This window comes from Flavobacterium cryoconiti (assembly GCF_048158645.1).
GTDB lineage: Bacteria > Bacteroidota > Bacteroidia > Flavobacteriales > Flavobacteriaceae > Flavobacterium > Flavobacterium cryoconiti.
Genome location: NZ_JBLNKW010000009.1, coordinates 115,343 through 173,013 on the forward strand (window position 1 = coordinate 115,343; position 57,671 = coordinate 173,013).

General features: G+C 34.4%; 42 protein-coding genes and 1 tRNA gene (2 of these 43 running past the window's edge). 30 read left to right on the forward strand and 13 right to left on the reverse strand.

Annotated elements, in window-relative coordinates:
• The 3 genes from ACM55H_RS13770 to ACM55H_RS13780 form a co-directional block, all read left to right on the forward strand.
• A protein-coding gene (locus ACM55H_RS13770; protein ID WP_416837042.1) for a LamG-like jellyroll fold domain-containing protein crosses the window boundary here: on the forward strand, positions 1–4,415 show its 3' portion. The gene continues 496 nt to the left of window position 1, outside the view; only the last 4,415 of its 4,911 coding nucleotides appear in the window; its start codon lies beyond the left edge, outside the window; the stop codon is at positions 4,413–4,415.
• A gap of 439 nt (positions 4,416–4,854) precedes the next feature.
• Positions 4,855–16,281, forward strand: coding sequence for a PKD-like domain-containing protein (locus ACM55H_RS13775; RefSeq protein ID WP_416837043.1), 11,427 nt, complete (start codon positions 4,855–4,857; stop codon positions 16,279–16,281).
• Positions 16,282–16,430: 149 nt separating this feature from the next.
• Positions 16,431–16,715, forward strand: coding sequence for a hypothetical protein (locus ACM55H_RS13780; protein WP_416837044.1), 285 nt, complete (start codon positions 16,431–16,433; stop codon positions 16,713–16,715).
• 82 nt (positions 16,716–16,797) lie between these two features.
• Here the strand turns inward: ACM55H_RS13780 and ACM55H_RS13785 are convergent, their stop codons facing one another.
• Positions 16,798–17,250, reverse strand: a complete 453-nt coding sequence (locus tag ACM55H_RS13785; protein WP_416837046.1) for a DUF4442 domain-containing protein — start codon at positions 17,248–17,250, stop codon at positions 16,798–16,800.
• 230 nt (positions 17,251–17,480) lie between these two features.
• Here ACM55H_RS13785 and ACM55H_RS13790 point away from each other — a divergent pair, with 230 nt between their 5' ends.
• From ACM55H_RS13790 to ACM55H_RS13810, 5 genes are all read left to right on the forward strand, one after another.
• The gene (locus ACM55H_RS13790) at positions 17,481–17,936 is read left to right on the forward strand and encodes a DUF4870 domain-containing protein (protein WP_416837048.1); all 456 of its coding nucleotides are present in this window, start codon (positions 17,481–17,483) and stop codon (positions 17,934–17,936) included.
• Between the two features lie 195 nt (positions 17,937–18,131).
• A complete protein-coding gene (locus ACM55H_RS13795; RefSeq protein ID WP_039110051.1) occupies positions 18,132–18,464 on the forward strand; it encodes a PadR family transcriptional regulator in 333 nt (110 codons plus the stop codon).
• 2 nt (positions 18,465–18,466) lie between these two features.
• Positions 18,467–20,203, forward strand: coding sequence for a PspC domain-containing protein (locus ACM55H_RS13800; protein WP_416837049.1), 1,737 nt, complete (start codon positions 18,467–18,469; stop codon positions 20,201–20,203).
• A 2-nt stretch (positions 20,204–20,205) separates the two neighbouring features.
• Positions 20,206–20,946, forward strand: a complete 741-nt coding sequence (locus ACM55H_RS13805; protein WP_416837050.1) for a head GIN domain-containing protein — start codon at positions 20,206–20,208, stop codon at positions 20,944–20,946.
• Positions 20,947–21,034: 88 nt separating this feature from the next.
• Positions 21,035–21,868: a GIN domain-containing protein gene (locus tag ACM55H_RS13810; protein ID WP_416837051.1), complete on the forward strand. Its 834-nt coding sequence runs from the start codon at positions 21,035–21,037 to the stop codon at positions 21,866–21,868.
• Positions 21,869–21,944: 76 nt separating this feature from the next.
• Here ACM55H_RS13810 and trxB read toward each other — a convergent pair whose 3' ends face one another.
• The gene (gene trxB / locus ACM55H_RS13815; RefSeq protein WP_416837052.1) at positions 21,945–22,892 is read right to left on the reverse strand and encodes a thioredoxin-disulfide reductase; all 948 of its coding nucleotides are present in this window, start codon (positions 22,890–22,892) and stop codon (positions 21,945–21,947) included.
• 129 nt (positions 22,893–23,021) lie between these two features.
• A tRNA-Pro gene (locus ACM55H_RS13820) sits at positions 23,022–23,096 on the reverse strand.
• 419 nt (positions 23,097–23,515) lie between these two features.
• Here ACM55H_RS13820 and ACM55H_RS13825 point away from each other — a divergent pair.
• The 7 genes from ACM55H_RS13825 to ACM55H_RS13855 are packed head-to-tail and all read left to right on the forward strand — an operon-like array spanning position 23,516 to position 30,461.
• On the forward strand, positions 23,516–24,283 hold the full coding sequence (locus tag ACM55H_RS13825) for a ParA family protein (protein ID WP_416837053.1): 768 nt from the start codon (positions 23,516–23,518) through the stop codon (positions 24,281–24,283).
• 4 nt (positions 24,284–24,287) lie between these two features.
• Complete coding sequence (locus ACM55H_RS13830; protein WP_416837054.1) at positions 24,288–25,187, forward strand: ParB/RepB/Spo0J family partition protein; 900 nt, start codon at positions 24,288–24,290, stop codon at positions 25,185–25,187.
• Complete coding sequence (locus ACM55H_RS13835; RefSeq protein ID WP_416837055.1) at positions 25,187–25,747, forward strand: DUF5683 domain-containing protein; 561 nt, start codon at positions 25,187–25,189, stop codon at positions 25,745–25,747. The genes ACM55H_RS13830 and ACM55H_RS13835 overlap by 1 nt, the downstream gene beginning before the upstream one ends.
• Before the next feature lie 59 nt (positions 25,748–25,806).
• Positions 25,807–26,517 (forward strand): 4-hydroxy-tetrahydrodipicolinate reductase, encoded by a 711-nt coding sequence (gene dapB / locus ACM55H_RS13840; RefSeq protein WP_416837057.1) that lies wholly within the window; start codon positions 25,807–25,809, stop codon positions 26,515–26,517.
• Between the two features lie 58 nt (positions 26,518–26,575).
• Positions 26,576–28,129, forward strand: coding sequence for a signal peptidase I (gene lepB, locus ACM55H_RS13845; protein ID WP_039110059.1), 1,554 nt, complete (start codon positions 26,576–26,578; stop codon positions 28,127–28,129).
• Positions 28,130–28,172: 43 nt separating this feature from the next.
• Positions 28,173–29,786 carry a signal peptidase I gene (gene lepB / locus ACM55H_RS13850; RefSeq protein ID WP_416837059.1) on the forward strand — a complete coding sequence of 538 codons (1,614 nt, stop codon included), beginning with the start codon at positions 28,173–28,175 and terminating at the stop codon, positions 29,784–29,786.
• Positions 29,787–29,834: 48 nt separating this feature from the next.
• Positions 29,835–30,461: a WbqC family protein gene (locus ACM55H_RS13855; protein ID WP_416837061.1), complete on the forward strand. Its 627-nt coding sequence runs from the start codon at positions 29,835–29,837 to the stop codon at positions 30,459–30,461.
• Positions 30,462–30,473: 12 nt separating this feature from the next.
• Here ACM55H_RS13855 and ACM55H_RS13860 read toward each other — a convergent pair whose 3' ends face one another.
• From ACM55H_RS13860 to ACM55H_RS13885, 6 genes are all read right to left on the reverse strand, one after another.
• A complete protein-coding gene (locus tag ACM55H_RS13860) occupies positions 30,474–31,520 on the reverse strand; it encodes an endonuclease/exonuclease/phosphatase family protein (RefSeq protein WP_416837063.1) in 1,047 nt (348 codons plus the stop codon).
• 43 nt (positions 31,521–31,563) lie between these two features.
• The gene (locus ACM55H_RS13865) at positions 31,564–32,427 is read right to left on the reverse strand and encodes a rhomboid family intramembrane serine protease (protein WP_416837065.1); all 864 of its coding nucleotides are present in this window, start codon (positions 32,425–32,427) and stop codon (positions 31,564–31,566) included.
• Positions 32,428–32,499: 72 nt separating this feature from the next.
• Complete coding sequence (locus tag ACM55H_RS13870) at positions 32,500–33,246, reverse strand: rhomboid family intramembrane serine protease (RefSeq protein ID WP_039110065.1); 747 nt, start codon at positions 33,244–33,246, stop codon at positions 32,500–32,502.
• Positions 33,243–35,084: a DNA mismatch repair endonuclease MutL gene (gene mutL, locus ACM55H_RS13875; protein WP_416837066.1), complete on the reverse strand. Its 1,842-nt coding sequence runs from the start codon at positions 35,082–35,084 to the stop codon at positions 33,243–33,245. The genes ACM55H_RS13870 and mutL overlap by 4 nt, the downstream gene beginning before the upstream one ends.
• A gap of 165 nt (positions 35,085–35,249) precedes the next feature.
• Complete coding sequence (ribH, locus tag ACM55H_RS13880; protein ID WP_039110067.1) at positions 35,250–35,825, reverse strand: 6,7-dimethyl-8-ribityllumazine synthase; 576 nt, start codon at positions 35,823–35,825, stop codon at positions 35,250–35,252.
• Between the two features lie 105 nt (positions 35,826–35,930).
• A complete protein-coding gene (locus ACM55H_RS13885; protein ID WP_416837067.1) occupies positions 35,931–36,704 on the reverse strand; it encodes a tetratricopeptide repeat protein in 774 nt (257 codons plus the stop codon).
• 144 nt (positions 36,705–36,848) lie between these two features.
• On the opposite strand from ACM55H_RS13885, the gene recF reads away from it, so the two are divergent.
• The 10 genes from recF to ACM55H_RS13935 all read left to right on the forward strand — a co-directional run bounded on the left by recF (position 36,849) and on the right by ACM55H_RS13935 (position 46,839).
• The gene (gene recF, locus ACM55H_RS13890) at positions 36,849–37,928 is read left to right on the forward strand and encodes a DNA replication/repair protein RecF (protein ID WP_416837068.1); all 1,080 of its coding nucleotides are present in this window, start codon (positions 36,849–36,851) and stop codon (positions 37,926–37,928) included.
• 79 nt (positions 37,929–38,007) lie between these two features.
• Positions 38,008–38,706 carry a thioredoxin domain-containing protein gene (locus ACM55H_RS13895; RefSeq protein WP_416837069.1) on the forward strand — a complete coding sequence of 233 codons (699 nt, stop codon included), beginning with the start codon at positions 38,008–38,010 and terminating at the stop codon, positions 38,704–38,706.
• A 6-nt stretch (positions 38,707–38,712) separates the two neighbouring features.
• A complete protein-coding gene (locus tag ACM55H_RS13900; protein WP_416837070.1) occupies positions 38,713–39,384 on the forward strand; it encodes a DUF2461 domain-containing protein in 672 nt (223 codons plus the stop codon).
• Positions 39,385–39,400: 16 nt separating this feature from the next.
• Positions 39,401–40,471, forward strand: a complete 1,071-nt coding sequence (locus ACM55H_RS13905; protein ID WP_416837071.1) for a glycosyltransferase — start codon at positions 39,401–39,403, stop codon at positions 40,469–40,471.
• A 2-nt stretch (positions 40,472–40,473) separates the two neighbouring features.
• Entirely contained in the window at positions 40,474–42,321 is a 1,848-nt protein-coding gene (gene asnB / locus ACM55H_RS13910; RefSeq protein ID WP_416837072.1) for an asparagine synthase (glutamine-hydrolyzing), read from the forward strand.
• 49 nt (positions 42,322–42,370) lie between these two features.
• Positions 42,371–43,384 carry a UDP-N-acetylmuramate dehydrogenase gene (gene murB / locus ACM55H_RS13915; protein ID WP_416837073.1) on the forward strand — a complete coding sequence of 338 codons (1,014 nt, stop codon included), beginning with the start codon at positions 42,371–42,373 and terminating at the stop codon, positions 43,382–43,384.
• Between the two features lie 69 nt (positions 43,385–43,453).
• Positions 43,454–44,068 carry an FMN-binding negative transcriptional regulator gene (locus tag ACM55H_RS13920; RefSeq protein WP_416837074.1) on the forward strand — a complete coding sequence of 205 codons (615 nt, stop codon included), beginning with the start codon at positions 43,454–43,456 and terminating at the stop codon, positions 44,066–44,068.
• 99 nt (positions 44,069–44,167) lie between these two features.
• Positions 44,168–45,274, forward strand: a complete 1,107-nt coding sequence (locus ACM55H_RS13925; protein ID WP_416837075.1) for a glycosyltransferase — start codon at positions 44,168–44,170, stop codon at positions 45,272–45,274.
• Complete coding sequence (locus ACM55H_RS13930) at positions 45,265–45,816, forward strand: RNA polymerase sigma factor (RefSeq protein WP_039110079.1); 552 nt, start codon at positions 45,265–45,267, stop codon at positions 45,814–45,816. The genes ACM55H_RS13925 and ACM55H_RS13930 overlap by 10 nt, the downstream gene beginning before the upstream one ends.
• A gap of 201 nt (positions 45,817–46,017) precedes the next feature.
• A complete protein-coding gene (locus tag ACM55H_RS13935; protein ID WP_416837076.1) occupies positions 46,018–46,839 on the forward strand; it encodes an energy transducer TonB in 822 nt (273 codons plus the stop codon).
• A gap of 61 nt (positions 46,840–46,900) precedes the next feature.
• Here the strand turns inward: ACM55H_RS13935 and ACM55H_RS13940 are convergent, their stop codons facing one another.
• Positions 46,901–47,752 carry a M48 family metalloprotease gene (locus tag ACM55H_RS13940; RefSeq protein ID WP_416837077.1) on the reverse strand — a complete coding sequence of 284 codons (852 nt, stop codon included), beginning with the start codon at positions 47,750–47,752 and terminating at the stop codon, positions 46,901–46,903.
• Positions 47,753–48,093: 341 nt separating this feature from the next.
• Here ACM55H_RS13940 and lipA point away from each other — a divergent pair, with 341 nt between their 5' ends.
• The 3 genes from lipA to ACM55H_RS13955 all read left to right on the forward strand — a co-directional run bounded on the left by lipA (position 48,094) and on the right by ACM55H_RS13955 (position 52,215).
• Positions 48,094–48,963: a lipoyl synthase gene (lipA, locus tag ACM55H_RS13945; protein WP_039110082.1), complete on the forward strand. Its 870-nt coding sequence runs from the start codon at positions 48,094–48,096 to the stop codon at positions 48,961–48,963.
• A 61-nt stretch (positions 48,964–49,024) separates the two neighbouring features.
• Positions 49,025–50,029 carry a type I glyceraldehyde-3-phosphate dehydrogenase gene (gene gap, locus ACM55H_RS13950; RefSeq protein WP_416837078.1) on the forward strand — a complete coding sequence of 335 codons (1,005 nt, stop codon included), beginning with the start codon at positions 49,025–49,027 and terminating at the stop codon, positions 50,027–50,029.
• Positions 50,030–50,049: 20 nt separating this feature from the next.
• Entirely contained in the window at positions 50,050–52,215 is a 2,166-nt protein-coding gene (locus ACM55H_RS13955; protein ID WP_416837079.1) for a tetratricopeptide repeat-containing hybrid sensor histidine kinase/response regulator, read from the forward strand.
• Positions 52,216–52,220: 5 nt separating this feature from the next.
• On the opposite strand, the gene ACM55H_RS13960 is transcribed toward ACM55H_RS13955, so the two are convergent.
• The 3 genes from ACM55H_RS13960 to lpxK form a co-directional block, all read right to left on the reverse strand.
• A complete protein-coding gene (locus tag ACM55H_RS13960) occupies positions 52,221–53,033 on the reverse strand; it encodes a purine-nucleoside phosphorylase (protein ID WP_416837080.1) in 813 nt (270 codons plus the stop codon).
• A gap of 180 nt (positions 53,034–53,213) precedes the next feature.
• Positions 53,214–55,106: an ice-binding family protein gene (locus ACM55H_RS13965; protein ID WP_416837081.1), complete on the reverse strand. Its 1,893-nt coding sequence runs from the start codon at positions 55,104–55,106 to the stop codon at positions 53,214–53,216.
• 312 nt (positions 55,107–55,418) lie between these two features.
• Positions 55,419–56,432, reverse strand: a complete 1,014-nt coding sequence (gene lpxK / locus ACM55H_RS13970) for a tetraacyldisaccharide 4'-kinase (RefSeq protein WP_416837082.1) — start codon at positions 56,430–56,432, stop codon at positions 55,419–55,421.
• Between the two features lie 82 nt (positions 56,433–56,514).
• Here lpxK and ACM55H_RS13975 point away from each other — a divergent pair, with 82 nt between their 5' ends.
• Together ACM55H_RS13975 and ACM55H_RS13980 are read left to right on the forward strand one after the other, a co-directional pair.
• A complete protein-coding gene (locus tag ACM55H_RS13975) occupies positions 56,515–57,609 on the forward strand; it encodes a Nif3-like dinuclear metal center hexameric protein (RefSeq protein ID WP_416837083.1) in 1,095 nt (364 codons plus the stop codon).
• A gap of 3 nt (positions 57,610–57,612) precedes the next feature.
• Positions 57,613–57,671 carry the 5' portion of a zinc ribbon domain-containing protein gene (locus ACM55H_RS13980; protein WP_039110089.1) on the forward strand. It continues 721 nt past the right edge of the window, so 59 of the gene's 780 nt are visible here — the first part of the coding sequence; its start codon is at positions 57,613–57,615; its stop codon lies off the right edge, out of view.

Sequence of the window (57,671 nt, forward strand, 5' to 3'; positions counted from 1 at the left end):
GTTCTAATAATAATTACTATCCTATTTACACTTTCACTGGAAATGGACATATATATGCGTTTAGTTTTACCAATGCGGCTACAAATGGCAATAGCACAGTAACACTAACTTTAGACGGACTTGCACAACCAGCTATTAATGTTACTTACAGCTCCGGAAAAGCAACATTTACCACTCCTTACACATCCAATGCGGCTTACGGAACAATCTTTACTATTAATAGTTTAACAAGAGACATAGCAAAAAATCTTTCTGAATATCAATCTACTAGTTCTGCTAATATTTCATACTCCCCAACAAAAAATTACAACAAAAAAGCAGTTTCTTTAAAAGGCCCTGGTGCTACAACTTATACTAGCATAACTGGAAATTCTCAAATCCGTTTTCCTGGATCTTCCAACAGTGGAATTTTCATTGGTTATCAAGAAATCACCGATTATGTAAAAGCGCATGGACCCGGTGCTTATACTGTTGCCGATATAGCCCTGACAGAAGGAACAAATAATAATCCAGGTTTATCAGGAGGTTGGTCAATGGTTGTTATTTATGCTAATCCTGTAATGAAAAGTCGTGCCGTCACTCTTTTTGATGGCTATGCTTATGTAAACGGACAGCTTGCTGTAGCTGCTCCTTATACTACTCAAGGCGAATATGGAACCATTCCTATTTCTGGATTTACAACAGTGGGTTCAGGACAAGTAAACATGAAACTAGGTATAATGGCAGCCGAAGGAGATGTTGCTACCAATTCTGGAAGTGATTATCTAGCAGTACAAAAGCTAAATGCAGATCCAACTGTTTATAATTCTACCAACTATTTAACGTTAAATCATACTGGAAATTCAACTACTAACTTCTTTAATTCTTCCATATACCCAGTTCCTGCTGCAGGTACCAGCAATCCTATTTTACAAAACAATACAGGAGTTGATTTTAGTATGTTTACAATTCCGAATTCAGGAAATACCGTAATAGGTAACAATCAAACATCTACAACTTTTAGGTTTGGTTCCACATATGAAGTATACACCATATTCGGTTTTGCCATGTCAGTAGATTCGTATGTGCCAGAACCTAAAGGATTAATAAGCGTGAATTCAATTAACAACGTTACAAACCCACCTGTCCTAAATGCATTGCCTGGGCAAACAATCAATTATTCTCTAAATATTACTAACGAAGGTACCGAAGCAACAAATAACACAATAGTTGCAATCCCCATTCCAGCAACAGCAATTTTTCATACTGGTACTATTTTATATCACACCTACAACGGTTTTACCACAACAAATATTCCCTATTTTGATTCGGCAACAAATAAAATTATTTGGAATTTAGGTACATTACCTATAACATCTGGTCATCCCGAATATGTATATGCCGATATAAGCTTTACCCTCGATGTTACTACAGATTGTGCTATTATATTAAATGCGGGTTGTAGCCCTGAAGTTTCTTTGGAAACTGGAACAATAACGGGTACAGGTGCTACATCGGGAACTTCATTTACAAAATATTTTTTTCAAGGATATGATTCAACCACTTGTCATTTACCAATTGATGGTTCGATTAAAGTAGCAATAGCTACAAGTTCTTGTTTGTCAACATTAGCCGGACCTGATCAGACAACTTCTTGCGGAGGAGAATATGTTACATTAAGCGCAACAACAGGAACAGCAGGGACATGGTCTATCGTTAGCGGGCCTTCAGGTGGAGGAGAAATTTTTTCGAATATGACAAGTCCTAATACAACATTTTATAGTCCTAATGTTGGCGTATATACATTAAAGTGGACCACTTCAAGTTGCGCTGCTTCTTCAGATACTGTAGTAGTTACTCTTATGCTCTGCAATGTGGTCAATTTTGACGGAATTGATGACAATATTAACTTTAAAAATAATTTTAATCTAAACAATGGTAATTTTAGTATAGAAGTATGGCTAAAATCAAATGCGACTAATGGCAATACGCAAACAATAATTTCAAAACATCTAAACCCAAGTTCAACTGATGGATATGATTTAAGATTAGTAAACAATTTCATTTCATTCAATTGGAACAATAACTCTATAATAGCCACACATCCAATTGACACTAACAGATGGTATCATATTGCAATTACTTTCGACGGTACTAACTATAAATTATACATTGACGGAATATTAGACAAGACCACATCAGGCGTAAACCCAACATTGAATACTGTTGATTATATCATAGGTGCTATGAGTCAAAACACCAACACACCCTATAATTATTACAATGGCTATGCAGATGAACTCCGTATATGGAATGTTTCTTTGACAGTTGACCAAATTCGCCAAATGATGAATCAAGAAATCACAAATGATGGTCTTGGTAATGTAAAAGGAGTAATCGTACCTAAAAACATCAGTGGATTAATTTGGTCTAATTTGTCCGGTTATTATCAAATGAATCGAGCTGACGATATCCTCAATGGCTATTTAATTGATAAATCCGGCAACTCTAAAAATGGTAAATTGAAAGGTATTTATATCCAAGAACCAGATACTGCACCTATCCCTTATACCTCTGGAGCTAATGGTAATTGGGAAACAGATGCCACTTGGACTAATTATCCTGTTTGGGATGTACCATATAGCCTTGGTATAGACGGCACGACAAAAATAGATTGGAATATAGTTAAAACATCACACAATATTACTTCTAATGGCAATAAGACTGTTTTGGGATTATTAGTCAATACAAATACATTAAGTGCTGCAAATGATTCAAAAATTGAAGTTTCCAGTTATTTAAAATTAGATGGGAAAATAGATTTGGTAGGAATGTCACAGTTAGTTCAAACTGCTGATAGTGATTTAGATGTTACAAGTTCTGGATTTATAGAAAGAGACCAGCAGGGGCAGTCCAATAAGTACAATTATAACTATTGGAGTTCTCCGGTAAGCCCTATAAACACAACAACTAACAATACTAATTATACGGTTACTGGTGTTATGAAAGACGGTACCACAACAACTCCTCAAAATATTAACTGGATTGGCGGCTATGACGGAGCACCTACAACTCCTATTAGTTTAGCCAGATACTGGCTTTATAAATTTGACAATTATGCCAATGCTTATGCAAATTGGGTTCGCATATTAGAAACAGATGCATTGCGTGTAGGACAAGGATATACCTTAAAAGGAAGTGGAGTTGTATCAGCAACCCAAAATTATACTTTTGTTGGAAAACCAAATAATGGCTCCATAGCAACAAATACCGTAGGTGATGATCAATTATTGTTAACCGGTAACCCCTATCCCTCTTCATTAGATGCTGATGCTTTTATAACTGATAATATAAGTTCTTTAGAAACTTTCATAAGTCCGTCTATTGATGGAACGCTATATTTTTGGGAACATTATGCCTCTAATAATACCCATATTTTACGTGACTATCAAGGGGGGTATGCCGCTAGAAATTTAACCGGTGGATTAGCCCCTTCAGCAGCAGGAGTTGATTTTATTAGTCAAGCTGGTACCCCATCAAGAGGTATTCCCAATCGATATATCCCAGTGGGACAAGGCTTTTTTGTAAACGGGAAAGTTGGTTCGGGTGGTACCGTTGTTTTTAGCAATAGTCAAAGAGCCTTTCATAAAGAAAATGAAGTTTTAAATTCGAATGTGATGTATAAAATTATGCCTGTTAAAGACAACTCTTGGAATAACAATAATAATGACCCTGTCATAAATAATACTTATAAAAAAATTCGTTTGGGATTCAATTCGCATAATGATTATCACAGACAAGTGCTTTTAGGATTTATGGATGAAAAAGCTACCAGCGAAATGGATTATGGTTATGATGGTTTAAACATTGACGATTTCCCTAATGATATGTATTTATTAAATGGAGAAAATCAACTCGTAATTGAAGGGGAAGGTTTTTTTGATGCCAGTGCCTCCTACCCTATTGGCGTAAAAACAGATGCCGAAGGAACCGTAAAATTCATGATTGATGACTTAGAAAACTTTGGCCTTGAACAAACTATTTTTATTTATGACAACGATACTGATATGTATCATGATATTCGCAATGAAACATTTGAAATAAACCTTCCTGAAGGGGAAAACAATACCCGTTTTTCACTACGGTTTACTGACAAAACATTGAGCATTGATGAGAAAACTATCAATGATAATGCGATTAAAATTACTCATTTACAAAATGGAAACACACTTGTAATCGACAATCATTTATTAGATACAACTGTTAAAAAAGCGACTCTATTTAATATTATTGGTCAATCAATAAGTACTTGGGACATTAAAAATCAAGATCAAAAAAATATTCAATTACCTTTTAAAAAAATAAGTTCTGGTGTATATATTGTAAAAATCCAGACTACAAAAGGAGATTTTAGTAAAAAAATAATTGTACCATAATCAAATAAAATTAATTTTAAAAATATAAAACTGTCTGAAAAGGCAGTTTTTTTTATGTCAAAATCAACCTTAAATAACGAAAAAACGGAAATATCTAAAGTTAATTTCCTGAAAACGAGCAGTTCATCGGATGATAAAATCCTTTCATCGGAAAAAAATTTTTTTTTAAAACAATATCATCCTAAATAGTTAATTTTAAGGTATGTAAGCCTTATACATTAAAACAAAAACAAATAAATAGCACTCCGAGCACAATTCTTCTTGTTACTTTTTGTGTAAAAAATCATTAAAAACTGCACCAAAACAGTAACAATAGGATCCATTTTTCATTGAAAATAATACCACTACAATAAACATTTTTTTGTTTCTAAAAACTGCATAAATTTCTCTATGCCTTTTTATAAAAATATTAATCGTTTGATTTTAAAATGTAGGTGTCATGAAAAAAAATTACTTATTTATAATTCTATTGTCTCTAAATTCACTTTGCAGTTTTGGACAAGATTGTATAACAGAAAGAATCATATCCGACCCTACAATATGTTTAGGTGAAAATGCCATAATCACGCTGTTCAATAGTGAGACTGGTATGGATTATCAATTACGAATAGGAACTACAGATGTTGGTAGTCCAGTGACTGGCTTAACGGGAACTGACATAACTTTTTCAGTTTCTCCTTCCATCACAACTATTTATAATGTAATTGCATCAAGTGGAGCAATCTGTACTATCACCTATTCTGATGTTGCTACAGTCACTGTTAATCCTTTACCAATTGCCACAGCAGGAAGCAACTCTCCACAATGCGCCGGTTCTACATTAAACCTTACTGCATCGGGAGGAACCTCTTATAGTTGGACTGGACCAAATGGCTTTACATCAACTTCACAAAATCCATCGATCACTAATGTAACAACTGCTGCTTCGGGAACTTATAAAGTGACCGTAACAGGTGCAAATAGTTGTTTCAATACAGCAACGGTAGCGGTAACGGTGAATGCACTTTTAGTACCATCAGTAAACATTGGAATAAATCCAGGAAATAATGTATGTGCTGGTACTTCTGTTACCTTTACTGCCACTCCTGTTAATGGTGGCGTCACTCCTATTTATCAATGGAAGATAAATGGTGTAAACGTTGGAATTAATAGTCCAACATTTACTACCTCATCATTAGTAAATACTGATAAAGTGACAGTTGTTCTAAGTTCTAGCGCTACCTGCCCTTCTCTTGCAAATGTCACCAGTAATATAATTACGATGACAGTAAATGATATTGTAGTACCAACAGTAAGTATTTCCCCATCGGCTACAACGATTTGTCCAACTAACACAGTAAGTTTTTCTGCAACACCAATAAATGGAGGCAGTACTCCCTCATATCAATGGATGATTAACGGTTTTAATGCTGGTACTAACAGTCCCAATTTTTCTACCTCATCATTAATTAATGGAGATATAGTTACCGTTGAACTAACATCAAATGCAGCTTGTGCGTCTCCCACTACTGCTATTAGTAATCCTATTACTATTACCGTAAATCCCGCAACACCAGTATCACCTGGAGCTATTATAGGAACAACACCAGTATGTCCTATTACAACTTTAACTTATAACATTACACCAGTTCTTAATGCAACAACCTATACTTGGACAGTTCCTATAGGATGGTCAATTACAGCTGGTGCAGGAACTAATTCAATTACAGTAACATCAGGTAACGCGGGTCAAAATGGAACTATTAGTGTTACCGCTGGAAATAGCTGTGGAACAAGTTCAGCAAACACTTTGGCAGTAACTGTAAGTCCGGCAACACCGGCAACACCTGGAGCAATAACTGGTACTGTTACACAATGTCCCGCTCTAACAGGTCAGACATATAGTGTTGCTCCAGTAACCAATGCGACAACTTATAATTGGACAATTCCAACAGGATGGTCAATAACCGCCGGTACAGGAACTAATTCAATTACTGTAACATCAGGTAATACTGGTCAAAATGGAAACATTAGTGTTACAGCTGAAAATAGCTGTGGAACAAGTGCTGCAAGAGCTTTGGCAGTAACAGTAGCACCAACAACTCCTGCAACTCCTGGAGCAATAACGGGTACTGTTACACAGTGTCCAGCATTAACAGGGCAGATTTATAGCATCGCTGCTGTAACCAACGCGACAACATATACTTGGACTGTTCCTACGGGATGGTCAATAACTGCTGGCGCAGGAACAAATTCTATCACTGTAACATCAGGTAACTCGGGTCAAAATGGAACTATTAGTGTCACTGCTGGAAATAGCTGTGGAACAAGTTCAGCTAACACTTTGGCAGTAACAGTAAGTCCGGCAACACCAGCAACACCGGGAGCAATAACTGGTACTTCACCTGCATGTCCTGGAATTACCGGATTAACGTATAGCATTGCTGCAGTAACCAATGCGACAACTTATAATTGGACAGTTCCAACAGGATGGTCAATAACCGCCGGTACAGGAACTAATTCAATAACTGTAACATCAGGAAGTGCTGGACAAAATGGAACTATTAGTGTGACTGCTGAAAATAGTTGCGGAACAAGTGCAGCAAGAACCTTGGCAGTAACCGTAAATCCAGCAACACCAGCAACACCGGGAGCAATAATTGGAACGGTTACACAATGTCCTGCATTAACAGGACAGATTTATAGCATCGCTGCAGTAACCAATGCGACAACATATACTTGGACAGTTCCTACGGGATGGTCAATAACTGCTGGTGCAGGTACTAATTCAATAACTGTAACATCAGGTAGCGCAGGTCAAAATGGAAACATTAGCGTTACCGCTGGAAATAGTTGTGGTACAAGTACAGCTAATTCTTTGGCGGTAACTGTAAGTCCAGCGACACCAGTGACACCGGGAGTAATAACTGGAACTTCTCCTGTATGTCCAAGCATTATAGGATTAACGTATAGCATAGCTGCAGTAGCTAATGCAACAACTTATACTTGGACCGTTCCAACAGGATGGTCAATAACCGCTGGGGCGGGAACAAATTCAATAACCGTAACATCCGGTAGTGCGGGTCAAAATGGAAACATTAGTGTTACCGCCGGAAATAGCTGTGGTACAAGTGCAGCAAAAACTTTGGCTGTAACAGTAAGTCCGGGAACACCAGCAACACCGGGAACAATAAGTGGTTCAACAGAACAGTGTATAAGCAAAGTAGGGCTTGCATACAGTATAGCCGCTGTTCCAAATGCCACTTCTTATACATGGACTTTACCTTCAGGATGGAGTATAACAGCAGGGGTAAATACAAATTCTATTACCGTTTCAACATCAGGGACTGCAGTTGGTGGAAATATTACCGTAACCGCAACTAATTCTTGCGGTACAAGTGGTGCGCAAATTTTTGCAGTAACTGTAAACACTGCTATACCGTTGACACCAAGTATTCCAACCAGCCCACAATCTACATCCGTATGTCCTGTTGTTTCTGGATTACAATACAGTGTTACCGCTGTAGCTAATGCTTCAAATTATACATGGTCCTTGCCAACGGGCTGGGTTATTACTGCTGGATCTGGTACAAATTCCATCACAGTTACTGCATCTTCTTCTGCAGTTAGTGGTAATATATCAGTAAAAGCAAATAATGCATGTGGCTCAAGTGCATCAAGTGCAAATTTACCAGTTACTGTTGGTAATTTTGCTTTTGTAGATGCAGGAGTTGATCAGGTAGTTTGTGCTGCATCGCCAGATGTTTCCCTTTTACCTACAACTGGAGGAGCAACTGGAAACAATAACGTAGTATGGAGTTCTTCTAATGGAGGTACTTTTTCTCCTAATGCGAATAAATGGAATGCAACTTATACCCCTGGAGCTGCTGCAATAGCAGCGGGAACTGTAACATTAACCATTACATCTGATGATCCATCAGGATCTTGTACAGCAGTAAGTGACCAAATGACAGTAACCATAACACCGATTGCAAGTATCGCTTCTGTTACGGGGATAAGTCCTTTATGCAGTTCCGCAACAACAACCTACTCAGCGAACTCTGTCGTTCTTAGCGGTGGTATTGGTACTTGGAGTAGCAGCAATACTGCTATAGCTACAGTTAACAGTACAGGAATCGTAACTGGTATCGCAGCAGGTAATTGCAATATTATTTATACTATTACTGGAGGCTGTGGTGGAACTAAAACAGCCTTCCAATCAATCACTATCAACACTGCTCCAACTGTTAATGCTGGAGGACCTAATGTAGTTTGTCAATCTGCAACTCCTGCAGCCATTACATTAGCCGGTTCATCTGTGGGCGGAGGAGCTACAACCGGTGCATGGTCCATAACCTCTGGTGGGGGATTATTAAGCAGTACAGCACAAACTGCAACTCCTGCAACAGTAACTTATACTCCTGCTGCAAACTTTAGTGGTACTGTTACGCTTACACTAACTACAAATGCTCCAAGTGCATGTTCTGTTGTTAGTACAACAAGAACCATAACTATCAACACTGCTCCAACTGTTAATGCCGGAGGACCCGATGTGATTTGTCAATCTGCTACTCCTTCAGCTATTACATTAGCCGGTTCATCTGTGGGCGGAGGAGCTACAACTGGCGCATGGTCCATAACCTCTGGTGGGGGATTATTAAGCAGCACAGCACAAACTGCAACTCCTGCAACAGTAACTTATACTCCTGCTGCAAACTTTAGCGGAACTGTTACGCTTACACTGACTACAAATGCTCCAAGTGCATGTTCAGTTGTTAGTACAACAAGAACCATAACTATCAACACTGCTCCAACTGTTAATGCCGGAGGACCCGATGTAGTTTGTCAATCTGCAACTCCTGCAGCTATTACATTAGCCGGTTCATCTGTGGGCGGAGGAGCTACAACTGGCGCATGGTCCATAACCTCTGGTGGGGGATTATTAAGCAGCACAGCACAAACTGCAACTCCTGCAACAGTAACTTATACTCCTGCTGCAAACTTTAGCGGAACTGTTACGCTTACACTTACCACAAATGCTCCTAATGCATGTTCTGTTATAAGTGCAACGAGAACCATAACTATAAACACTGCTCCAACTGTTAATGCCGGAGGACCTGATGTAGTTTGTCAATCTGCAACTCCTGCAGCCATTACATTAGCTGGTGCATCTGTGGGCGGAGGAGCTACAACCGGTGCATGGTCTATATCCTCTGGTGGGGGATTATTAAGCAGCACAGCACAAACTGCAACTCCTGCAGCAATAACTTATACTCCTGCAGCAAACTTTAGTGGTACTATTACGCTTACACTGACTACAAATGCTCCTAGTACGTGTTCTGTTATAAATGCAACGAGAACCATAACTATAAACTCTGCTCCAACCGTTAATGCCGGAGGACCCGATGTAGTTTGTCAATCTGCAACTCCTGCAGCCATTACATTAGCCGGTTCATCTGTGGGCGCAGGAGCTACAACTGGTGCATGGTCAATAACCTCTGGAGGGGGATCATTAAGCAGCACAGCACAAACTGCAACTCCTGCAACAGTAACTTATACTCCTGCTGCAAACTTTAGCGGAACTGTTACGCTTACACTTACCACAAATGCTCCTAGTGCATGTTCTGTTGTAAGTGCAACAAGAACTATAACTATAAACTCTGCTCCAACGGTTAATACCGGAGGACCTGATGTAGTTTGTCAATCTGCAACTCCTGCAGCCATTACATTAGCCGGTTCATCTGTGGGCGGAGGGGCTACAACTGGTGCATGGTCCATATCCTCTGGCGGGGGATCATTAAGCAGTGTAGCACAAACTGCAACTCCTGCAACAGTAACTTATACTCCTGTAGCAAGCTTTAGTGGAACTGTTACGCTTACACTTACCACAAATGCTCCTAGTGCATGTTCTGTTGTAAGTGCAACAAGAACTATAACTATAAACTCTGCTCCAACTGTTAATGCTGGCTCTGACTTAACAATTTGTTCAAATACAACTGCAACAATGGCTGGTTCTTTTGGAGGAAGTGCTACTTCAGCCACTTGGAGTACAAGCGGAAGCGGTACATTCAATAACAATACACCAACTGCAATTTACACCCCAAGCGCTGCTGATATCAGTACAGGTATCATTACGCTAACGTATACTACTAATGATCCGATTGGTCCATGTCCATCCGTAAACGCAACTATCATCCTAACGATTAAAAAAGCTGTAGTAATTACAACACAGCCTTCAAACACGAGTATATGTGCCAGTTTTCCTGTAAATTTAAGCGTTGTTGCCATTGGTGATGGATTGACTTATCAATGGTATAAAGGCTCAGCTCCAAGCGGAACACCAGTAGCTAATTCAGCCAATATTTCAGGTGCTCAATCAACAAATCTTCATTTTAATCAGGCAAATTTAACTGATGATGGTAATTATTATGTAATAGTTGGTGGAGCATCACCATGTACATCAGTTACCTCTGCTCAAAGAACATTGAACGTAGACCAAGCTATTATTGTATCAACACAACCCGTTTCACAAGCATTATGCACTGGTTCTAATGTCACATTTACTGTTGTTGCTGATGCAAATGGCGATCCTTTGACTTTCCAATGGAGAAAAAATGGGATAAATATAGGTGGAGCAACTTCTACCACAACATCTTCTACATTAACAATAAATAATAGTACAGCAGCAGATGCGGCAAATTACGATGTCCTGATTTCAGGCCCTGCAGGTTATACGTGTTCATCTGTTCAATCTGCCATTGCAACATTAACTGTTAATCCGCTACCAACAATCAATGGAACGCTAAATGTGTGCGAAAGTTCAACAACCCAATTAAGTGGTTCAGCATCACCGGCAGCGGTCAATCCTTGGTTATCTTCCAATACTTTGGTAGCTAGTGTAAGCAATACTGGTCTAGTAACTGGTATCACTGCAGGTACAACGGTAATAACTTATACCAATAGTAATGGTTGTAAAATAACTGCTACTGTACTTGTTAATTCAACACCAAATGCTATAGCCACAAATGCTACACAAACAATTTGCTCAGCTAGTACAATTGCCACAATAGCTTTCTCAGGAAATGTAGCTGTTACAACTTTTAATTGGACTAGAAATAATACAGTAACGGCAACCGGAATTTCTGCTAGCGGAAACGGTGACATTAGCGGAAGCTTGACTAATTCCACTAACGCGCCAGTAACCGTAACTTTCACTATTACACCAGTCGCAAATGGATGCTCTGGACCACCAATAACAGCAACGGTTTTAGTAAATCCAACTCCTAATGCGATTGCAACTCCAGCATCACAAACAATATGTTCAGCCAATACAATTACGACAATAGCGCTTTCTGGAAGTGTTGCTTCGACTACTTTCAATTGGACTAGAGATAATACAGGAACTGTGACTGGAATAGCAGCTAGCGGAAGTGGAAATATTAGCGGAAGCTTAATCAATTCCTCTAATGTGCCTATAACAGTAACTTTTACCATTACTCCTATAGCTAATGGATGTCCTGGAACACCAATAACAACAACAGTTCTCGTGAATCCAACCCCAAATGCAGTTGCTACTCCAGCATCACAAACGATATGTTCAGCCAGTGCAATTACGGCTATAGTTTTATCAGGAAACGTAGCTTCAACTACTTTTAATTGGACCAGAGACAATACAGTTGCAGTAACCGGAATTTTGGCTAGCGGAAGTGGCAACATCAGTGGAACTTTGACAAACACAACTAATGCCGCTGTAACGGTAACTTTTACAATAACTCCTACTTCAAATGGATGTCCGGGAACCTCAATAACAGCAACAATCTTGGTAAATCCAACTCCTAATGCGGTTGCAACTCCAGCATCGCAAACGATATGCTCAGCCAGTGCAATTACAACAATAGCACTTTCTGGAAGTGTTGCTGCAACTACATTCAATTGGACTAGAAATAATACTGTAACTGTAAACGGTATAGCAGCAAGCGGAAGTGGAAATATTAGCGGAAATTTAACCAATACAACCAATGCTCCAGTAACCGTAACTTTTACCATAACCCCTACTGCTAATGGATGTCCCGGAACACCAATAACAGCAACAGTTCTTGTGAATCCAACACCAAATGCAGTTGCGACTCCAGCGTCACAAACAATATGTTCAGCCAGTGCAATTACGGCTATAGTTTTATCAGAAAACGTAGCTTCAACTACTTTTAATTGGACCAGAGACAATACAGTCGCAGTAACCGGAATTTTGGCTAGTGGAAGTGGCAACATCAGTGGAACTTTGACAAACACAACTAATGCCGCTGTAACGGTAACTTTTACGATAACTCCTACTTCAAATGGATGCCCGGGAGTACCAATAACAGCCACAATTGTTGTTGCAGCACCTTCAATAGGAGGCGTAGTTACTTTCTCAAGTGGTGCTAAAACATTTACTGATTGTCATTCTGCAAGTGGAACTGTAGCTTTAAGTGGGCAAATCGGTATTGTTGATAGATGGCAATCTTCAACAGATGGTGGCAACACATGGTCAGATAAGGGAAATGCCGGCAATACAACATATACTTATACCGCCATAACAACTGCTACCCTGTTTAGAGCCGTTGTTAAAAATGGATCGTGTGCAGTAGGCTATTCTGATACAGCCATTTTATTTATAATTCCAAACATTAAACCAACACCAGTAAGTGCAAGTCCTTCCACAATTTGCGAAGGAGAATCAACAACTTTAATTTCGTTAACTAGTTTTTCAAGCAGTCAAGCCCTACAAAATGGAGGACTTTTCAATACCGCTCAGCCTCCAGGTTGGTTTGTAGATGGAGGAAATTTTAACGCCTCTGGTGATAATGGAAAAAATCATACGTTTTCAGAAACTAATGGAAATGCAGGTGACGAATATAATTCTGTCGATAAAAAATTCGCCATTGTACGCGGTAATTTAAATTCGATAATGGAGACCCCAATTTTTGATCTTATCGGATTAACAACAGCTAATTTAACATTTGATATTGCTTATAAATTAAATAATGGAGCATGGGGAAAAGTGGACCTATCCTTTGACGGAGGCCTAACCTATCCCACTAATTTGGCCAATTATTCAGGGAATCAAGCTCCTTATAATGTATTTAACACCGCAATTAGTTTAAATTTAGATGCGTACTTAGGATACAATAACTTAAGAATACGATTTAGTTATCATGGAACTGAAGACAGGAATCTTCCTTCAAATGTAGGTAGTTCCTGGGCACTAGATAATATTAAAATTCCTCAAACTCCAGTTCCTGCATTAACATCCGATTGGAAAGATCTTGGAACAGGGGCAATTATAAGCATTGCCAATTCAACAAACGTAACAGTAACGCCACCAGTAACCACGACCTATGAAGTAACATCCTATCTTAATGGTTGTCGAAGTTATGGTAGCGAAGGAACAACACTTGTTACAGTAACCGTAAATAAAAGACCTACTGCTAATATAGGGGTAAATCAAACAATTTGCTATGATGGGACAGCTAATTTTAGTATTGCATTAACTGGTACTGCACCTTGGATTATCACTTATACTAATGGTACGACACCAACTACTGTAACGTATAATGGTGCCAGTCCGTATCTATTTAGTGTTTCTAATATCAAAGCTAACTGTACCTATACTGTTACCAATTTAAGTGATGCAAACTGTACAGTAGCATTACCACAAGGATTGACAGGAGCAGCAACAGTAACAGTGCTGACAGGTACTCCGGGTATATGGACTGGCTTGGTAAGCACCGATTGGTTTGATTGTAAAAACTGGGAACAAGGATTGCCTTCTCTTACAATTGATGCACAAATCCCTACCAATCCGTCGGGAGGTCCAAGAATGCCGGTAATTGATCGAACTTCTCCTTTTGCTTCTTTATATAACTATATCGCAAGCGCCAGAGATATTATTATAGCAAACAGTGCTTCAGTTACCATGGTGAATAACAATAATTCCGAATTACAAATTAGTCGTGACTGGAAAAATAGCGGTGCTTTTATTCCAGGAACAGGAACAGTGACTTTTAATGGCTATACATCAAATCAGATTCAGAATATAAACCTTGGCGTAAAAGCCAATGAGACCTATTATAATTTAACAACTAATAATTCGGGTGGTGCCAAAGGAATAAGTGTAATTGATGGATTTGAATTAACCGTGTTGAATAATTTATCGCTCCTAAGCGGAGATTTACGTTTAACTGGTGAAGCGCAACTGATACAAGCTGGAACTGCAACAAATCCAACAGCTGGTATAGGATATCTATTGAGAGACCAACAAGGGCAAAGAAACAGTTTCAATTACAATTACTGGTCGTCCCCTGTTAGTCTAAATAATACTAATTATTCTGTTGGAAGTGTTTTAAGAGATGGTACAGATATAACAAATGTTATAAATCTTTCTAATTTTAATCAAGAAATCATATCCTTTGGTGATGGAGCCTATTTTGCTGATGGCGCTTTATTAAACCCAGTAAAAATAAGTAACAGATGGATCTGGTCCTACAATTCATTAACACCGAATTCTAATACGGATTGGGATAATTATTACCAATGGAACTATATTGGAAGTACTGGAGTGATTAGAATAGGTGAAGGATTTACAATGAAAGGGACTGATGGCACGGCTCCAATTACTGATCTACAAAACTATGTATTTGTTGGCAAGCCAAATTCAGGAACAATCTCTTTAACTTTGGGTAAAGATCAAACCTATTTAGTTGGAAATCCATATCCATCAGCACTCGATGCCGATGAATTTATAAAAGATAATATTAAAGAAACAATAAATAATAAAATTGGAAGAAATACTAAAAATATATTTAATGGCGCCCTCTATTTTTGGGATCATTTTGGTCTCTCAAACAATCATTTATTGGCTGAATATGAGGGTGGTTATGCTACTTATACTTTAATGGGAGGCGTAGCAGCTATAGCAGACAGCCCTTTAACTGCTACTGGCGCAGGATCAAAAATACCTGGACGCTACATCCCAGTTGCACAAGGATTTTTTGTGGATGCATATATTGATGATGCTGTACCACAAATAGGAATTCAGACCACTATAGATGGAGGACCATTAATATTTAAAAATAGTCAACGAGCATTCGTCAGAGAATCTTCCGGAAGTTCCCTTTTTATGAAAACAAGCGGAGCTACTAAATTAAACACCGCTGAAATAGATACAAGATCTAAAATCAGACTTGGTTTTGATTCACCTGTTGGTTCGCATCGACAATTATTAGTGGGAGTTGACAGTAATACAACTAATGAATTTGACATTGGTTATGATGCCCCAATGCTAGAGATGGAAGGAGATAACATTTATTGGGAATTTAGTAATAGTAAATTTGTGATTCAAGGTGTACCAGATTTTAATGATGACCAAATAATTCCTGTAGGTCTTACTATAGCAAATGAAGGCTTGACTACCATCAAAATTGATGCGCTAGAAAACGTACCTGAAACTACTGAAATTTACTTATATGACAATATTTCCGGAAATTATCATGATATGAAAAATAGTGGATTTGAAATTCCGCTTGCTGTTGGTGAATACAATAATCGTTTCTCTTTGCGATTTACCAACAAAACACTTGGTGTTGAAGACAATACTATTAATAATGGTATTCTAATCTTGTATTCAAACAACTATAAAATATTAATTATCCAAAACAAAGTACTTGACACGATGGTTAAGGAAGTCCACCTGTTTAATCTATTAGGGCAAGATCTTACAAAATGGGATGTTGAAAATATAGATCAAACCAGAATTCAGATTCCAATCAAGAATCTAAGTTCCGGAGTTTACATAGTAAAACTAAAAACTTCGAAGGGAGATTACAGTAAAAAAATTATAATCAAATAAAAAAGTCATATCTAATGCTAAAACTGACGTAATTAAGCAAACATTAACCATAAATTTAAAATTGATATTAATTATTCTTTTTATATTTGAGGAATTAATTCCAATTAATTTTTGAACAAAACAATAATTACAATTTTAACTTTACAAAAATGAAAAAAATAGGTACCCTTTTAGCAATACTTTTATTTACAATCAGTGCCAGCGCACAAGAAACTAAACCAATTGCAAAAGAAAAAGCTAAAAAAGAATCTTGTTGTGCAAAAGCAGATTCGAATGAAAAAGCAATGACTGCTGCAGAAGTGGAAAAATGCAAAATTAAATGCAAAGCTGAAGGTAAAAAATGCGACGCAAAAATGGTGCAAGCAGATGGTAAAAAATGTGGTACAACAATGACCAAAGCCGAAGGAAAAAAATGCTGTGCTAAAAAAGCATAACTTACTTTAAAATGAAACGCCTCTAAATTTAGAGGCGTTTTTCTTTTTTATAATTCCTATACGAATAATTTACAAGTGTTTTTTATTTAACTCTTACACTCCATTCAAAATCCATTTCGGAAACTTGGATTCCTTTTTCATCAGTTCCAATGGATTTCATCCAAAAGGTTTGCCCTTCTCCATTAGCAATAGTTTCTTGAATGGCTTTTTCTATTAAATGCCCATCGGTACAGGTGAAAGTGATTCTCCCAGTAGCTTTCTTTGTAAAATTCCCTTTATTATTAGCGACTAACATCGATATTTTTCTGCCGCTTTTTTGAATTTGATACATAACCAAAGCTCCCGTAGAAAGCTCAGCAGCCATAGCTTGCACAGCAAAATACATAGAATTAAATGGATTTTGGTTAATCCAGCGGTGTTTTACTGAAACTACACATTTATGCTCATCTATCTCTTTTACACGTACGCCACAGATAAATGCCGATGGTAATTTGAATAATAGAAATTTATTAAGTTTTGATACGGTAAGTTTCATATGAAGCTAATTTTTTTATAGCAATATGGCACTTCCATTCTTCATTATTTTTGGGATTTTGAATCATGGCGGGTTCATTATTGCTGGTTTTTTTGCTAAAATACAAAAAAATACTATGCGTACATATTAAATTAATTTGTTAATTTTATGTTAATATTTGGTACTATGCGAAACAAGATACTGTCTTTTAGCTATATATTTGCATAAGAAATTACTATATACTTTTAATCATGGAAACAACTACCGAAAAAAACACCGCTACATTTACTCATTTGAGTGCATTAACTCAATATTTCATTCCTTTTGGAAATTACATTTTCCCAATATTGATTTGGTCTTCAAAAAAAGACAAATCAGAATTTGTGGATCATAATGGAAAGCAAGTGCTGAATTTTCAATTGAGTTTATTATTGTATTCTTTAGTCCTAATTATGATAGCTGTTCCTATCTTTCTAATTACTTTCTTAAAGAATATTCCTTTTGAGGCGCTAATAAATGATCACGATATAATTTTAAGAAATTTTAGTTTTGAGGGTAACATCGGATTATTAACAGTAGGTTTAGTAGCTGTTTTGATTTTTGGACTTTTGAAAGTGGCTGAATTCTTTTTGATTATTTATGCTTCCATAAAAACATCAAATGGTGAAAAATACAACTACCCAATCACGATTCCATTTATTAAATAAGAGAAGAAATAGATTAAAAGATAATAGCAATAAATAACAAGGAACCAAATAGCCCTGATTGAAACGGCATCCTTTACTTGCTTTCTTTAAGCAAGTAAAGATAAAGTGGAAAGCAGGAATAAGCTCCAAAAAAATCATCAATCATCAATCAAAAAATGAATAGTTTAATCAACCAAAAATCAAAAAAAAGAAATTATGAACATTGAAAACACAAAAGCCCAGATGCGTAAAGGTGTTCTCGAGTTTTGCATCTTATCCGTATTGAAAGAAAAAGATGCCTACACATCGGAAATATTAGACACTTTGAAAAACGCAAAATTGTTAGTCGTGGAGGGAACTATTTATCCGCTGCTTACCCGATTGAAAAATGATGGATTACTCAACTACCGTTGGGAAGAATCAACATCAGGACCACCAAGAAAATACTATGGTCTAACCGAAATAGGACAAACTTTTTTAAACGAACTTAGTGGCACTTGGACTGAATTATCTGATGCCGTAAACCTTATAACCAACCAAAAACAATAGTCATGAACAAAACTGTAAATATAAACCTAGGCGGAATGTTCTTTCATATAGATGAAGATGCATACCAAAAATTAACACGATACTTTGATGCTATAAAACGTTCTTTATCGAATTCATCAGGTCATGATGAAATTATAAAAGATATCGAAATGCGTGTTTCGGAATTATTGAACGAGAAACAAAAAAGTGACAAACACGTTGTAGGATTAAAAGATGTAGATGAGGTAATTGCCGTAATGGGACAACCTGAAGATTACATCATTGAAGATGAATTGAAAGGTTCTCAAACGTATAGTGACAACACTAATAGAAGATCTAAAAAACTGTACCGAGATAAAGAAAAAGGAATGATTGGTGGTGTTGCTGCAGGATTAGGACACTATTTTGGAATCGATGCTGTTTGGATTAGAATTGTTCTAATATTATTAGTTTTTGCTGGATTTGGAACTGGTATTCTTGCTTACATTATCCTTTGGATTGTAACACCTGAAGCCATTACGACTTCAGAAAAACTAGAAATGACAGGTGAACCGGTTAACATTTCTAATATCGAAAAAAAAGTCAGAGAAGAGTTTGAAAGCGTTTCAGGAAAAATAAAAAATGTAGATTATGACAAATATGGCAATCAAATAAAAACGGGTGCCAGCAAAATAGGAAACTCATTTGGTGATTTTATCATGACAGTTTTTAAAGTTTTCGCAAAATTTTTAGGGGTGATTTTGATCATTACAGGAATTGCAACTTTAATTTCTTTACTAATTGCTGTTTTTACATTAGGTTCTTCGAATTTTATTGATGTGCCTTGGCAAAGTTTCATTGAAGCAGGGAATTTTACTGATTATCCAATCTGGTCTTTTGGACTATTAATGTTCTTTGCTGTTGGAATTCCGTTCTTTTTCTTGACTCTTTTAGGATTCAAACTATTATCTCCAACTATGAAGTCAATAGGAAATATTGCAAAATATACGCTGCTGGCACTTTGGATAATTGCTATAGCCATCCTAATTTCAATTGGAATAAAACAAGCATCTGAAGTAGCATACGAAGGAAAAACAGTTCAAAAAGAAACTATTAATCTAACGCCAACTGACACTTTATATGTAAAATTCAGATACAATGATTATTACACAAAAAGTATTAATGATAGAGAAAACTTCAAGTTTGTACAGGATTCTGCAAATACACAATTAATTTACTCCAACAATGTAAGATTCCAAATTTTACATACCGACGAAAAATTACCATTCATTCAGATTGAGAAAATGGCAAGAGGAAAATCATTTCAAGATGCTAAACTAAGAGCCGAAAAAATAAAGTATGCTATTAAAATTGAAGGAAATCATGTAATTCTTGACAATTATTTATTGACTGAAGTGAACAATAAATTTCGTGATCAGGAAGTAGAAATCTTCTTATATTTACCTGAAGGAACTTTATTAAAACCAGATTCTTCAGTTCAGGATTATGACAGGTCAGATGATTCATTCTTCAACTTACATTACAGTTCTGACAGCTACATTTATAAAGTAGAAAACTCACAAATAAAATGTTTGAATTGTCCTGCTGATGAAAATGAATATGATGATGTAGATAATGATACGGACAATGACAGCACTCAAACCTCAGTTACAATTAATAAAAACGGAGTTTCAGTAAAAAATGACACTATCATTAACTCAAAAAATAACATTCAAGAATTAAAAATTAATAAAGACGGCATTATCATTAAAACCAAATAGCCATGATAAAAATCATCACATTAATCACAAAATTCATTATTGTCACTTTGACTGCCTTATTATTTGCATCATGTAATCATATGATAAACATGAAATCAATAGAAGGAAGTGGTCATGTTACAACCGAAAAACGAATTGTACAAGGCGATTTTAAAAGTGTTGAAGTCAGCAATGCCATAGAACTTGTCATTGAACAATCAGACAAAACAGAAATCATTGTTGAAGCTGATGACAATTTGCAGAAAGAAATCACCACCAAAGTGGAAAACGGCATTCTCATTATTGCCTGTGATTACAATTCTTTCAACAATATAAAATCAAAAAAAGTAACGGTAAAAATGCCTGTTATTAATCGACTAGAGGCTTCCAGTGCAGCTACAATCAAAAGTAGCAATACATTGAAAGGGGAAAACATTAAACTGGAATCTTCAAGCGCGGCCTCAATAGATGTAAATATTGAATCGGATACTATTTTTGGTGAAGCCAGTAGCGGCAGCACTATTAACATAAATGGGAAAGCACTTAAACTTGATACTGAAGCATCAAGTGGCAGTACAATAGATGCCAAAGATTTATTGGCAAATGAAATCAGTGTTGAGGCTTCAAGCGGCGCATCTGTCCATGTTCATCCAATTGTAAGCCTGAATGCACAAGCATCTAGCGGAGCGTCCGTAAGTTATAATACAGTTCCTAAATCAATTCAAAAAGAAGCAAATTCTGGAGGAAGCATTCATCAGGAATAATAAAACTATTTACTTTAAAAATAAGATCAATCATCCATCAAAAGTGGATGATTTTTTTATATTTGTATACATCCTAATCCAAATAAAAATGAAAAAATATACAGCCATACTCCTACTCCTTTTATCAACCACATTAACATTGGCACAAAAAAAAGATAAAATAAAAGGATCAAAAACGGTAACCGTTGAGCAAAAAGAAGTTGGCAATTTTGAAACGCTTGAAGTCGAAGACAATCTCGAAGTTCATTTGGAAAGAGGAGAAAAAACGGAACTAAAAATTGAAGCGGATGACAATTTACATGATATTATTTCATTCGATTTAAGAGACAAAACACTTCGTATTTATACCACTAAAGAAGCCGTAAATTATAAAAAATTAATTGTAAGGGTTACTTATACTAAAGATTTAAATTTGATAACTTCAAAAAATGAATCAACTATAAATGCAATACAAGAAATTCAACTAGACAATTTAACATTTAAAGCTTATGATTATTCCCAATTTTATTTGAATGTCAATGCCAAAAATTTCATACTACAAGCGGATGATAAATCAAAAATCGAACTGAATTTAAAATCAGAAAGCGCAATTGTCGAATTAAGTAAAAATTCCTCCTTAAAAGCATTAGTCACTGCTATTGATTTGAAAGTTGATATGTACCAAAAATCAAATGCAACAATTGAAGGGGATGCGACCAATGCAATTATCCGATTGGATAATAATTCAAACTTGACAGGAAATAAACTGATTCTAAAAAATGCTGATGTCACCACCGAAAGTTATTCCAATTGTAGTGTAAATACTACAAAAACAGTTGTTATAGACGCAGCTAATAAATCCGAAATTCAACTTATGGGGACACCAAAAATTGAAATTAGAAAATTTGCTGATGAAGCTAAATTGATAAAGAAACTGAAATAGATTCTAGCTAAAAAATAAAAAGTCCCAAATTTTTACAAATTGGGACTTTTTTTATATTAAAATTTTCTAATTCTGATTATTCTTTAGAAGCCAAATATCTTTCAGCATCCAGAGCAGCCATACAACCTGTTCCTGCAGCAGTAATAGCCTGACGGTACACATGATCTGCAGCGTCTCCGGCTACGAAAACTCCATCAACATTCGTTTTTGAGGTTCCTGGAGTATTGATGATATATCCTGTTTCGTCTAATGTGATAAACTCATTAAAAATATCCGTATTAGGTTTGTGACCAATGGCTACAAAGAAACCAGTAGCAGGAATATCAAAAATAGCTCCTGTAGTTTTATCTAAAGCTTTTACACCCTCAACAACTTGTTCGTCACCTAATACTTCAACAGTATCATGATTCATCAATATAGTTATGTTTTCCGTTTTACGAACGCGTTCTTCCATAATTTTTGAAGCTCTGAATTTTTCACTTCGCACTAACATTGTTACTTTTTTACAAAGTTTTGACAAATAGTGTGCTTCTTCACAAGCTGAATCTCCTGCTCCAACGATTACTACTTCTTGGTTTCTATAGAAAAAACCATCACAAACTGCACAGGCTGAAACGCCACCCCCCATTTTTAAATAATGTTGTTCCGAAGGCAATCCTAAATATTTAGCAGACGCTCCGGTTGAAATAATTACAGTTTCACAATGCAATTCTTTAGTGCCATTGATCCAAACTTTATGAATATCTCCTGAAAAATCTACTTTAGTAGCCCAACCATCACGTACATCAGTACCGAAACGTTGTGCTTGTGCTTGTAATTGAACCATCATTTCTGGACCAGTAACTCCATCAACATAACCAGGAAAGTTCTCTACTTCATTGGTTGTTGTTAATTGGCCTCCAGGTTGAATTCCTTGGTATAAAACAGGATTCATATTAGCTCTGGCGGCATAAATAGCTGCAGTATAACCTGCTGGACCAGAACCTATAATAAGACATTTAATTTTCTCGATTGTATCAGACATAGTAAGGTATATATAATTTTTAACAGCACAAAAATAAGTCATAATTGCTGTATTATAGAAGCTGAATAATCAGTTTTTGTTATTCTATAATAAAAAAATCCCTTCTGTTGAGACAGAAAGGATTTTTAGTCGGGGTGGCAGGATTCGAACCTGCGGCCTCCTGCTCCCAAAGCAGGCGCGATAACCGAGCTACGCTACACCCCGAAAGCGGTGGCAAATATATAACTATTTTTTGCTTCTCCAAAACTATTTTGAAAATAAGAAATAAATTTATTTGGCGCAAAAAATAATTTGAAAATCTAAACGAAATTGGCGTCAAAAACGGTATTAAATCCCAACTCTTCTAGACCAGATGGCAGTGAAAAGCTTCGCCTAGCTACTCGGTGTTTTTTCTTGACATAAAAGAGCGACCAAAGGAAGCTCCTTTTATGGCTTTAGAAAAAACACCGAGTAGCTCCAGAACTTGTAACGCACAGCTGGAATAGCTCCAGAAAATCATATTCGTTTTAAAAAATTAGAATCTGTCAAATAACGACTAATCAAGCTTTAACAAATGTTAACAAAATAGATTTTTAGAAACCATAAATAATTGTATTTTTACGGTTCAAAATTTAGAAAAATAAATGGGCAAAATCATCGCGATTGCTAATCAAAAAGGTGGAGTTGGAAAGACTACAACGTCAGTAAATCTTGCAGCTTCATTGGGGGTTTTAGAAAAGAAAGTATTACTTATTGATGCTGATCCACAGGCGAATGCCTCTTCTGGATTAGGTATTGATGTTGAATCTGTTGAAATAGGTACCTATCAAATTCTGGAGCATAGTCATACGCCGAAAGAGGCCATCATAAAATGTTCTGCTCCAAATGTGGACGTGATTCCATCACATATTGACCTTGTTGCTATTGAAATCGAATTAGTCGATAAAGAAAACAGAGAATATATGCTAAAAAAAGCATTAGAAAGTGTCAAAGATGAGTACGATTATATTATCATCGATTGTGCCCCATCTCTTGGATTGCTTACGTTGAATGCTTTGACTGCAGCAGATTCTGTAATTATTCCTATTCAATGTGAGTATTTTGCACTGGAAGGTTTAGGCAAATTATTGAACACCATAAAAAGCATCCAAAAAATTCACAATCCAGATTTAGATATTGAAGGGCTATTATTGACCATGTTTGACTCTAGATTGCGTTTATCAAACCAAGTAGTTGAAGAGGTTCAAAAACACTTTAATGACATGGTTTTTGACACCATTATTCAAAGAAATGTAAAACTGAGCGAAGCGCCAAGCTTTGGAGAAAGTATAATAAACTACGATGCCACAAGCAAAGGAGCTACCAATTACTTACATCTTGCTCAAGAAGTTATAAAGAAAAACAGTAAATAGTTTTATGGCAAAAGCACTAAAAAAACAAGCCTTAGGAAGAGGATTATCAGCATTATTGAAAGACCCGGAAAACGACATAAAATCCGTTGACGATAAAAATGCTGATAAAGTTGTAGGAAATATTATTGAGCTTGAAATAAATGCGATTGAAATAAATCCGTTTCAGCCTAGAAGCAATTTCAATGAAGAATCATTGAGAGAATTAGCCACTTCTATTAAAGAATTAGGCGTTATTCAACCCATTACCGTACGTAAATTAGACTTCAATAAATATCAATTGATATCAGGGGAGCGCCGTCTTCGTGCGTCAACTCTTGTTGGACTCACTACCGTTCCCGCTTATATTCGTATTGCAAATGACAATGAATCGCTGGTTATGGCATTGGTTGAAAATATTCAACGTCATGATTTAGATCCAATTGAGATTGCACTTTCGTACCAACGTTTAATTGATGAAATTCAATTGACTCAAGAACAAATGAGTGAGCGTGTAGGAAAAAAACGTTCTACAATTGCTAATTATCTTAGACTTTTAAAATTAGACCCTATAATCCAAACCGGAATTCGTGATGGTTTTATCAGTATGGGTCATGGTCGTGCGATAATCAACATTGAAGACCAAGATATTCAAACTGATATTTATCAAAAAATCGTTAGTCAGAACCTTTCAGTTCGCGACACAGAAGCTTTGGTAAAAAACTATCAGGAAAGTTTAAAACCTAAACCTGCCGGAAAACCAAAAGCAGCTTCATTTGAAATCGCAGATGCCCACAAAAGTACTTTTACGAATTATTTTGGAACCAAAGTAGATGTAAAAGTAGCCGGAAACGGTAAAGGAAAAATCACTATTCCATTTCACTCGGAGGAAGACTTCAACAGAATTATTAAACTAATAAACGAGTAGTGCGTAAAATTATTTTCATAGGTCTATTCCTCTTTATAGCAGGAAACGCTACTGTTTTTGCACAAACGAAAACCGATGCGGTTTTGGTGGCTAAAGACACTTTGAAATCGAATGATATAGATCCTTTAACCCCTGCAAAAGCAGCATTTTATTCGGCCGTCTTACCAGGATTGGGGCAAGCTTACAATAAAAAATACTGGAAAATACCACTCGTTTACGGAGCTATTGGAACCAGTTTGTATTTTTATATTGATAATAATAAAAAATACCATCAATATAGAGATGCTTATAAAAGAAGATTAGAAGGTTACACGGATGACAATTATGCTTATCTGGACAAAACCAGATTGATTGCAGGTCAAAAATTCTATCAAAGAAATAGGGATTTGTCTGCTTTAGTCACTTTGGCATTTTATGCATTGAATATTGTGGATGCCAATGTGGATGCTGCATTAATACAATTTAATGTTGATGAAAACTTATCCGTAAGACCAATTATTTATCCAAATGATGTAACATTCAAAACAAACTTCGGACTAACTCTTAATTATAATTTTTAACTGCAAGACAAACAACGTGTCAGGTTATTGATTATTTAAATTTTAAAAAATTAAAACAAATGAAAATTGCGCTTTTAGGATACGGAAAAATGGGTCAAGTAATAGAAAGAATTGCTCTTGAAAGAGGTCATGAAATTGTTTTGAAAAAAGACGAATTCAATACTTATGATGGGCTTTCAAATGCTGATGTAGCTATCGATTTCAGTGTTCCAACTGCCGCAGTGAGTAATATTTCCAGTTGTTTTCATGCTAATGTACCGGTGATTTCAGGAACTACGGGCTGGCTAGAACATTATGATGAAATGCTCGCACTATGCGCGGCAAAAAATGGCGCATTTATTTCCAGTTCAAACTTTAGTTTAGGTGTAAATATTTTCTTTGAGCTAAATGAATATTTGGCGAAAATCATGGCAAAATTCGACAGCTACACAGTAGAAATGGAAGAAATTCATCATACTCAAAAACTGGATGCACCAAGTGGAACTGCAATTTCATTAGCAAAAGGAGTTATCGAAAATAGTTCATACACCAATTGGACATTAGAAAATCCTGAACCAAATCAAATTCATATCGAAACCAAAAGAATTGGTACTGTTCCCGGAACTCATACTGTAACGTACAATTCACATGTAGATGCTATAGAGATAAAACATACGGCACACAATCGTGAAGGTTTTGCTCTTGGCGCGGTGATTGCAGCCGAATGGATTGTGGGTAAACAAGGCGTTTTCACAATGAAAGACGTATTAGATTTAGATAAAATTCAATAGACGAATTAGATAATAAATTTTAATTCATCTAATAAACGATTAACAAAATAACATTATTATGACACTATATCAATGGTTTGTGTTTTTTCTTCTAGTTCAGATAATTCACTTTTTAGGAACTTGGAAGTTATATGAAGCTGCTGGCAGAAAACGTTGGGAAGCTGCTATTCCGGTATATAATGCCATTGTATTAATGAAAATAATAGGACGCCCTACTTGGTGGACTATTTTACTTTTTATACCTATAATCAACCTTATAATGTTTCCAGTAATTTGGGTTGAAACTTTAAGAAGTTTTGGAAAAAGAACTTCTTTAGATACCTTTTTAGGAATTATTACTTTTGGTTTTTATATCTATTATATTAATTACACGCAAAAATTAGATTACGTAACCGACAGAAGTTTACAACCTGAAAATAAAACAGCAGACACAATCAGTTCATTACTTTTTGCAATTATTGTAGCTACTTTAGTGCATACTTATTTTATTCAACCTTACACCATTCCTACCTCTTCGCTGGAGAAATCATTGTTAATTGGTGACTTTTTATTTGTAAGCAAAATGAATTATGGTGCTAGAGTGCCTATGACTACTGTGGCTTTGCCAATGGTTCATGATTCAATCCCTTTGACTAAAAGTAAATCGTATCTAAGTTGGCCACAATTACCTTATTTCAGATTACCTGGTATTCAAAATATAAACCGAACAGATATAGTAGTTTTCAACTGGCCAGTCGATACCGTTTATAAGTTTTTTGACACATCAAAAAGAAGAGCATATAAGCCCGTTGATAAAAAATCGAATTACGTAAAAAGATGTGTCGGTATTCCGGGTGATAGTTTGTCTATAAAAGACGGTATAGTTTACATCAATGGTACAATATTACAATTACCGGAAAGAGCAAAACCTCAGTTTTCGTATGCAGTAGCATTGGACAAAAAAACACCAATCGATTTTGAATCTCTATTAAAAGAATTAGATGTTACGGATGATGCAGGCTTTAAAAGTGATTTAAGAGACACTTTATTCTTAAAAGCACTTACTGCTGCCGGAGCAGAAAGATTAAAAAATGTTCCCGGAGTAGTATCTGTTACAAGACAAATTTCAAAAGGTGTTGAAGATGGTATATTCCCTCATATCAACAAATGGAACCGCGATAATTTTGGTCCGATTTATATTCCACAAAAAGGGAAAACAGTTGCGTTAACCACCGAAACGCTACCATTTTACAGAATGATTATCTCTGAATATGAGAAAAAAGATTTAAAGGTTAATGGAAGCGAAATTAGAATTGATGGTAAAGTAGTCAATAGTTATACTTTCGACCAAAATTACTATTGGATGATGGGAGACAACCGTCATAATTCTGAAGATAGTCGTTATTGGGGTTATGTCCCTGAAGATCACATCGTAGGAAAACCAATTTTTATATGGCTAAGTATTGATCCACATGGAAAAGGATTAAATAAAATTCGTTGGGATAGAGTTTTCACAACTGTTAGCGGTGAAGGCCAACCGCAATCTTATTTTAAACTATTCCTACTTGCTTTAGTTGCATTTTTTGTTGGAGAATATTTCTGGAAAAAAAGAAAAGAGAAAAAGGACCTCTAACTAAAACTAAAATCTAAAAAACTTTAAACTATAAGCAAATATTATGACACTAAATCAGTGGTTTCTTTTTTTTCTAATCATTCAGGTCATTCACTTTTTAGGGACTTGGAAACTATACGAAAGCGCAGGTAGAAAAAGATGGGAAGCTGTCATTCCAGTTTATAATGCTATAGTTTTAATGAAAATAATAGGCCGTCCCACTTGGTGGACGGTTTTACTATTTATCCCCATTATTAACCTTATTATGTTTCCTGTAATTTGGGTCGAAACTTTGAGGAGTTTTGGAAAAAAATCTCCTTTAGATACTTTTTTAGGTATAGTGACTTTTGGATTCTATATCTATTATATCAACTACACTCAAAAGTTAGATTATAAAGCTGACAGAAGTTTACAACCTGAAAACAAAACAGCAGATACTATTAGTTCTTTACTTTTTGCAATTATCGTAGCTACTTTAGTACACACTTATCTTATACAGCCATTTACGATTCCGTCTTCTTCATTAGAAAAAACATTATACGTTGGCGATTATTTATTTGTAAGTAAATTAAATTTTGGAGCAAGAGCTCCTATGACTGCAATTGCGTTGCCTATGGTGCATGATTCAATCCCCTTTTTAGGAGTTAAGTCATACCTATTCAATGATGATATTACAAAAAAGGAAAATTCAATTTTGAACAAGTTTCAATTACCATATTTTAGATTCCCTTCGTTTGAAACGATTAAACGCAATGAAATTGTAGTGTTTAATCAACCCGCAGACACTTTACTGGATATGGATAATTTTAAACCACTAAGAAATTATTACAAACCGATTGACAAAAAAACAAATTTAGTAAAACGCTGTGTTGCAATACCTGGGGATTCTTTGGAGATTCGTGAAGGGAACATTTATATCAATGGAAAACCAAACAAATTACCCGAAAGTGCAAAACTCCAATATAACTTTTTTGTAAATACTCAAGGCACGAGTATGGATCAAAATTCCCTAGTAAACATGTATGGAGCTAGAGATGGTTTGAAGAATGGGAATGGAGATTTTGCATTGACCAATAATGGAGAATATATATTAACATTAACCGATAACGAAGCAAACAGAATATCGAACAATCCAGTAGTTAAAGATGTCAAAAAGTATTTACTTCCAAAGGGAGAAGATGGAGATGTATTTCCTCATATTCATTCGTTAGGATGGAACATTGACAATTTTGGACCTATTTATATTCCAAAAAAAGGAGAGACTATTAAATTAGACAAAAAAACACTTCCCTTTTATAAACGCATCATACAGGAATACGAAAAAAACACATTACTGATTAACGGTGACAAAATTGTAATAAATGGAAAACCAGTTAGGAGCTATACTTTTAAGCAAGATTATTATTGGATGATGGGAGATAATCGCCAAAACTCTTTAGACGCAAGATTTTGGGGATATGTTCCTTTTGATCATGTAGTTGGCAAACCCGTATTCATTTGGTTTAGTTGGGATAAAGATGGAAAAGGAATTCAAAAAATAAGATGGAATCGAGTTTTTTCTTTCGTAAATGGAAATGGAGAGCCTAAATCTTATTTAATTCATTTCTTAATCGCACTAGCAGCCTTCTTTGTTGGAGAGTATTTCTGGAAAAAAAGAAAAGAGAAAAAAGTTAATTAAAAGATTTAAAGTTTGTCTAACAACTTTAAATCTTAAACAAATCAACAAATGAACATCCTACTCCATCCCACCTATTTACCTTCAATTAGCCATTTTGTGGCCATGGCACAGTCTGAAAGTATTACATTTGAAACAGCCGATAATTTCCAGAAACAAACCAATCGCAATCGAACTTATATTTATAGTCCAAATGGAATTCAGTTATTGAATATCCCTGTAAAGCACTCGAAAGAAAGTCATCAAAAGACAAAAGACATAAAAATAGAAACTGATTTTGACTGGCAAAAACAACATTTTAAATCACTGGAAGCAGCATACAGAAACTCTCCCTTTTTTGAATTTTTCGAAGATGATTTACGTCCAATATTCGAAAAAAAACACACCTTCCTTTTAGATTTAAATTTTGAATCTTTAGCCATTCTAACCAAGTGTTTGCGAATGAAACTGGAATATTCTAAAACTACCGAATATTTTCATGAAGTAGATTCAAATGGCATAAAAGACTTTAGATTTTTGGTAGATGGAAAAAAAGACCCTTCCTTATTTGAAAGTTACACTCAGGTTTTTGATGACAAATATGGTTTCATCAATAATTTAAGTATTCTGGATTTATTATTTAATGAAGGGAAATATGCAATGGATTATTTAAAGAAACAAGAACTTATAATAAAATAGATTCCAACAATTTTATTCGAAAGATAATCTGGCCATTATAGGAAAATGATCCGAATTAATAAATTCCGGAAAACTTTCAAATTTCTTGACAGCAATTTTTTCGTCAGTAAATATATAATCGATACGGGCAGGATAGTATCTAAATTTATAAGTGGCACCAAAACCTTTTCCAGCTTCTTCAAAACTGTCCTTCAGCTTTCCTTTAATACTGCGGTAAACATAAGAAAAGGCACTATTATTCATGTCTCCACAAATTATAATAGGATATTTACAATCCTTTTTATGTTCCATAAAAATCTCTGCTTGCTCTTGTTGTTGTTTAAAAGCAACACTAATTCTTTTGAACATCATTTGAGATTTATCCTGATTAATTGCATCAATATTCTCATCAATTTCATTAACATCAGGAGATATTTTTAAGGATTGTAAATGCATATTATAAATCCTGATAACATCTTTTCCTTTTTTAATATCAGCAAAAACAACATTATTAGTTGAGTTAGGAAAAATAATATTCCCTTGGTCAATAATGGGAAATTTAGAAAAAATAGCTTGCCCACTTTTAATATTGTTTCCATCTGTAAAAATATATCGATGTGGATATACTTTTAAATCAATATTAGCTGAGGAAGAATATTCCTGAATACACAAAATATCAGGATTTTTTTCATTTATAAACGTTAGAATCTCGGCAGGAACATCATCTCTATCAATCCACTTGAACACATTAAACAAGTGAACATTATAACTCATTACCGTAAAATCCTTTTCTTCGACCGGAAAGTCAGTTGTAGAAAATTTATAAAATTTATTTATAAAAGTAATTCCTATCAAAAGAACTAAACCGGAAACAAACATTCTTTTTTTAAACTGTAATGCCCAATAAATAAAAAACAATCCATTTAAAATAAAAAAAAGAGGCATAAAAAGAGTCAATACCGACAAAAGAGGGAAAGATTTTGGAGCTAAAAAAGGGAAAACATAAGCAATGAATGTCACTATCGTGAGCATCATATTTAAAATAAACATACCTTTATTGAACCACGAAAGATTTTTCATTTTTTAGTTTTTTTCTACAGATTGAAAGCTGGAAACTACCAACTTACTTCCCTGCTTTAAACAAGAATTCTTTTTCTTCTTTGGTTAAACTATCATAACCGGATTGACTTATTTTATCCAAAATCTCATCAATCTGTTGCTGCGCTTTGTCTTTTGTAATTATTCTTGAAGTGCTTTTTTCAACTGGTTTGCTATAATTTTTATGGACGGCTTTAAAAGGCGTGGAAGAAGATTTTGAAAATAAATTAGTAAAAAAAGCTAAAAAGCGAGAAACTATTTTACTTAAATCAATTCCATTTTGGAGCAATTTAATGAAAATAAATCCAAAAAAAGCTCCTGAAAGGTGAGAAATATGACCTCCAGTATTTTCTAATCGAAACTGCATTAAATCAATCAGAATAATTACAAAAGTAATATGCCATAATTTTACATTTCCTATCAACAGTAATCTCACATTCATCAAAGGATGATACGTTGTTGTAGCAACTAAAATAGCCATTATTGCAGCCGAAGCTCCAACAATAGCCGAACTTAAATTCAAGAAATAATATCCGGTAACAAAGGCTATTCCAGCAAATATAGCGCTCAATATATACAACCCAAAATATTGTTTTGGAGTAAAAAATGTGAGAAATAAAGTGCTAGAAAAGTTTAAAACCATCATATTAAAAAACAAATGCCAAAAACCATCATGTAGAAAAGCATACGTTAAAAAGGTCCAAGGTTTTACAATAAAATTAGAAGGCTCTGAGGAAAGTGCAATCCAACTTGGAAAATCAAATGCACCAACCTTAAAATTATAAAAAAACAATAATGAAACTAAAAAACAAAGAACATTCCAGAAGATTAGCCTAATTGCTACTCCTCCTATTTTGTATTGTAATTTAAGATCGTCTATAATATTCATAATTTATTCGTTTTTAATGTCATTCATAATAGCCATAAAAGAGAACAGTACAAATGAAAATTAATTCCTTTTTTAATTCCAGCGATTTTTATTAAACTGATTTTTCTTCCAGTACCACATAATTAAAAAGCCAAATAAAGCCCCTCCGACGTGAGCAAAATGGGCAATTCCTCCTCCACCTCCAAAAATAGATTTACCAGAAACTCCTAAATACAAGTCTACCAAAACTAAACCTGGTACAAAATACTTTGCTTTTATTGGCACCGGAATAAACATCAAAGCCAATTCAGCATTAGGAAACATAAAAGCAAAAGCAACAATTACACCATATATAGCTCCAGAAGCTCCAACTACAGTTCCAAAATAGGCACTTACGAAATTTTGAAAACTAGGACTATTTAAAAGCGGTACAATCTGATCATTCCCTTTTCCATTTAAAACTGCTAAAATTTCCGTTTTAGAAAATCCTTGCTCCATCAAAACATTTAGTCCATCCTGATAGTAATAATAGTTGATTCCCGTATGAAGCAATGCTGCACCTAAGCCACAGGAAATATAGAAAAAGAGAAACTTTTTACTTCCCCAAATACTCTCTAATGCAGAACCAAAAGAATATAACGCAAACATATTGAAGAAAATATGCATAAATCCACCATGCATAAACATGTGTGAAATAGGCTGCCAAACTTGGAAATTTGGATTTTCAGGGAAATACATGGAAAGCATTTTATAAGCGGGATCCCCTAAAGCAAGTGTCCCCACAAAAAATAAAATATTAATAATGATTAATTGCTTAACCGTTTCTGTTACGTTTCTCATAGTGCAAACTTTTTATCTAAATCTTCCACACGCATCGTTATGAAAGTGGGTTTATGAAATGGGGAAACATTGGGGTCTTTACAGGCAAACAGCCCGTTCACCAAGTTTTCCTGTTCTTTTTCTGTAAGGTGTGTTCCAGTTTTCACCGCTAAACTTTTCGCCATTGATTTGGCAATTGTATCGTTCTGGCTAAAACTACTTTCTGGAATTCCATCCTGTAAATCACTTAACAATTGTTCCAAAACTAATGAGACTTCACTCTCTGTCACATTCACAGGTATTCCTGAAATGACGATATGGTCTGTATTATTTTCTTCGAAAACAAATCCGGTGTTCATTAATGAAAGTTGCAATTCAGCGATAAGTTCCATTTCGCTTGACGAAAAAAACAAGTTTAATGGGAATAATAACTGCTGGCTTGATGCCTGATTAACTGTCATATTAACTAGAAATTGTTCGTACAAAACACGTTGATGCGCCCGCTGTTGATCCACAATAACCATTCCTGATTTGATGGAGGAAACAATGTATTTTTTATGAATTTGATAGGTTTTATGAACCGCATGCTCCACTTCTTCATCATTAAATAAAGACGAAGTCACTTCTTCATTTTCGAAAGTAATAGGACCAATTTCATCTGTATCTTGCTTTAAGCCTACATACAAACTTTCCCAATTTGCTGTTGGTTCCGGTTTTCTATAACTAGAAAATTGCTTGCTGGGTTTATCTTCAGAGAACGGATTGAAATTCCCATCAACCTGAATCGTTGGCGTAGCACCTTCTAAATCTTTGTAATGATAGGGCGTGTCCAAATTAGAATCTCGATCAAAATCTAAAACTGGAGCCACATTAAATTGTCCCAAACTATGTTTTATTGAAGCTCTTAAAATCGCATATAAAGCGTGTTCATCATCAAACTTAATCTCCGTTTTAGTGGGATGAATATTGATATCAATCGTATTGGGCGGTACTGATAAATATAAAAAATAACTAGGTTGCGCACCATCTTTCAAAATTCCGTCATAAGCAGCCATAACAGCATGATGCAAATAACCACTTTTTATAAAACGGTCATTCACAAAGAAAAACTGTTCTCCACGGTTTTTCTTGGCAAATTCTGGTTTACTTACAAATCCTTGAACAGCCACTATTTCTGTTTCTTCCTGAACTGGAACTAATTTCTCATTGGTTTTACCGGAAAAAATATTGACAATTCTTTGTCGCAAAGTCGAAGGCGGTAAATTAAACATTTCACTGCCGTTGTGATAAAATGTAAAATGTATTTTGGGGTGAGCCAAAGCCACTCGTTGAAATTCATCAATAATATGGCGGTATTCCACCGTATCTGATTTCAAGAAATTGCGTCTTGCCGGAATATTAAAGAAAAGGTTTTTAACTGCAAACGAAGTGCCTTTTGGCAAAACAGCTACGTCTTGAGAGACAAATTTACTGCCTTCAATTATAATGTGCGTCCCAAGTTCTTCTTGATCTTGTTTGGTTTTCATTTCAACATGGGCAATCGCCGCAATAGAAGCCAATGCTTCTCCACGAAACCCTTTGGTATGCAAAGAAAATAAATCTTCGGCTTGACGAATTTTGGATGTGGCATGACGTTCAAAACACAAACGCGCATCGGTTACGCTCATTCCTAAACCATTATCAATCACTTGAACCAATGCCTTCCCTGCATCTTTAATAATTAATTTGATATCCGTTGCTCTGGCATCAACTGCATTTTCAAGCAATTCTTTAACCACCGAAGCTGGTCTTTGAACAACTTCTCCAGCGGCAATTTGATTGGCAACGTGATCAGGAAGTAATTGAATAATACTCGACATTAAAAAATTTAGGTTTAAAGTTTACGTTTTTAGGTTTTCAGAACCAAGAAGTACAAATTTAATGAAATTCTATTGGGAATGGTAGCTTATTTAATCATAAAAAAAACAAAAAACCTATACTATTCATGAAACAGTATAGGTTTTAATAATTAGTATTTTTATTATTTATTCTTTCAACTCTAAAGGCGAACCTTCTTCAATTTGAATTGCTCCTGCAGACAGTAAATGTTGATTATCTATTTGATGTGACAACGAAGCCTGTTGACGAATATATGCCATTTTTATGGCCGCAATAGCCGCTTCAGTACCTTTGTTCCCATGAATTCCTCCACTTCTATCAATAGATTGTTGCATGGTATTATCAGTCAAAACACAAAAAATAACCGGAATATCAGTTTGTACATTCAAATCTTTAATTCCTTGAGTTACTCCTTCACATACAAAATCAAAATGCTTTGTTTGCCCCTGAATTACACATCCAATAGCAATAACAGCATCAACATTCTGCGTTTGCAACATTTTCTTTGAGCCATATATAAGCTCAAAGCTTCCAGGAACATTCCAGCGAATGATATGCTGAGATGGAACTTGGTTTTCCAAAAGGGCTTCTATAGCTCCTTTATAAAGTCCTTCAGTTATGGAATCATTCCATTCTGAAACAACAATCCCAAAGCGAAAATCTTTCGCGTTTGGGATTGAATTTTTATCGTACTCGGATAAGTTTTTATTTACGGTAGCCATTTGATTTGAGAATTTTGATTATAGAATTTTGATTTGAGATATTAAAGATAGCATTTTGAAAACAAAAATCTTCAATCTTCAATCAGGAATCTTAAATCATTTTTACTATTGTGCCAATCCTATCAAAACGTCAATTGAAGCAGCTTCTGGAGTTGCATCAAAATTTTCTTTTATGTCTGCAAAATATTTCAAAGCATCCGCTTTATTTCCTAATGCCAAAGCCGTTTTTCCTGCTTTCAACAAGAAACGAGGTGTAGTAAAATCATTTTTATTTGTCTCAGCAGCTTTTACATAATTCTCCAAAGCTTCTTTCGGTTGATTTTTTTGAGAATAAGCATCACCTATTGCTCCTTTTGCCAAAGCACCCAATACAATATCTTCAGATTTGAATTTACCTAAATATTCAATTGCTTCAGTATATTTCCCTGTGTTCAAATAAGCAATACCAGCATAATAGTTAGCTAAATTTCCTGCATCTGTCCCAGAATATTCATCAGCAATTTTCAAAAACCCAAATTTACCTTCTGAACCATTCAAAGATAATTTATACAATGAATCACTAGCTACTCCATCAGTCGCTTTTTGAAAATTTTGTTGTGCAATAAACATTTCGTTAGCTGCTTCGTCTTGTTTTGGCGTAGCAATAAATTTTTGATACGCTAAATAACCAACAGTAAATAATGCAACACCTGCAACTAATCCAATAATGACTTTTTGATTTCTGGCAACCCAATCCTCAGTTCTTGAAGCTGTTTCGTCTAATGTTGAAAAAACACCAGCTGTAGTGCTGTCTTTTTCATCAATTACTACCTCTTCAACTCCGTCTTTTACTTCCTTTTCTTTTGGTGCTTTATATCCTCTTTTACTGTAAGTAGCCATTTAATTTTAATTTAGTGAGTCGCAAAAATAAAATTTTTATTCAAATCTAAAAGCCATTTTTATCGATATTTTTCAATAATTTGCACCCACTTTGAAAAACCTGTTCAAAAACATCAAAGTTCTCAATACCAGCAAGCCTTACAGATGTATTTAAAAAAAATTTCATTATTCAATTATAAGAATTTTTCGGAAGCAAATTTCGATTTTGACAACAAAATAAATTGTTTTGTAGGTAAAAATGGTATTGGAAAGACTAATGTGCTCGATGCAATCTACCATTTATCCTATGGAAAAAGCTATTTCAATCCATTAGCCGTTCAGAATATAAAACACGGTGAAGATTTTTTTGTAATTGATGCTGAATTTGAAAAAAACGAAAGAAACGAACAAATCCTTTGCAGTCTAAAAAAAGGTCAAAAAAAAATATTAAAACGCAACGGGAAAGCTTATGAGAAATTTTCAGATCATATTGGTTTTATTCCTTTGGTTATTATTTCGCCAGCCGACAGGGATTTGATTGTAGAAGGCAGCGAAACCAGAAGAAAATTCATGGATAGCGTAATTTCGCAACTAGACTCCCATTATTTACAGCAACTGATTCAATACCAGAAAGTAATGAGCCAGCGTAATGCTTTGTTGAAATATTTCGCGTTGAATCATGTTTTTGAAAACGATACGTTATCTATATATAATGAGCAGCTCAATAGTTTTGGAAATTATATTTTCGAAAAAAGAAAAGAATTCATCGACCAGTTTATTCCTATTTTCAACACACACCATCAAGCCATAACCGGCTCGCAGGAAACCGTTCAACTGGTATATGAAAGTCATTTATTCGAGAAAGATTTACTGACGCTTTTACAAGAGAACATTAATAAAGACAGAGCGCTACATTATACAAGTGTGGGAATTCATAAAGATGATTTATCATTTGAAATAGACGGACATCCTATCAAGAAATTTGGATCTCAAGGGCAACAGAAATCATTTTTAATTGCCTTAAAATTAGCACAGTTTGAATTTCTAAAAAAACAAAGTGGCGTAAAACCGATTCTATTATTTGATGATATCTTTGATAAACTAGATGAAAGTCGGGTGTCAAAAATTATTGAAATGGTCAACAGTGATACTTTTGGACAGCTTTTTATCTCAGATACACATCCGGAGCGCACGGAAACTATTGTAAAATCGACGCATCAGACCTATAAAATTTTCAATTTATAACTTTTATTTAATAATTTTAAAGGTTCAAAAAAATGAAAAAATACCTAATTTAGCCTATTTCAATTTAAATCAAATCACAATGAAATTTCATTCTATATGTCTTATAATCTTCTCTTTTGTAATTCTATCCTGTAATGGACAAACTTCAAAAAACGTAAAAACTATTAAAGCCAAAGCTTTTGCAGAAAAAATAAAGGAGACTCCAAATTCTCAAATTCTCGACGTAAGAACTCCTGAAGAATTTGCGTCAGATCATATTGACAATGCCAAAAATGTAAATTGGCTTGGAAATACTTTTGTTACTGATGCTGAAAAATTTGATAAATCAAAACCAGTTTTTGTGTATTGCAAAAGCGGAGGAAGAAGCCAAAAAGCAGCTGAAAAATTAAGCGAATTAGGCTTCACAACAATTTATCAATTAGACGGAGGAATTCTAAAATGGGATGCAGCAGGATTATCAAAACCAAGCGATAAAACCATAGGCATATCTGTTATGGAATACAACAAACTATTGAATTCAGACAAAAAAATATTGATTGATTTCTATGCAGAATGGTGTGCTCCTTGCAAAAAAATGACCCCATATATTTTGCAAATGCAAAAAGATTTAGCAAATAGCGTGACCATCATTCGATTGAATGCAGATGAGAATAAAACATTGATGGCTGAATTGAAAATCAGTGAACTTCCTACCTTATTATTGTATGAAAACGCAGCAGTAAAATGGAAGCATTCTGGTTTTATTAGTGAAGACGATTTAAAAAAACAATTACAATAGTTCAAGATGCTTTCAAAAGATACACTACAATTTCTGGATGATTTAAAGGCCAACAACAATCGTGATTGGTTTTTGGAAAATAAAAAAAGGTATGAAGCTGTTAAGAAAGAGTATCAGCAACTAGTTACTGATTTACTTGACGTCATGAAACCAATGGATCCTTCGCTGGAAATGTTGGAAGTAAAAAATTGCACTTTTAGAATCAATCGTGACATTCGGTTTTCTAAGGATAAGACTCCTTATAAATCGCACTTAGGCGTTTGGCTTTCTTCGGGAGCAAAAGGTATGAATCGCTCTGGTTATTACCTTCATTTAGAAAAAGGCGCCAGTTTTATTGCCGGTGGATTGTATTGCCCCGAAGCGCAAGATTTAAAAAAAATGCGCAAAGAAATTGCTTATTTCCATGATGATTTAGAAGCTATTCTTAACGAAAAAGATTTTAAACGGGAATTTAAAGATTTTGATAGAAATGAAAAGGATACACTAAAGAATCCGCCACGAGGATACGAAAAAGAACATCCTGCCATTGAATTTTTAAAATTGAAAAGTTTCGAATGTTCTCAAAGAATTGATATCTCAGAAGTGACAAAAAAAGATTTTGTTGCTACAATGAGTAAAAAATTAATAACATTAAAACCGTTGAATGACTTTATAAATCGCGCTTTAACTTCTGAGTAATTCCTAATTTATACCGATGCAAAAAAAGAAAATACTTTTTCTGGGAGAATCCTACAGAGCCGATGCCATCACTTGGATGAATGGTCTCAAAGAGTTTGGTGATTTTGAAATCATTACTTGGGAATTAAAAACCCCCAGCAACTGTATTTACAACCGAATTTTAAGGATTTTCGAATTTGAATTAGCTTTTTTTAAAATTAGGCAACTAATAAAAACGCATCAGCCAGATATGGTTATTGCAGAAAGAACGACTAGTTATGGATTCTTAGCTGCATTATCCAATGTAAAATCTATAGCAATTGCACAACAAGGCAAAACCGATTTATGGCCTGAAAAATCTATTTCATTGCCTTTAAAAAAACTCATTCAACATTATGCTTTCCAGAAAGCTAATTTAATTCATGCCTGGGGTCCTGTGATGACACTTTCTATGATAGAAGCCAAAGTCGATATGAATAAAGTTTTGGTTTTACCAAAGGGAATTGATCTGGAGAAATTCGGCAATACCAACAATGCCAATCCAGAAAAAATTTGCGCTATCGTCACTCGCTCCTTGTTGCCGGAATACCGTCACGATATTATTTTAAAATCCTTTGCGATTCTAAACCAAAAAGGAATAGATTTCGTACTTACTATAATAGGAGACGGAACACAACTTTTAGCATTAAAAGAATTAGCAAAAAAATTAAAGATTGAAGACAAGGTCAACTTTACAGGAAGAATACCAAATACAGCATTACCAAAACTATTACAGCAATCTAATATTTACATTAGTATGCCAATAACTGAAGGCGTTTCGGCCTCTTTATTTGAAGCAATGGCTACTAATTGTTATCCAATTGTAACTGATATTCTAGGAAATCAAAGTTGGATTAAACATAGAGAAAATGGACAACTAGTTACCGTTGATAATTTTGAAATGCTCGCAGAAGAATTAATCTGGGCATTTGAAAACAATAAATATCGAAACGAAGCCGTTTTAAAAAATAGAATATTTGTAGAACAAAATGCAGATTACAATATTAACATGAGAATTATTGCCCAAAAATACCACGAATTAATTAACACAAATAATAGCCCCAACTAACTATGTGTGGAATTAATGGAATCTTGCATTTACAATTACAAAAAAAAGTTGACGAACGCGTTCTCACAAAGATGCGCGATTCGCTGGAACATCGCGGACCTGATGATAAAGGATTGTTTATAGAAAACAATATTGGTTTTGGACACAGAAGACTTTCAATTTTGGACATTTCCTTAGCCGGACACCAACCTTTCCTGTCGGAAGATGGAAGATATGTATTGGTTTACAATGGCGAAATCTACAATTTCAAAGAATTTTATCCCGAGTTAAAAAGCAATGGATTTGATATTAGGACCAGTTCAGACACTGAGGTTTTGATGAAATTATTCCAATTACATGGTTTAAAAATGCTCAACCGTCTCAACGGAATGTTTGCATTTGCTATTTGGGATAAAATGGAAAAAAAACTAACTGTAGTTCGTGACAGAATGGGAGTTAAGCCACTATATTATTCTTTTTACAACGAGACCTTTTATTTCGCATCCGAACAAAAAGCACTTTTCACAGCTGGAGTTCCTCTCAAAATGGCACAAGACGGACTGGAAGAATACATTTTTAACCGATTTGTTGCCGGTGAAAATACATTGTATCAAAATGTAAAAAAAGTATTGCCAGGGCACATCATGACCATTCATGAAAGCGGAAAAACCACTACGGAAAAATGGTGGAATTTAAAAAAGGAAATTCAAAATCAACCAGAAATAAAAAATCCAGTGGAATGGTTTCGCGAAACTTTTGATGATTCCATAAAATTGAGAATGGTAAGTGACGTTCCTGTTGGTGTATTATTGAGTGGCGGACTAGATTCTTCTTCCGTTTTAGCTTCCTTACACCACCAAAAATACAAAAGTATTGAAACGTTCAATATTGGTTTCAAAGAGAAAGAACACAACGAAGCACATTTGGCTAAAATTTTAGCAAATAAATTCGATTACGGCTTTCATACGATGCAATTAGAAGGTGAAAATCTTTTCGATAAACTATTAACTTCTACCTATTTTCAGGATGAACCTATCATGCATTTAAGTGAGCCGCATCTTCTTGCAGTTTCTCAAATGGCTAAACCGTCAGTAAAAGTGTTGCTTTCCGGGGAAGGTGCTGATGAATTGATGGGTGGCTATGTACGCTACAAAGCCTTACAATATCCATCATTATTGAATTCCATTGCCACAATTGGTAATTTAGATGTTTTTACAAAACAGCCACGATACGAAAAGTTAACTCGTTATGCCCAAATTATTAAAAAATCTGATTTAATCATATATAATGGGTCCAATATTTACCCCAATGATATTGCGGAAACTTTTGGTATTAATACTCCCCCTACAAACGAATACAGAAAACAAATTTATAAAGAAGCGAAATCTTTATATCCGGACAATTTACGTAGACAAGCACTTTATTTTGACCAACATACTTATTTATGCTCGCTTCTGGACAGAAACGACCGCTGTACGATGGGTGCATCAATTGAATGTAGGGAACCGTTTTTGGATCCAAGATTAATTGTTGGATTAGGCTCATTGGAAGATAAATGGTTGTTTGCAGGGAAAAAGTGGAAATTCATCCTGAAATCATCGATGCAAGAACGCTTACCTGAAGAAATTCTAAAATTCAAAAAAGTAGGTCTAAGTGCTCCTTGGGGAGATTACATCACAAAAAGCCCTGCGTTTAAAGAAGAATTAGAATCTTTTTCTAAAAGTGATTTGTTTCAAATCCCTTATTTTGAACACATAAACATCCAGAAATTAATTCAAAATTTACAAAAAGGAGACACCAGAATGACTCCTTATATTATGCCTTTGTTTATGATGCATATCTGGATGAAAACGTATGCAACTAAATTTTAATTCTTACTTTTGACCTAGGATTAAACTATTCAAAAAAGCACTTTCTTTTATGGAAATACTACATAATTTCTCTTTAAAAAAACACAATACTTTTGGCATTGAAGCTAAAGCAAAACAGTTCGTTGCAGTACATTCAAGCGAAGAATTAAAAACTATTTTACAAGAAAATAAATCTCAAAAAAAATTTATTTTAGGTGGCGGAAGCAATATGCTTTTGACAAAAGATATTGATGCACTGGTCATTCATATTGATTTGAAAGGGAAGAAAATTATTGAAGAAAATGATGATTTTGTTTGGGTCGAAAGTCAGGCTGGTGAAAGCTGGCATGAATTTGTGCTTTGGACCATCAACCAAAATTTTGGTGGTTTAGAAAACATGTCGCTAATTCCGGGAAATGTAGGTACTACTCCTGTACAAAATATTGGCGCTTATGGCACTGAGATTAAAGACACTTTTGTTTCCTGCGAATCAATGACGATAGAAAATCAGGAAATTAAAACATTCACAAAAGAGGAATGTCAATTTGGCTACCGAGAAAGTGTTTTTAAAAACGAATCTAAAGACAAATATGTCATTACATCGGTTGTTTTTAAATTAACAAAACGCAATCATAAAATCAATACTTCTTACGGTGATATTACGTCAGAATTAGAAAAAAATAACATTACCAATCCTACGTTAAAAGACGTCAGTAATGCCGTAATTGCTATTCGACAAAGTAAATTACCAGATCCAAAACAACTAGGAAACAGTGGTAGTTTTTTTAAAAATCCTATTCTATTAAAATCAGATTTTGAAAAAATACACCAGCAATTTCCAGAAATGAAATACTATGATGTTTCTGAAACTGAAGTAAAAGTGCCTGCAGGATGGCTGATTGAACAAGCAGGTTTCAAAGGAAAACGTTTTGGTGATGCCGGAATCCATAAAAACCAAGCTTTGGTTTTAGTAAATTATGGTAATGCCACAGGACAAGAAATTTTAAATATTTCAAAAGATATTCAAGCAACTATTTTTAAAACATTTGGCATTCACATTGAAGCCGAAGTAAATGTGATATAGATTGATTTCAGATAGTCAATACCAAAATAGTATTTCAAAATTCCTAAATCCTAATTCTTAAATTTAAAGATGTTTATTCCAGAAATCTACAAAAACGAGAATCAAGAAGAAATCAAAAAATTTCTTCAAGAGAACAGCTTTGGCATTCTGATCAATCAAACCAATGGAAAATTGTGTGCAACACATATCCCTTTGGAATTAGATACCAATAAAGAAGGCAAGGAAACTTTACATGGGCACATTTCTAAAGAAAACCCACAATGGAAAGGTTTTACTGATAACGACCAAATTTTAGCTGTTTTCTCTGGACCACATTCTTATATTTCTTCCTCTTGGTACGATCATGAAAATGTGCCAACATGGAACTATATTGCTGTTCATGTTTACGGAAAAATCAAAATCATCGAAGGTGAAGCAGTAATAGAATCCCTAAAAAAACTGGTTGATAAATACGAACAGAATTCTGAAAACCCAGTTCGTGTAGCAGATTTATCTAAGAAAACCATGATGCAAACCCGAGGGATTGTAGCATTTGAAATCGAAATCACAGAAATCCAAGCCACAAGAAAATTATCGCAAAACCGAGATGATAAAAATTACCAAAACATTATTTCCGAATTAGAAAAGACAGAAGATGTCCAAGCGATTGCTGTCGCAAATGAAATGAAGAAATGCCCTCGATAAATTATTTCGAAATTCACACATTGTACTTAACAATTCACAATTCTATTCATACCTTTGCACTCTCCCGAAATTTCGGGATTAAAAACTCATTAAACTCAGATGCTTATACTAATTCTTTACTTTTTTATTTTTATAGTTGCTGTTCAAATTTCGTATTATCTGGGTGTTTTTGGTAAGTTTGCTTTCGCCAAAGCACAAAAGATAACGCCAAAAAGAATCCCGATATCGGTAATTGTTTGTGCCAAAAACGAAGAAGAAAATGTAACAAATTTCATCCCGTTACTTGCTGAACAAAACTATCCTGACTTCGAAATTGTCTTGATTGATGATGCTTCAAGTGATAACACTTTGGCTATTTTTGAAGAATTTGAGAAGCAATATCCAAATGTTCGCTTAGTAAAAGTGAAGAACAACGAAGCTTTTTGGGGAAACAAAAAATATGCATTGACTTTAGGAATTAAAGCGGCAAAAAAAGAATATTTATTATTCACTGATGCGGATTGTTACCCAACTTCAAAAGATTGGTTAACAGCAATGAGTTCTCAATTTACGATGCAAAAGACAATTGTTTTGGGTTACGGTAAATATGAAAAAATCCCTAATTCATTTCTGAATAAAATAATTCGCTTTGAAACTTTGCTTACGGCAATTCAATATTTTTCTTGGGCAAAAATAGGACACCCTTATATGGGTGTAGGGCGAAATTTAGCCTACAAAAAAGAAACTTTTTTTAATGTAAATGGCTTTATAGAACACATGCAAATTCGTTCTGGAGATGATGATTTGTTTATCAATCAAGCGGCGAATGCAAAAAATACAACTATTGCTTACACACCGGAAAGTTTTACCCTTTCTAAACCAAAAACAACATTTAAAGACTGGTTTACCCAAAAAAGAAGACACATAGCTACGGCAAATTATTACAAACCTTTAGATAAATTACAATTAGGAGCTTTTTATTGTTCGCAATTACTATTTATTTTATTGCCTATTATCTTATTATCTTTTCAATTTCAATGGATATTAGTATTGGGTTTAATTATACTTCGCTACCTTGTCGCTTGGATTATTGTTGGATTTTCTGCAGGAAAATTAAAAGAAAATGACATTAAAGTATGGTTTCCTATAGTGGAGATAGCACTTATATTGACACAAATCAATATCTTTATAACGAATATTTTCTCAAAACCGGTACATTGGAAATAAATAAACAAATAGAAAAAGCAAAACAAGGCGATCAGGTTGCCTTTACTTTTTTATTGGATTATTATTGGAATGAAGTGTATGGTTTTATGCTCAAGCGCACTGAAAATGAAACCAATGCAGAAGATATTACAATCGAAACTTTCTCAAAAGCTTTTGACAAAATAGCGACTTACAACTCTGAATTTCAGTTTAACACTTGGCTTATCGCTATTGCAAAAAATGTACATATCGATTTATTACGAAAAAAGAAATCGAGTCTTTTTGTCGAAATTACAGAAGAAGAAGACCAACAAGCTTACAACATTGCTGACACTACTCCATCAGCAGAAGATGAATTGATTACGGAACAAAACCTTTCGCAATTACTACAATTCATCAAAGAATTAAAACCACATTACCAAGAGGTTATCCAATTGCGTTATTTTCAGGAAATGAGTTACCAGGAAATTGCCAACAAAATTGACGAACCGTTGAGTAATGTGAAAATTAAATTGCTTCGCGCCAAAAAACTTCTTGCGGAAATCATTCAGAATAAAAGATAGTTTTTTATTGTTTTTTTTCAGTCTATATGATTATTCCTTTAATCGTTATTTGAGACACTGGTTAATTCAATAAACGGTTAAAACAATTAAACTAAAAAATAACTCCCATTTTACATACTAAATTTCTTGTTATTTACGTTGTTAAATAAAACAACACTTGCTTATGATTTAACTGATACTTAACCTTTAAATCCATAAATTATGTCAAAATTAAGCATTTACGAGACCAGCTGGATTGACCTTGTTTTTCAATACAGAAACAAAGAATATGGAGCGTATCAGTTGCGCCAAGAAAGTACCAAAACTTCAATAATGGCACTTTTTATGGGAATATTACTTTTAACTTGTGCCTTGAGTATTCCTGTGATTCTAAACTATTTTAATTCTGAAAATAAGATAACAATACCCGAATTCACTAATACCATAGTCAACGTAACCGATATTATACCCAATCAGCTTCGGGAAATAGAAAAACCAGTTCTTCCAGAAGTAAAAGCACAAAATACGGAAGCACCAATTCAAAGTGACCAACTTGTAAATCCTGTAATTGTACAGGCACAACTGGCAAATCAAAATATTGCAAAAAACACTGATAATACTACAGTTACAAACACGACTACAGAAGGAACAGCAACTGTTGGTATAAATCCAACTTCTTCCACTGGAACAGGAACGACAACTGATACTCCTATTGATCCCGGAAATACAATTGTAGCCACTGCAACTCTAGATAAACTTCCTGAATTTCCGGGAGGAATTAATAAATTCTATACTTATGTAGGCAATAATTTTGAAAAACCAGATGTTGACAGCGGCAGCACCATGAAAGTTTATGTGGCTTTTGTAATAGAAAAAGACGGAAGCATGACTGACATTCAAGTAAAAAGAGATCCTGGTTATGGTTTAGGAAAAGAAGCCATCCGAGTATTGAAATCATTGAAAACCAAATGGTCGCCAGGAATGATTGGTTCAAAACCGGTTCGAACTGCCTATAACCTTCCCATTACGGTACAAATGGATTAGTTTCCAAAAGCAAAAAAGCAGAACCCAAAAGTTCTGCTTTTTTATGCAATTTAAAAAAATCTTATTTCTTCTTTTTGGTTGTAGTTTTTTTAGTAGTTGTAGTTTTAGCTACAACTGCTTTTTGTTGCACATACGGTTTGTACAATCCATCCGTTTCGGCTCTTTGTTTTGCAGCTTCAGCTCTTTCTTTAGAATCAGGATGTGAACTCATCATTCTGTCCAAAAAAGAAGCTTGAGTTCCTTCGCTCATTTTTGCCAAAATAGAAAAGGCTGAAGAAACCGCATTCACATTATATCCATTTTTTTTCATGAAATTATACGAGAACTCATCGGCTTCTGATTCTTGTTTTCTGCTGTGTTTACTATCAATCATCACACTTCCCAATTTAGCTAATTGGCTATCTGTTACAGCCGCCACTTTATTCGATTGTGAAGCAACAACATCTATTAAAGCTTCTTTTTTATACGCCGCTTTCATAGCATCTCGCGAATCATGATTAGCCACATGTCCTATTTCATGGCCAATAACGGCCAACAATTCATTATCATCCATAATATCCATCAATCCTGAATAAACACGAACACTTCCATCAGCAGTGGCAAATGCGTTTACTTCATTTAGCTTATAGACTTTATAGTTTAATGCATATCCGTCACCGCTTGTATATTTTCCAAAAACTTTATTAAGACGGATGGTGTAAGGATCTTTTGGTCCTGTAACGATATGTTCTGCATCCATTTTATCAACAGCTGCTTTAGATAAAGCTGCCGCATCAGCATCGCTAAAAGTGAATCCTGCAACCCCTTTTTGAACTGCACCAAGTGCTTTTTCTCCAAAATTAATTTGTGCATTGGTTTTTGAAACACCAAAAACCACCAATAATACCCCTAATAGTATTGATTTATTTTTCATTTATTTTCGATTTTGAGTTTCAAATATAATATTTTTTGAATAACTGATTTAATGGGATACAATAAAAATCAATCTATAAAACGAATCTTGTCTATAACGCATTATAGCCCAGATAGCAGTAGAAATCCTTGTGTTTTGAAATGGTATTTTTTCTCGACAAAAAAGAGCGACCAACGGAAGCACCTTTATGGTCTAGAAAAACCCATTTCAAAACACAAGATTAAAACGTATAGCTGGAAATTGCTCCTGAAAATTATTGAAATTTGCACTCTTAAATCCTAATTCTAAAATCTTATTTCTTAAATCAACTTTCCTTATCTTTGTACTTTGAAAATTGATATATGGAAACTGTTTTAGAAAATACTTTACCTATAGGAAAACCGAAATGGTTGAAGGTAAAACTCCCAATTGGCCAAAAATATACAGAGCTTCGTGGCTTAGTAGATAAATATAGTTTGAACACGATTTGTACTTCCGGAAGTTGTCCAAATATGGGCGAATGTTGGGGTGAAGGAACGGCTACATTCATGATTTTAGGAAATGTATGTACGCGTTCTTGTGGTTTTTGTGGTGTAAAAACCGGAAGACCAGAAACTGTGGATTGGGATGAGCCGGAAAAAGTGGCGCGTTCTATCAAAATAATGAACATCAAACATGCCGTAATTACAAGCGTAGACAGAGATGATTTGAAAGATGGCGGATCAATTATTTGGATTGAAACCGTAAAAGCCATTCGCAGAATGAACCCAAATACGACACTGGAAACATTGATTCCTGATTTTCAAGGTATCGAAAGAAATATTGACCGTATCGTAGAAGCCAATCCTGAAGTGGTTTCGCATAATGTGGAAACCGTTCGCAGATTGACTCGTGAAGTACGTATTCAAGCTAAATATGACCGAAGTCTGGAAGTATTACGTTACTTGAAAGAAAAAGGAATTAATCGAACCAAGTCAGGAATCATGTTGGGTCTTGGTGAAAAAGAAGAAGAAGTTTTTCAAACGATGCGCGATTTACGCGAGGCAAATGTTGATATTGTAACGATAGGACAATACTTGCAACCGAGTAAAAAACACTTGCCGGTAAAAGAATTTATAACGCCGGATCAGTTTGCAATATATGAGAAATTTGGTTTAGAATTAGGATTTCGTCATGTAGAAAGCGGACCATTAGTTCGTTCTTCTTATAAAGCACAAAAACATATTTTATAAAAAATTTATTTGTTTAATCGGTTATAATCGGTTAACCAAATAAACGAATAAACGAATCCATTTGAAAACAAGAATTGCCATTAATGGTTTTGGAAGAATTGGTCGGAATTTATTTCGCTTGCTTTTAAACCATCCAACCATTGAAGTCGTTGCCATAAATGATATTGCTGATAAAAAAACCATGGCGCATTTAGTGAAATACGATAGTATCCATGGGGTTTTACCATTTACTGTAAGTCCTGATGAAAAAGGTTTTTCTATAGATGGAAAACATTTTTTGTTCTTTCACGAAAAAAGTATTCCCAACTTAGATTGGAAAAGTTTAGACATCGATTATGTAATTGAGTCGACTGGAAAGTACCGCACTTTTGAAGAAATAAATGCTCATATTTTGGCTGGAGCCAAGAAAGTAATTCTTTCTGCACCTTCAGAAGTAGACACCATAAAAACGGTTGTTCTGGGTGTAAACGAGAATATTCTCGACGGCACTGAAACCATTATATCCAACGCCAGCTGCACAACGAATAATGCGGCACCAATGATGAAAGTCATTGATGAGCTTTGCGGCATTGAGCAAGCCTATATTACTACTATTCACTCCTATACTACAGATCAAAGTTTACACGATCAACCACATAAAGATTTACGCAGAGCTAGAGGAGCAAGTCAATCCATTGTTCCTACAACTACAGGTGCAGCTAAGGCATTAACAAAAATTTTCACTAAATTGCAAGGGAAAATTGGTGGATGCGGTATTAGAGTCCCTGTTCCAGATGGTTCCTTAACGGATATTACATTCAATGTAAAACGAGCTGTTACCATAAACGAAATAAATGCTGCTTTCAAAACTGCCGCACAAACTAACTTAAAAGGGATTCTCGATTATACGGAAGATCCAATTGTTTCTGTCGATATTATTGGAAATAGAAACTCTTGTCTTTTTGATGCCCAACTCACCTCGGTAATAGATAAAATGGTGAAAGTAGTAGGATGGTATGACAATGAAATAGGGTATTCATCTAGAATTATTGATTTAATTCTTTTGGTAGAAAGCAAGAAAAATTAACAATAAAAATTTAGTTATAAATGAAATACCTTTTCATTTTTATCTTTTTTTTAAATTCAGTTCTGTATTCTCAAACCAATGAGAAAACAGATAGCATTTCATATTACAGTAATTTAAGTAAATCCAATATCTTAAATAACAAGTACAAGAATGCTCTTTTATACACGCAAAAAGCAATAAATTACACTAGAGAGATTCGCGATGTCCAAGCTCAGGCAAATCAAACGTATAGTTTGGCTAAAATTTATTTTGATTTAAAAAAATACAATGATGCCATTGAAACTTTTCATAAAAGCATTGCATTATATAAAAATTTAAACCCAACGGCCACATACGCCTATTCTTACTATTATCTTGGTATATGCTATGTTGCAAAATCAAATTTTGCTGATGCCGAAATTTGTTTTGACCAAACTCAATCCATATTTGACGAATTAAAAATCATAGATACTGCCGAAATACTAACACTTCAAAGAGGAATAATTAGTAAGTCGACAGGAAATTCAGAAGAAGCATCGACAATTTTTAAAACCATTATTGCAAAACCGGACAGTCCAGCAATAGTAGATTCTAAAGCAGAGGCCCTATATCAAATTGGGACTATTGAAGCTACAAAAGACAGATACAACTTGGCTTTAAATTATCTGAACAAAGCATTAGAACTAAATGAAAAAAATGAAGATTTAGAGCAAAAATCAAATATTCTACTGGCATTAAGTTCCGTATATGAAAAAATGCTGGATAAAAATAATGCCTATTCTTATTTGAAACAACACCTTAATCTAAAAGAAAGCATTTCAATTTTAAATAATGAAAGACTGGGAATTGATGATTATGATAAATTTAAAGAATCCGAACGTTTAAAAGAATTAGCACAAGTTAACCAAGAAAATAAACAGCAGGAAAAAACAAGTAAATTTTCTAAGTTAATCAGTATTTTGGCAATTGCATTAATTTCTATTTTATCTTTATTAAGCTTGTCCTTGTATAAAAACAATATCATTAGAACACAATCCAATCTAATGCTGAAAGAAAAAAACAAAGAGTTAGAAATTGCTAAAGAGAAAGCGGAAAGAGCTTCTAATGCCCGATCTGAATTTTTATCGACTGTAAGCCATGAACTTCGAACACCCCTGAATGCCATAAATGGAATAGCCCATTTATTATTAGAAGAAAATCCAAAAAAATCTCAAATGAACTATTTGTCTTCCTTAAAATTTTCAGGAGATTATCTTACAAAGTTTATAAATGAAATTCTGGAAATTAATAAAATTGATTCTAATAAGCTTGAAATAGAATACATCAACTTTAATCTTAAACAATTATTAGAAGACATTCAGAACTCTTTAAAAGAATTAGCTTTAGTAAACAACAATAAATTCAAACTCGAAATTGACCCCGCTATTCCTGATTATTTGATTGGTGATCCTACAAAATTATCTCAGATAATGATGAATCTAATTAATAATGCACTTAAATTCACTAAAAACGGTGATGTTAGTGTAATTGCAAAACTTCATTCTTTAAAAGATAAAAAAGCAACTTTATATTTTGAAGTAATTGATACAGGAATTGGAATTCCGGCCGATAAATTGCAAAGTGTTTTTGATAGTTTTTCACAAGGTTCAATAGAAATCAATCGCAAATATGGTGGAACTGGTTTAGGTTTAACAATTGTAAAAAAATTGATTAAAATTCTGGGCGGAAGAATAAATTTAAATAGTGTAGAAGGAAAAGGCTCTTCTTTTTCATTCGAATTACAATTTAAACTAGGCTCGCAAGCAGTAAACATTGAAGAAAAACCAAAACCATATGATGATTCTTCCTTAAGAAACAAAAAAATACTTTTAGTGGAAGACAATAAAATCAATCAAATGATTACCGAAAAAATGCTTCGCAATAAAGGAATATTTTGCGAAATAATTGACAATGGTGAAGAGGCTATAGAAATAGTAAAAAACAACAAATTTGATTTGATTCTTATGGATGTCCATTTACCAGGAATCAATGGAACTATTGCTACAGAAGAAATTAGAAAATTTGACACTAAAACACCTATAATTGCACTCACCGCCATCTCATTAGATGAAAACCGAGATATGCTTTTATCCTTTGGCATGAATGATGTTGTAACCAAACCATTCATACCAGAAGATTTCTATGCCGTAATTGCTAAAAATGTGTAGTGATACTAATATTTTAAAATCAATTCTTTAATAAGACTTCTGACTTTTGGTTCTGCATTTTTAGCGGCTTCTAAAACTTCATCGTGAGAAATAGCCCCTATACTTTTTTCATCTCCCATATCAGTAATCACAGAAATTCCGAATGTTTCTAAATCCATGTGACGCGCCACAATCACCTCGGGAACAGTTGACATTCCTACGCAATCAGCGCCAAGAATTTTTACCATTCTATATTCGGCCAAAGTTTCAAAAGTAGGACCTTGCAAACCAAGATAAATTCCTTCATGAACCTCAATATTTAATTCATTTGCTAATTCAGTAGCTTTAGCAATCATTTTTCTGGAATAGGGCTCACTCATATTTACAAAACGTGGCCCAAAGCGTTCATCGTTTTTTCCCCGCAAAGGATGTTCCGGCGTCATATTTATATGATCCGTAATCATGACAATAGAACCTACTTTATATTTTGGATTCACTCCACCGGATGCATTTGAAACAATTAATTTTTCAACACCTAAAAACTTCATTACCCGCACTGGAAAAGTCACTTCTTTCATCGAATAGCCTTCGTAAAAATGAAATCGTCCTTGCATTGCAACTACTTTTTTATCGCCTATTGTTCCAAAAACCAATGCACCTTTATGACCTTGAACAGTTGACACGGGAAAATTTGGAATTTCATTGTAAGGCAATGTAAATTCTACTTTCATTTCGTCAGTAAAACTGCCTAATCCAGAACCTAAAATCACACCATATTCAGGTGTAAAATCTATTTTTCCTTTAATATAACTAACGGTTTCTTGTACTTGTTCCCACATAATTTAATCTAATTTATTTTAGAAAAAACTTCATAGTACATCGTTTAAAGTACTGCTATTAGAAGTGATTTATAATCAAATATAGTTAAAAATATCAAGCCTAATTTAGGTGAAAAAGAATCTTTTAAAAATCAAAAAATTAATTATTTTATTATTTTAATTCTAAGATAGTTTCCTTTTTTAATTTGATGGCTGAGAATAAACTGTAACCGCTGTTGTCGAAAAACAATTATCTTTTTTAACAGTTACATTGTATTTTTGTCTTGAAGGAACATTTGTAAAAACAACGTTAGTTTGAAAATCTACATCATTAACACTATAAGTATATCCAGGCCCAATAGGCGAATTTACTGTTATAATTGCTCTGTTTTGAGCTACTGATGGTTGTTGGATTGTTATAGTTGGAATTGCTACTGGCTCACACAATACGGTTAATGAAACTAAAGCTTGACTACAATTGTTTGGATTAGATATTTGACAAATTTGATATGTAAGTGTATAATTTCCCGCAGGAGTTCCTTGAGAAACTACTACATCTACTCCAGATAAAGAAATATCAACATTACTAGAATTAACAAAAGTAGTAGTTACATCTGCTGGTAAAATACTATTTCCATTAAGTGTATCGTTAGCTAAAACATTTGCAAATCCTATTGAATTTGAGGATGAATTAACAATTGTTGCGGTATCATCAACAGCAGAGATGGTATCTAAAACATCATTAAAACATAACGTATTGGTATAAATAACTCCAGTACTAAAGCCTATTGCACCGGTAGTTGAAAGCATTCTACCTTCTAGATTACCATTTGCTCCCATAGTATTTGCTCCGTTATGAGCAATAAGAGTTCCTTTCATAAAAGTAAAAGTTCCCATAGAAACTGCACCTTCAGCTATCCAAAAAACATTACATCTTCGAGTTCCATTTGCCAAAATCACTTTCGACTGTGCAGCAGTTGTAAATGCTCCATCAAACTTAAAGATGAAAAGTGCATCAGGATTTCCTTGACCATCCAGAGTTATTGTTCCCGTTAAAGAACCTGCTCCTAAAATCGAATAAACTCCTGCATTTAAAGTTTCTCCACTCCCAAAAGCTGGCGTATGAGACATATTTGTATTTGGTGTATTATAAAGTTGAACATACGCAGATTCTAAATCAATTTTAGCTTGGGCTGTTTTTGCGTCAACATTATAAAAAGATCCAGCTACAGTTGAGCTTTCAAAACCACTTATATCGCCAGCATTTGAACCAATATCACCAATTATTCCAGATGTAGCAGCATTTGCAACGGCACCTTTACTTGTAAAAAGAGCAAAATTGGCAACAGTTCCTAAAATAGTATTGTTACATGTATTTACACAACTTATCGGAATTGTAATTGGACCAGCCGGAGGATATGCTAAACCAGGTCCAAAAGTTATTGCACCTTCAGAAGAAAGCATTCTTCCTTCTAGATTTCCATTAGCGCCTACAGTAATTGCACCAGGATGGGCAATTAAAGTTCCTTTTGTAATACTTGATGCTCCTATTGAAATTGCTCCTTCAGCAATCCAAAAAACATTACAAGCGCGAGTTCCATTACTCAATACTATAGTTGAACTTGCTCCAGCGGAAAATCCGCCTTCAAACTTAATTATAAATGCTGCATTTGGATTTCCTTGACCATCAAGAGTAATACTTCCTGCCAAAGACCCTGCACCAGCAATGGAATAAACCCCAGGCGTAATAGTTTCACCACTTCCAAAAGCAGCAGCATGACTTGTATTTGTGACAAAAAGATCACTTAGATGAATATAAACTCTAAGCAAATCAATTTTGGCTTGGGTAGTAATGGCATTTGCATTTTGTGGAATACCATTAAAAGTAGTCGGTAAACCAAATCCACTTATTGCTCCTACATTTGTACCAATATCACCCGTAAATTGTGAGGTTCCAATATTAGAAACTGCTCCAGTACCGGAATAAGCTTCAAAATTTGAAAGTGTTCCTAAATTTAAAACTTGAGCGAAATTTACATTTGGAAATAAAAATAGAGCGATAGCTATTATACTATATAATTCTTTTTTTTTCATCAGAATTAAATAAAATGGGATTTAGTTTGTTGATTTATTAATGCTTTAAGGAGGATCCTTTATAGTGCATTTTTGTGAAGAATTTTCTAAAATCAACTTTCCATTATAATTGATTAAGAAGTTAACAATTGTTAAAATTGATTACAATGTCAAACCTAATCTATAAAATAGTCAATTGATACTTTATATCTGTAAACAACCTAATACAACTGCTGAAATACCTTTATTTCGATAAATTGAGTAATTAAATATGCGAGCCAAATTATTATACAAATTAAAAACCGCTAAAATACTTTATTGAAGATTTGAATTTTAATTGTTTAAAATATAGTTCAAGATAACTTTATCAAAATTTTCACTTCCTGAAACAAAAGAACTTTTTATGGGAATATAAAAAAGTTGCTCACTAGTCAAACTTCCTTTTAACCTGACATAATCTTTTTCGGTAGTGATAATAAGGCTGTTCTGAGCTAAATTTTTAATTTCTAAAATATCTTTATCGGTAAAATTATGATGGTCTGGAAATGACAAACAGATATCATTTTCCTTTTTAATATAATCAAAAAACGGATCGGGCTTAGCAATTCCCGCAATTAGTACTTTATCAAGCGATTTAATTTCGCCTACTTTTATCTTTTTATCTTCAGAATAAATACAATCGTCATAATCGATGTACGTAAAATATAATTCTTGATTTTTAGAAAGGTACAATTTCTTTTTAACTTCATTTTGCGCGTCAAGCGAAAGAGAAGTAGGACATTTTGTAACTATAATTATATTCGCTCTTTGAGCTCCACTTCTACTCTCCCGTAAATTACCTGTTGGCAAGATAAAATCATCCGAATATAAATCGCCGTATGAAGTCAGTAAAATATAGAAACCTGCTTTCACTTTTCTATGTTGAAAAGCGTCGTCAAGCAAAATAACTTCTGGTTTATTGGATTGAGAAAGTAGTTGTTCTATTCCATTTTTTCTATTGGCATCAACTGCAACTTTGATATTTTTGAATTTTTGATAAAACTGAAAAGGCTCGTCTCCAAGAATAGCAGCATTTGAACTGGCATCAGCCAAAATGAATCCTTCAGATTGTCTTTTATAACCGCGGCTTAACGTGGCAATTTTATATTTATCCGAAAGCAACCGAATCAAATATTCAATTTGAGGTGTTTTTCCGGTTCCGCCAACGCTAAGGTTTCCAACAGCAATAATGGGTAAATCAAAAGAATAAGATTTTAAAATGCCTTTGTCGAAAAGAAAATTCCGAATACTCGTTATCAGACCATATAAAATGGCAAACGGAAACAGTAATTTTCGTAGTAAATTCATTTTACGAAAGTAGAATATTTTATCTTTATAAAAAAAGTTGATTTGTTTATTCGTTAATTTGTTAATTCGAAAAAAAATGAAAATGAAAATCAAAGAAATAGTATCTGTACTCGAAGAAATGGCTCCACTCGCCTATGCTGAAGATTTTGACAATGTGGGTTTATTGGTTGGAGATCAAGAAGCAGAAGCGACAGGAATTTTAGTTTGCCATGATGCTTTAGAAAATATAATCGACGAAGCGATGGCAAAAAAATGCAATTTGGTTGTTTGTTTTCATCCCATATTATTTTCGGGTTTAAAAAAAATAACGGGCAAAAACTACGTGGAACGAGCAGTTATCAAAGCCATAAAAAACGACATTACCATTTACGCCGTTCACACCGCTTTGGATAATCATCAAGAAGGCGTAAATAAAATATTTTGTGATGCCTTGGGATTGGTTAACACTAAAATCCTGATTCCAAAACAAAATTACATTCGCAAACTTGTAACTTATACGATTCCTGAAAATGCGGAAGAAGTTCGAAATGCACTATTTGATGCCGGAGCGGGAACTATTGGAAATTATGAAAATTGCAGTTTTAATTCGAAAGGAATTGGAACCTATATGGGAAATGAACACAGTAATCCTCAAGTTGGCGAACGATTCGAATTTGTACAAGGAGACGAAATCAAAATCGAAGTCACTTTCGAAAAACATTTAGAAAATAAAATTCTAAAAGCATTATTTAGAAGCCATGCTTATGAAGAAGTGGCGTATGAAATTTATGACTTGCAAAACCAACATCAAAATATTGGCTTGGGAATGATTGGCGAATTAAAAAATCCCATGAAAGAAAAAGAGTTTTTGCTTTTTGCAAAAGAGAAAATGCAAGCTGATGGCATTCGACATTCTAACTTTATAGGAAAGGAAATAAAAAAAGTGGCAGTTCTTGGCGGAGCAGGAAGTTTTGCGATAAAAAATGCGATTCGGGCTGGTGCCGATGCTTATTTGACTGCTGATTTGAAGTATCATCAGTTTTATGAAGCCGAAAATAGGCTTTTATTGGCCGATATTGGACATTTTGAAAGCGAACGCTATACAAAAAATTATATTGTTGAGTATCTTCGGAAAAAAATCCTTAATTTTGCAGTTATTTTATCAGAAGAAAATTCAAATCCAGTTAAGTACTTATAGAATATGGCGAATACGAAAGAATTAAGTGTTGAGGACAAGTTAAGAGCAATTTACGATTTACA

Excerpts from the sequence above, each read along its gene's own strand:
- ACM55H_RS13775 (WP_416837043.1), top strand. The coding sequence starts at position 4,855 with ATGAAAAAAAATTACTTATTTATAATTCTATTGTCTCTAAATTCACTT.
- ACM55H_RS13780 (WP_416837044.1), top strand. The coding sequence starts at position 16,431 with ATGAAAAAAATAGGTACCCTTTTAGCAATACTTTTATTTACAATCAGT.
- ACM55H_RS13785 (WP_416837046.1), bottom strand. The coding sequence starts at position 17,250 with ATGAAACTTACCGTATCAAAACTTAATAAATTTCTATTATTCAAATTA.
- ACM55H_RS13790 (WP_416837048.1), top strand. The coding sequence starts at position 17,481 with ATGGAAACAACTACCGAAAAAAACACCGCTACATTTACTCATTTGAGT.
- ACM55H_RS13795 (WP_039110051.1), top strand. The coding sequence starts at position 18,132 with ATGAACATTGAAAACACAAAAGCCCAGATGCGTAAAGGTGTTCTCGAG.
- ACM55H_RS13800 (WP_416837049.1), top strand. The coding sequence starts at position 18,467 with ATGAACAAAACTGTAAATATAAACCTAGGCGGAATGTTCTTTCATATA.
- ACM55H_RS13805 (WP_416837050.1), top strand. The coding sequence starts at position 20,206 with ATGATAAAAATCATCACATTAATCACAAAATTCATTATTGTCACTTTG.
- ACM55H_RS13810 (WP_416837051.1), top strand. The coding sequence starts at position 21,035 with ATGAAAAAATATACAGCCATACTCCTACTCCTTTTATCAACCACATTA.
- trxB (WP_416837052.1), bottom strand. The coding sequence starts at position 22,892 with ATGTCTGATACAATCGAGAAAATTAAATGTCTTATTATAGGTTCTGGT.
- ACM55H_RS13825 (WP_416837053.1), top strand. The coding sequence starts at position 23,516 with ATGGGCAAAATCATCGCGATTGCTAATCAAAAAGGTGGAGTTGGAAAG.
- ACM55H_RS13830 (WP_416837054.1), top strand. The coding sequence starts at position 24,288 with ATGGCAAAAGCACTAAAAAAACAAGCCTTAGGAAGAGGATTATCAGCA.
- dapB (WP_416837057.1), top strand. The coding sequence starts at position 25,807 with ATGAAAATTGCGCTTTTAGGATACGGAAAAATGGGTCAAGTAATAGAA.
- lepB (WP_039110059.1), top strand. The coding sequence starts at position 26,576 with ATGACACTATATCAATGGTTTGTGTTTTTTCTTCTAGTTCAGATAATT.
- lepB (WP_416837059.1), top strand. The coding sequence starts at position 28,173 with ATGACACTAAATCAGTGGTTTCTTTTTTTTCTAATCATTCAGGTCATT.
- ACM55H_RS13855 (WP_416837061.1), top strand. The coding sequence starts at position 29,835 with ATGAACATCCTACTCCATCCCACCTATTTACCTTCAATTAGCCATTTT.
- ACM55H_RS13860 (WP_416837063.1), bottom strand. The coding sequence starts at position 31,520 with ATGAAAAATCTTTCGTGGTTCAATAAAGGTATGTTTATTTTAAATATG.
- ACM55H_RS13865 (WP_416837065.1), bottom strand. The coding sequence starts at position 32,427 with ATGAATATTATAGACGATCTTAAATTACAATACAAAATAGGAGGAGTA.
- ACM55H_RS13870 (WP_039110065.1), bottom strand. The coding sequence starts at position 33,246 with ATGAGAAACGTAACAGAAACGGTTAAGCAATTAATCATTATTAATATT.
- mutL (WP_416837066.1), bottom strand. The coding sequence starts at position 35,084 with ATGTCGAGTATTATTCAATTACTTCCTGATCACGTTGCCAATCAAATT.
- ribH (WP_039110067.1), bottom strand. The coding sequence starts at position 35,825 with ATGGCTACCGTAAATAAAAACTTATCCGAGTACGATAAAAATTCAATC.
- ACM55H_RS13885 (WP_416837067.1), bottom strand. The coding sequence starts at position 36,704 with ATGGCTACTTACAGTAAAAGAGGATATAAAGCACCAAAAGAAAAGGAA.
- recF (WP_416837068.1), top strand. The coding sequence starts at position 36,849 with ATGTATTTAAAAAAAATTTCATTATTCAATTATAAGAATTTTTCGGAA.
- ACM55H_RS13895 (WP_416837069.1), top strand. The coding sequence starts at position 38,008 with ATGAAATTTCATTCTATATGTCTTATAATCTTCTCTTTTGTAATTCTA.
- ACM55H_RS13900 (WP_416837070.1), top strand. The coding sequence starts at position 38,713 with ATGCTTTCAAAAGATACACTACAATTTCTGGATGATTTAAAGGCCAAC.
- ACM55H_RS13905 (WP_416837071.1), top strand. The coding sequence starts at position 39,401 with ATGCAAAAAAAGAAAATACTTTTTCTGGGAGAATCCTACAGAGCCGAT.
- asnB (WP_416837072.1), top strand. The coding sequence starts at position 40,474 with ATGTGTGGAATTAATGGAATCTTGCATTTACAATTACAAAAAAAAGTT.
- murB (WP_416837073.1), top strand. The coding sequence starts at position 42,371 with ATGGAAATACTACATAATTTCTCTTTAAAAAAACACAATACTTTTGGC.
- ACM55H_RS13920 (WP_416837074.1), top strand. The coding sequence starts at position 43,454 with ATGTTTATTCCAGAAATCTACAAAAACGAGAATCAAGAAGAAATCAAA.
- ACM55H_RS13925 (WP_416837075.1), top strand. The coding sequence starts at position 44,168 with ATGCTTATACTAATTCTTTACTTTTTTATTTTTATAGTTGCTGTTCAA.
- ACM55H_RS13935 (WP_416837076.1), top strand. The coding sequence starts at position 46,018 with ATGTCAAAATTAAGCATTTACGAGACCAGCTGGATTGACCTTGTTTTT.
- ACM55H_RS13940 (WP_416837077.1), bottom strand. The coding sequence starts at position 47,752 with ATGAAAAATAAATCAATACTATTAGGGGTATTATTGGTGGTTTTTGGT.
- lipA (WP_039110082.1), top strand. The coding sequence starts at position 48,094 with ATGGAAACTGTTTTAGAAAATACTTTACCTATAGGAAAACCGAAATGG.
- ACM55H_RS13955 (WP_416837079.1), top strand. The coding sequence starts at position 50,050 with ATGAAATACCTTTTCATTTTTATCTTTTTTTTAAATTCAGTTCTGTAT.
- ACM55H_RS13960 (WP_416837080.1), bottom strand. The coding sequence starts at position 53,033 with ATGTGGGAACAAGTACAAGAAACCGTTAGTTATATTAAAGGAAAAATA.
- ACM55H_RS13965 (WP_416837081.1), bottom strand. The coding sequence starts at position 55,106 with ATGAAAAAAAAAGAATTATATAGTATAATAGCTATCGCTCTATTTTTA.
- lpxK (WP_416837082.1), bottom strand. The coding sequence starts at position 56,432 with ATGAATTTACTACGAAAATTACTGTTTCCGTTTGCCATTTTATATGGT.
- ACM55H_RS13975 (WP_416837083.1), top strand. The coding sequence starts at position 56,515 with ATGAAAATCAAAGAAATAGTATCTGTACTCGAAGAAATGGCTCCACTC.